Here is a 57,671-nt window from a genome sequence, read left to right as displayed (position 1 = left end):
GGCCTGCTGATCTCCGCGAACCAGCTTCAGCGTGCTCTCATCGGTTTTGCGGGCCAATGCGCTGCCACGCGGCGACGTGATCACGAAGCCCGTATTGATGGGCGCTTCGGCAACCGCGGGCAGGTTGGAGAGCTGTTCTCGCTCATAGAGCCCCGCCATCGATTCCTCGTCCAGGTCCAGCTGCTGTATTCCGGTCCAGCCAGTGGAGGCGATCAGCTCGTTGCGGTACACCTCGGCGTGGATCCCCATCGCTGACGCCTTGATGCGCATGGGCAGGTCCTTGGTCACCAGGGCAACATCAAGTCCTGAATCCAGCAGGTGCTTGGCGACGGCGAGGATGCGGGCGTCGTTATCCCCCGAGCGCATTCCGACCGGGAGAACTTCAGGAGCAATATGGTTCAGTTCAATGCGCAACGTGCCGCCGGCCGATGACACGGGAACCGCCTGGGCAAGTCCCCCGTGGCTGGCGATCAGGTCATCGAGCAGGCGCAGGGCCTGGCGCGCAAAATATCCGAGGTCGGGATCCTTGCGCTTGTTCTCCAGCTCGGTGACCACAGTCAAAGGAATCACCACATGATGCTCTTCAAAGTGGAACATCGCCTTCGGATCTGAAAGCAAGACCGAGGTGTCAATGACGTAGGTTCGTACGTCCTGTTCGGCAGTTCGGCTCATGGCAGCGCACCCATTCTCGAATCCGGCGTGGGGACTTTCCCCACGCGTTAGTGGGGAAGCCCGACACCGGATGTCCAAGGCGTGTCCGGTAGCTGTACCGGCTGGCGCTGCTTGTGGTCATCTAGTGCGGAACCCTTCGATCAGCTGGAGCTTGATGCCCCGGCCTTATGATCACCATAGTCCTTGCACGACCACTAGCAAGCAACTTCTGGGTAACGATTATTTAAACTCTGTTCGCCTCATCGGGCGCTAGGCGCCGAACCTGCGTTGGCGATCGGCAAAGTCGCGCAGGGCTCGCAAGAAATCAACACGCCGGAAGTCAGGCCACAGCGCTTCGCAGAAGTAGAACTCTGAATACGCGCTCTGCCAGGTGAGGAATCCGCTCAGGCGCTGCTCGCCACTGGTGCGGATGACCAGGTCGGGGTCGGGCTGGCCCTTGGTGTACAAAGCGGATTCGATATCGTCCGTGGACAGGTTTTCCGCCACTTCTTCAACGGTCCGGCCTTCCTCGGCCGCTTGGCACAGCAACGCCTTGAAGGCATCGAGGATTTCGCGTCGGCCGCCGTAGCCGATGGCCACGTTCACATGCACTCCGGTGCGGTTCTCGGTGATCGTTTCCAAGGCAGCCAGCTTCTGCGCCAAATCCTCTGGAAGCAAGTCCTTGGCACCGACCTGCTGGACCTTGACCCGATTGGTTTCACCCAGGCGATCCAGGGTTCCGCCGATGACTTCCAAGAGGTCGCGCAGTTCGTTCGCCTCGCGATTCAAGTTGTCCGTGGAGAGCATGTAGAGCGTGACCATCTTGATATTCAGGTCTTCGCACCAGTCCAGGAATTCAAGGATCTTGTCCGCCCCAGCTTGATGGCCGGCCATGGTTGGCGAACCGGCGAGCTTGGCCCAACGGCGGTTGCCGTCAACCATGACTCCGATATGGTGCGGGAGCTTGTCAGCGGGCAGTGACTTCGCCAAGCGCCGTTCGTAGTAACGGTACGCAAGGTTGGGAAGCTGCACCGTGGCACTGCCTTTCAATCGAATCCAAAAAAGTCTAGGTTCTAAATCTACCGCGAATCCCCCGGCGCTTTATCGATCTGCCCATCGCAGCGTCGAAAAACAGGAGGATTCCCAGTTTTGCTAGCCCCTGCCCTGCAGCAGCCCCAGCAGCTGTTCGATGCCTTCAACCGGCATCTGGCATAGCTCTTCGCGGCACGGCTGGATCTTCAAGGTGTCCTGGCCACCTAGTTCGGGTGCATGATGCACGCTGATACCCAGAGCCCACGCCAGCTTGCGCACCCGCTTGGCCTGGTCGGAATCCCAGGAGCTCAAGGCCAGATAGTGCGCGGGTGAGCCGATCATGGTTTGGATTTCCAAGGCGGTCGCCACCTGCGTGGCTGCCTCCGAGGCGAGCGCCACGGCATGGGCCGACAGCACCCGCGCGCGCTCAAGATCGGCAGCATGGGACTGGGAGTAGTTCGATTCGGCCATGCCCTGAACCGCGCGCATGGCCAGCGCCTTGGCGTAGAGCGCTCCGGCCGCAGGCAGCGCGTCATCAAGCACGCTGACCGCCGCCACATCACTGCGCTGGGCAGCGATGCGGGCATCCACCTCGACCGCATCTCGCGGAACCCCGGTGGCTGGATCAACGAAGTCCTGGGCCCGCGCGAGCAACAGGTTTGCGCGGTCCTCCCACAGCTGCTCGCCGGTGGCCCGTTTCAGCGACAGGAACGCGACGGCCAGGGCCGCATAGTCCTGCAAGGTTCCTTCATTGTTTTCCGCGGGCCGGCCGGCAAAGCTCACCCTGGCTAAACGCCCGGACGCGTCATCGAAGTGCACCCTCCACAGCGAGGTGGCCACATGCTCTGCCAACGCCAGGGCTTTGGGATCCTCCAGCAGGACCAACGCGTCGCAGAGCGCTTCGATGGCCAAGGCATTCCAACCGGCGACGACCTTTTCATCGCGCACCGGGCGGATCCGCGAGCTGCGCAGCGACTTCAGGGCCGCGGCCAGTTCATCGAGCACCGGCTGCTCGGCTGCCTCCGGCATCCGGGCCAGCGAGAAGCAGTAGTACTCGGGGTCCTCGGCGATCGGCGCGAATCGAATCAATCCTTGAGGCAGGCGTGCCAGCAGCGGTTCGGTGGCTTCGTTGATCTGCTCGCGGTTATAGCTGTAGTAGGCGCCCTCGATCTGTGCGCCATCCCGGGCTGAATCAGCGTCCAGCGAGGCGGCAAAGGCCGGGTGGGGACCGGAGTCGATCAGCAGTTCCTCCTCGAGGAAGCCAATGATCCCCTGGGCGCTGCTCCGGGCCAGCCCCGCCAGCTTCCGCGCCCGTTCGGCTTGTTCCCCGCTGGCACGGCTCATCACTTCTTCGGCCAGCACCGTGCTGCGTGCGGCGAGCGAAAGCAGGCCGGCATTGTCATAGAGCATTTTCTCGAAGTGCGGCACCGACCAGTTCTCGTCCACGCAGTAGCGTGCGAATCCGCCGTCGATGTGGTCGTGCAGCCCGCCGAGGAACATGGCTTCCAAGCTGGTCGCGGCCGCGCTGAAGGCTTCCTGCGCGCTGTCTTGGCGGGTGATCACCGAATGCCACAGCGTTTTCAACGCCCACGTCGGAGGAAATTTGGGGGCTGGAGTGAAACCGCCCTCGGGCTTGGTGGAAAGGATCCAGCGCTCGGTGGCTGATGCCAGGGCGGTTTCGGCCGGCTCCCGGGATTCCAGGGTCAATAGCGCGCTCTGCCGGCTGCCGAGTTCCGCCAGGTGCTCGGCGAGCATATTCGCTTGCTCTTCAAGGCCTTCGCGTTTGGCCTCCCAGGCTTCGTGAACAGCCTGCAGCACCTGGCTGAACCCGGGAGTGCGTCCGCGCGGCTCTTTGGGGTAATAGGTTCCTGCGTGCACGGTGCGTCCGTCAGGCAGGGCAAAGATGGTCATCGGCCAGCCGCCGGCACCGGTCAGCGCCTGGGTCGCCATCATGTAGGTGTCGTCAACCAGCGGATGCTCTTCGCGGTCGACCTTGATCGCCACGAAATTCTCGTTGAGCATCTGCGCGATCTGCGGGTCGTCGAATGACTCGTGGCTCATCACGTGGCACCAATGGCAGGCCGCGTAGCCGATGGAGAGCATCACCGGCACATCGCGCAGGCGGGCCTGTTCGAAGGCCTCATCCCCGTAGGGGAACCAGTCGACTGGTTGGTGCGCATGTTGTCTGAGGTATTGGCTGGCTGCGCCAGCAAGTCGTTGAGCCACGCCTTCATGCTATCGCGTGGCTCACATGCTACCTACTGGGCTTCGTCGGTCTTCGGGTCGGCCGGTCCCTCGGGTTCCTGAAGGGTGCGGGACTCGCCCTTGGCCACCATGTCCTGCTGCTTGGATTCCGCTTCCGAGGTGTAGCGCACGCGGCGCACGCGGCGGGCCATGTCGCGGATCAGGAAGATCACCGCGACGACCATGACCGCGGTGAAGAGGAAGCCGAGGAATCCGGGACCGTAGTCGCTACTAGTCTCCGTGCCCAGCTTGGTGGTCTGAGAAGCTACGGCCAAGGACGCGAAGATCGTACTCACGATGTACAGACAACTCTTTTCTAGAACGAGGAAGTGCTTATGACTATCTTAGTCCGGCGAAGAGGTCGGACTCGGGCAGGTCGGTGGCGACCTTGGAGGAGATCAAGGTGTAGTCCTCCCAAGGCCAGTGCTCGGCGTAGACGTGCTCCGGCACCGCGAAGAAGAAACCCTCCGGGTCAATCTGGGTTCGGTGCGCCAGCAACGCCTGGTCGCGCTGCGAGAAAAAGTCCGCGCAGTGGATCTGGGTGGTCGTGGTATGTGGCGAAACCCACTTGAACATCTGGTTGTCTTCGTCGGCTTCCCACTGTGCCACCCGCTCTGCGTACGGCGAATCGTAGCCGGCTTCGATCATGGCATAGTGCAGGGCGCGGAAGCGATCAGGGGCGAAGGCGCGGTCGTAGTACAGCTTGCTGACCGACCATGGCTCGCCAAATTCCGGATACATTTCCGGGTTGGCGGCATGCTCGAAGGCGAAGGTCGCGACCTTGTGGCTGTGGATGTGGTCCGGGTGCGGGTAACCGCCGTTTTCGTCGTAGGTCGTGATGACGTGCGGACGGAATTCGCGGATCAGCTTGATAACGCCGGCGGCGGCCACCTCGACCGGCTGCAGTGCAAAGGCTCCGAAAGGAAGATCGGGCAGCGGGTCCCCCTCGGGCAGGCCGGAGTCAACGTAGCCAAGCCAGCGATGCTTGATGCCCAGCACCGCGGCTGCCTCGGCCATCTCGGTGCGGCGCACGCCTGGAAGGTCGCGGTGCGCGTGTGCCAGTTCTCCAGCCGCTGCATTCAAGATGTCTCCGCGTTCACCACCGGTGCAGGAAACCACCATGACTTCGGCGCCCGCGTCGACGTAGGCAGCCATGGTGGCAGCGCCCTTCGAAGATTCATCATCGGGGTGCGCGTGAATAGCCATGAGCCGCAACCCCTGGGATGGGGCAATTTTCTTCACGTCGTGAATCTCCACTTATCTACTTTCCTTCTCCACGATGCTGAACAGCGGACCCAGAGGAAACTGTTCACCATTGATATCAACTGATACTCGACTGCCCGTTATTCCCATTTCAGCTCAGGCGGTAAACTTGTTGAAGGAACCAACCTACGGCATTCCCAGTTCAAATGCCGCCCAAGGCATAGAGAGTGGTGCAAGACAAGTAATGTCTGATCCAAGCTTAACGGCTCGCTACAACAACCCCAAGAAACGCAACCTGAGTAAATCCGCGCGTAATTGGCTGATCGCCTCGGCCATCACGGTTGGCGTAGCCGGCGCAGCATATGTTGGATTCAGCAATTACAGCGCCATCACCGCGCAGGACATCCACTATGAGGTTGTTTCGCCGACCTTGACCAAGACGACTATCGCTGTGGAGTACAACTCCAAGGACCGCGTCCAGTGCGATATCCGTGCGATGAACGAGTCGAAGGCGGTTGTCGGATACAAGACCATCCTGCTGGATCCGGGAGAGGCCAACGGCTTGGTCAACCAGCAGATCGACGTGGACTTGCATACCGATAATGCGGCAGTGACCTCCGGCGTCGAGTCCTGCTACAAGGTTCCCAAGGACTACCAGGGTTAATATTTCTGCCCGTTCATTCCCTGATAGCTGAATCTATTGGGTTTAAAGCGTTTTGGCGACTACTATCGTTGAAAAGATACGTTTCGCCCCGCATCCGCGATTGGTCCAGGATTGCACCTGACCATGAAGCTGGCGGGGTCTTTGCTTGCATCAACAGAACAACGTAAGCCCGCAGATCCGTACCGAATCCGACTTCGTCGACGCCACCTTTGAGGTGGCGTTCGGCTTTGAGGGACTCTTTGCAGTCCACGAAGCAACAGCGAAGTCCTAACTGACCAAAGGAAGTACAACGTGAGCACCAACAGCAACGAACCTGTCGTTTGGCTGACTCAGGAAGCCTTCGACCGGCTCCAGAACGAACTGACTTTCCTCTCAGGCCCGGGACGCGCCGAGATCGTTGCCCGTATCGAGCAGGCCCGTTCCGAAGGTGACCTGAAGGAGAACGGCGGCTACCACGCTGCCCGCGAAGAGCAGGGCAAGGCAGAAGCGCGCATCCTGTACTTGAAGGACCTGCTGCGCCGCGCCAATGTCGGCGAAGCACCGGCGGATGACGGAGTCGTCGAACCAGGCATGCTGGTTGTCGCAAGCATTGCTGGCGACGAGACCACCTTCCTGTTCGGTTCCCGCGAAGTCGCTGGTGACACCGACCTGGAGGTCTACTCGGAGCAGTCCCCTATCGGTGTCGCCGTTCACGGCGCGAAGGTCGGCGACAAGCTGTCCTACGTGGCCCCGAACGGCCGTGACATCAAGGTCGAAATCATTTCGGCCAAGCCGTACGAAGCTTCCTGATATTGCTTCAAGCCTTAAAGTCCTCGCCGGCTGCTGACTTGTATTAGCAGCCGGTGAGGACTTTTTTTTGCTCTACATCAGCCGACGGATCCGCCAGCGTTATTGGTGATCTGCGGGTCGAAGCCCTCGGCCCGAAGGTTATTAAGCACGGCCTTGGAATGCTCATGGCCCTTGGTTTCCAGATCGATGGTGATTGCCACATCGCCCATGGAGAGCGAACCGCCGATGCGCGTGTGGTCCAAGCGGGTCACGTTCGCATCCGAATCGGCGATGATCCGCGAGATCTGCGCCAAGGCGCCTGGACGGTCCGGAAGCATCATGCGCACGGTCAGGAATCGGCCGGCAGCGGACAGGCCGCGCTGAATCACCTTGAGCATGAGCAGCGGGTCGATATTGCCGCCCGAGAGGATGACCGCGGTGGTTGCCGGGTTGATCCCGTGCTCTTCGAGCCGATTTTCCAGCAGGGCTGCGACGCCCACGGCGCCGGCTGGTTCGACGACGAGCTTGTTGCGTTCCAAGAGCACCACCAGCGCGCGGGCCAAGGCGTCCTCGGAAACGGTCACCACGTCGTCGACGAGTTCCTTGATGATGGTGAACGGCAGCTGGCCTGGCTTGCCCACGGCGATGCCGTCAGCGATGGTGTGCACGGTGTCCAGCGGGACCAGCGCATCGGCAGCCAAGGACGGCGGGTAGGCTGCGGCGTTTTCCGCCTGCACGCCAATGACCTTGATGCTACGGCCTAATTCGCGGGCCTTTTCCTTCAAGGCGATGGCAACTCCGGCGAGCAGTCCGCCGCCGCCTACACCCATTAATACGGTTTCCACCTCGGGAAGCTGTTCAAGCAGCTCCAGGCCGATGGTGCCCTGTCCGGCAATGATGTCCGGGTGGTCGAAGGGATGCACAAACACGGCACCGGTTTCATCCGCGTAGCGCTGGGCCTCGGCCAGGGCCTCGTCAACGGTATCCCCGAAGAGCACTACCTCTGCACCGTGGTCGCGAGTTGCGGTGAGCTTGGGAAGTGCAACACCACGCGGCATGTAGATGCGCGCTTTGATCCCCAACTGGCTGGAAGCTTGCGCGACGCCCTGGGCATGGTTGCCCGCCGAGGCCGCGACCACGCCGCGTGCCTTCTCTTCAGCGCTGAGCTTGGACATGCGCACATAGGCTCCGCGGACCTTGAAAGAACCGGCACGCTGCATGTTTTCGCACTTCAGGAAGACCTCGGCACCAATGTGCTGGGAGAGTACACGTGAATGCTCCACTGGAGTCAACGCAATAACGGGTTTCAAGACCTGTGCAGCTGACTCGATATCTGCCAGGCTTACCGGCAACGTAGTTTCTGTGGTCATGGGTTATTCCTCATCTGCTGTTGTCTCAGGTTGCCGGTTCTCCGGCGAGGTGTGGGGTTCAGGGGCGCCCGGGCTGGCTGGTGTTGGCGCCGCCACGGTATTTGCCGGTTGTTCCGGGGGCAGCTGGATGCCGTATTGCTTGAGCACGAATTCGTCGCTCTCCCAGGCCCTGCGGGAGAGGTATTTAACCACCGCGTTGAGCACCGCGAGCAGTGGCACTGCAAATAGCGCACCGGGGATTCCGGCGAGCATCGTTCCGCCCGCGACGGCCAGCACGACGGCCAGCGGGTGCAGACTGACGGCCTTGCCCATGATCAGCGGCTGGAGAATATTGGATTCTGCCTGCTGGACGAGGAGGACAACGGCCAGCATGATCAGCGCATTGACCCAGCCGTTGGCGACCAAGGCGAGCAGGACGGCCAAGGCACCGGTAATCAATGCACCCACCACAGGGATGAAGGAGCCAAGGAACACCAAGACGCCCAACGGCAGGGCCAGCGGGACACCGAGGAAGAAGGCGCCAAAACCAATGCCAATGGCATCGATGAAGGCGACAAGCATCTGCACTCTGATGTAGCTGACCAATGAGGCCCATCCACGGGTGAGTGCTCCGTCCATGGCTGGGCGGGCCCGGCGCGGCAAGAGGTTGACCAGGAACAGCCCAATTTTCCGCCCGTCGAGCAGCAGGAAGATCAAGACGAAGAGGGCCAGCAAAGTTCCGGTGAAGAACTGGCCTATGAACGAGGTCCAGCTGATGGCTTCGCTCAGGATGTTGGTGGCGTTGCCGCGCAGTTGAGCCAAGGCATCATCCAAAACGCCCTGCAGGTCATCGTTGGTGAGCTTCAGCGGGCCGTTGAAAAGCCAGTCTTGGACCTGTTCGATACCGAAGAGGGCTTGGCTCCACAAGGCGGTGAATCCTGCGGACAAGCGTTGCCCGGCAAGAGATAAACCGGCGATGACCAAAGCCAAGAAGCCGATCAGCGTAATGCCTACGGCAAGACCTCGCGGGACAGCCAGCTTGCGATTGAGCGCGTTGACAACTGGCGAAAGTAGCCCAGAGAGCAGAGCCGCTACGAGGACCGGGATCACTAGCAACGACACCTTGGACAGGGCCCAGATTAGGACACCCAACGCTGCCACAATGATCAAGAATCGCCACGCCCAACTGGCCGCCAAACGTACCGCGTAGGGCATATCTTCTGCGCCCTTAAAATCAACGGCTTCGACGCGGGGTTGCGCGGGTTTCCCTACGTCCTTGCCCGGAAGGGAGACGCGAATACGTCGCAAACGTTCCAACCGGCTACTCTTCATGCAACTACGCTACCGCGTTTGAATCTTCGCTACTCGATCCATGTCGGAATTGTGACAGAAATCTAGGAGCAGTGCCCGATTTGGGCACCGCTCCCAGATTTCCACTTCAATATGTTTACCAACGTTCTAAGAAATGGCCAGATTGTTCACCCGGCTACTATTGATGTGCCTATGGATACTTGATAGCTGCTTCTGTCGTTCCCACACGGTTTTCAGGACTTGCCACACAGCGCGGATTCCAGCAGAAATGGCTGTAATATCTCTGACAACAACCTCAGCGGCAACTGCTTTGCGTCTGACCGCCTGCTTGGCGGAGCGCTCTCATTGGCTCGTTCAGAATTCCCACGGCTGGGAGGCACGACAGGTCTAAAAAGATGACAGCATCCGGGCACAAAAAAGACCAGCGCCCTCAGGTGCTGGTCTTCCTTGAATCTATGAGACTAGTCGTCGCCACGCAGGATGGCGAGGATACGCAAGATCTCGGTGTACAGCCAGATCAGGGTCATGGTCAGGCCGAAGGCACCGCGCCAAGCCATGATGGCAGGGGCACCCTGGTTGGACAGTTCCTCGATCATGGTGAAGTCCGAAACCAGTGCGTAGGTAGCCAGCAAGACTGCCACAACACCGATGATCAGGCCGAGCATGCCGCCGCGCATACCGAACATGCCATCGATGACGCCGGTCATCATCAGGACCATGTTCAGCAGCGAGAAGACAACCAGACCAATCATGCCGACCATGAAGATCTTGTTCAGCTTCGGGGTCATGCGGTACTTGCCCGAGCGGTACAGCGCCAGGGTTACGCCGGCAACACAGAAGGTTGCCAGCACTGCCTGGACTGCAACACCTGGGTACATTCCGTCGAGGAATTGCGACAGACCGCCAAGGAAGAGTCCCTGAGCTGCCGAGTACAGCAGAATCAGCGCTGGCGATGGGCGCTTCTTGAAGACGTTGACCAAGCCGAGGACAAAACCGACCAGTGCGCCGGGGAGCATCAGTGCTGGCATGATCCAACCGGCTGCTGCGCCAATGACAACGAGGGCGAGGCAGAAGATGGTCTTGTTGATGGTGTCGCCGATGGTCATGCGACCCATATCAGCACCAGTTGCGGCAGGCTGCTGATACATGTGCTGCAACTGGTCAGCACTCATATTTGCATTGTCACGGAATCCAACAGGACTTCCGGGCTTGGTTCCCCATGCCTCGGATTGGCTACCAGAACCAAATACCGGGTTGCTCAACGTCATTCCCCCATAGGTTGCGATTGTGCAGCTCGCGGTGTGCGAGAGTTCGTTGCTGTCAATCCTATTGAGCATTGCTGTGAATTCACTCAGTCGGAAGGATGATATTCACTGGTTTTCCGGCGTCTAGCTACTCTCTGAGCGATATTCTTGAAACTTTTATCATGCAGGTGCCAAAAAACGAGGTTCCGATTCGATGCTAAACGCGTTCTGGGAAACGCATTAGGCTCCTGCTCTCCGGAAAATCCGGAGTGCAGGAGCCTATTCGCTAGTACCCCCAGTGGGACTCGAACCCACAAGCCTTTCGGCAGCTGATTTTAAGTCAGCCGTGTATGCCAATTCCACCATGGGGGCAAGACTCTCAAATCTTACGTGATCGGCAAAGCAAATAAAAAATCTGCTCTACGCAGGTGTGCGAGGGGTCGATTGACTCGACCCCTCGCCACTTAGTCGATCACCTAAGCTTTGTGCCTACTTCTTCGGGCTTGCCGACTCTTCGAAAGCGGTGCGTGGTGCTTCGAGGTTGTTCAGCTGCAGGCCATCGCGCTTGAAGAACAGTGCAACCAGCCAGTCGCCGACAACGCGGAACTTTCGCTCGAAGGTTGGCATGGCCATACCGTGGTAACCGCGGTGTGCCATCCATGCTGGCCAGCCCTTGAGCTTGATGCCAACAACCTTGGCGACACCCTTGTTGCGGCCGAAGCCGGCAACTGCGCCGAGGTTCGAGTGCTTGTATTCCTTGATGGTGCCAACGCCGTAGCGGGCAGCGTAAAGGTTCTTTGCCAAGAGCTTTGCCTGGCGCACAGCGTGCTGCGCGTTTGGAACGCAGGTTCCATCGGGCAAGCCACCGGTAACGTCCTTGACGGCCGAGATATCGCCAGCTGCCCATGCGCCTTCCAGAGGTTCGCCGTTGGCGTCCTTGATGCGAAGGTCGGTGCGGGTCTCGATGCGGCCGCGCTGCTCGATTGGGAAATCGGTGGAACGGACCATTGGGTTGGCCATGACGCCGGCGCACCAGATCAGGGTGTCAGCACCGAACTCGCCCGCTGGGGACTTGTCAGCCATGTTGATCAGCTCAAGGTTGCCGTCCACGGCGCTGTTCAGCGAGGTGTTCAGCAGAACCTCTACGCCGCGGCTGCGCAGGTGATCGACAACCCACTCGGCCTGCTCGGCGGTCACTTCTGGCATGATGCGGCCCATGGCCTCAACCAGAACGAAGCGGGCTTCCTTCTCATCGATGCGGTCGTTGAGCTTGATCAGGTCGCGAGCCATGTCTTCCAGCTCGGCGATGGTCTCGATGCCGGCGAAGCCGCCACCGACAACCACGAAGGTCAGTGCGCGCTTGCGGGCCACTGGGTCGGTCATGTTGGAAGCGGACTCGATGCGCTCGGCAACCTTGTTGCGCAGGGCGACGGCCTCTTCGATCGTCTTCAGGCCAATGCCGGCTTCAGCCAAGCCGGTGATTGGGAAGGTACGGGTGATCGCACCGGCCGACATGACAACGTCGGTGTATTCCAGCTCGAACTGCTCGCCGTTGTTTGGAGCGATGACAGCCTTCTTGTTGGCGTGGTCAATGCTCAAAACACGGCCGTTAACCAGTTCCGAGTGCTTCAGGTGCTGGCGGTGCGAAACCACGACGTGGCGTGGCTCGATCTGGCCACCTGCAACTTCAGGCAGGAAAGGCTGGTAGGTCATGTATGGGTTCGGGTCGACAACGGTGACGATGCCACCGTGGGCCTTGACCTTCTTCTGCAATTTCATCGCGACGTACAGGCCAACGTAGCCACCGCCGACGACTAGGATGCGCGGACGCTTCTGGGAGGATTCAATGATCGACATACTCTTGATTCTACGCGGATTTTCCGAGTTAGTGAAAACATTCACTAACTAATTGCGTCAAATGTGTCACGTCGGGCCAGCTGCCCGGTTTCCCATCGCGAATCCGGACCTCTTATGACTGGGCAGCTACCGCGGAACCAGAAGACAAAAGGGACGAAACCAGAGGTTTCGTCCCTTTTGTTCATGAACTATTTGTCTTCTTCGGGAATGTCGTCGAACAGATCGTGGTCCCCCGCGCTCTTGCCGACTTTCAGGGAACTCAGCGATGCCGAAGCGGCACTGGCCGCCAATCGTTCGCGGCGACGACGCACGAGGGTCTGGATGCTTCCGGCGCCAATTACCAGCAGCAGCAGTACGCCCGCTCCGATGACCAAGACCGGCTGAAGCACCGGAGTCGAGGTATCCGGCTGGATAGGCTTGGGGGCCGCAACCTGCTTGAGGTCCGACTTTTCCATCGAGACGCCTGGGGCTGGCGCCTCGGTCGACTTCGTATTGTTCCGGCGGTGGACCCGAATCCATTCTTCGATGGTTCCCAACGGGTTTACGGATACCGAGGCAACAGAGTTATTCACTGCGGCATTCGCATTGATGATTCCGTAGCCATAGAGGTTGTCAACACCGGCTGCACCGGTATCGCGTGCAGTCTTCAAAATCCGGTTGATGACATCGGGCGCCTTCATCTCCGGGTACTTGGAACGGATCAGCGCAGCAACACCGGCCACCAGAGGCGCGGCGCCGGAAGTCCCGGACCAGCGGGCGTAGCCATTATCCGGAAGCCCGCCCACCAGCTGTTCTGCCGGGGCGGCCACGCCAATGGAGATGCCTTCGGTCGACGAGTCCTGGGAAGCCTTCCCGCTTTCATCCACGCCGGCCACGGTCAGCACGCCCGGAATCGTCGCCGGGGCGCCGACCTGGCTCATGCCACCGGAACGGTTGCCCGCAGCGGCGACAATCACCACGTCGTGGTCTTCCGCGTACTTGAACGCATCATCCCAGCTTTCGGGCCAGGCAGGGCTGGTGGACCCCAGGGACATGTTGATGACCTTGGCACCGGAATCCACGGCCCACTTCACCGCACGGGGGATCTGTTCCTCAACCGGAATATTGGCCGGGTTGCCCTCGCCCATCCAGAGCGAGACGGACAGCAATTCGGCTGCTGGCGCTACGCCGAGCACGCCATCGCTGCCACCGGTCGGCTTGGGAACGTCTTGGTATTCAGGTTCCTTTGGGACTTCGACATCCTTGTCGTCGTCCTTCTGCTTTTCGTTTGCTTCCTCGGCTTCGTCCTTGGCCTTTTCCCACGCGGCCTTGAGGCGTTCATTCTCGGATTTGACCCGATTGATCTCGCCCTTGTTATTGCCGCGTCCGGCCAGCAGAGTCGCTACCAAGGTGCCATGCTCGCTCATGACGCCAATTGGCTTATTGCCTTCGGCTGCGCCGAAACCGGACATGTCAGCGCCGCCGACCACGGCGCCCTTGAGATCCGGATGCGAGGTATCAATGCCGGTATCGATGATAGCGACCTTGACACCCTCACCCTTGGTGCTCTGCTGGGCCTGGGTAACACCCAGCGAGTCCAGCCAATACTCCGAGTCACGCATGGTGTCGGCCTGAGCGGGCGTGAGAACGCTGAACGTCGCCATTACGAGCGCCGCAATGACCAGCAGCGAGCCAGATTTTTTCAGACCCGTCGCCTTCTTAGCGCGCAGAGCTGTGCTCAAGAGTTCTCCTTGGTCGGTTCCGGATAAACGGACTAGGCGTTGGCAGCTGCAGTAGCAGCAATTCCGTCGAGAATATCGTGTTCCGATGCAATTAACCGCATCGGGCGCTGGCCGCTGGCCGTTTCCAGGTAATGAAGAATGCGCTGGACGATCGCTGCGCCGGCACGGATCACGTCGACACGGCCCGGGTGCATGAACCCCAGGGCAGCGCGTTCTTCCCGCGAATAGGCAAGCATTGCAGCCGTGGCCTCGCGCATCTTCTCGAAGCTCAACTGCGCGCCGTGGATCTTGTCCGATTCATATTTCTCAAGACCCAGGGCTTGCGCCGTCAAGGTGGTGAATGTTCCAGCAACCATGATCACCGCGTCGACTTCCGAGACATCGACGACTCCGTCCAGCGACCGGAGGGTGCTGTCCATGAAATCCACGGCTTCCGGGGATTCCAGGCCCTGCTGCTCAAAGCGCTCGGTAACGCGCACGCACCCCATATCGAGGCTCTTGGCCGCTACCGGACCGGACGCATTGCCCAGGACGAATTCCGTGGAGCCGCCGCCGAGATCGATAACCAGGCTGTGGCCGGGCTGGCCGGCGCGCACCGAGGCTGCGCCATTGAAGGACAGCGATGCTTCTTCCCCACCGCTGATCACCTCCGGGGCTACGCCGATGATCTTCGTGATTTCTTCGGCGAAGACTTCGCGATTGGAGACGTCGCGGGCAGCGGAAGTCGCAACGAAGCGGATGGCCTGGACCTGGTGCTCATCGCACAGGGCCCGATACTCGCGTGCCGCGGCAAAGGTGCGTTCCAAGGCTTCGGGTGCAAAGGCCCCAGTGGCGTCAACACCCTGGCCCAAGCGGACCACTCGCATGGTGCGAAGGACATCTACCAGCTGGGTGCCATTCCCATCCTGCTGCACATCAGCAATCAGCAGGCGAATGGAGTTCGTTCCGCAGTCGATTCCGGCCACGCGCATTAGGCTTCATCCTGTGCAGCACGTTCCTGTGCCTCTCGGGCGGCGCGCTTGGCGGCGCGTTCGGCGCGCTTGGCTGCCGGGTCCTGCATTTCCTGGGTCTTCACGTGGCGTGAACGGTCGCGGCTCGGGGCCTCGGACTCGGTATCCCAGGCGCCGACGCAGTAGCACTTGTCCTTGGTCCACCACTCGGAGATCGCTGCCAGCGCTTCGTCGCCCAAAGGGTTGACGCCTTCGCCGGCGGCCAGCGAATGGCCCACCAGCACGTGCAGGCACTTCACGCGGGTGGGCATGCCGCCAGCGGAGACGCCGTCGATTTCAGGAACAGCGCCCGTGCCCGAACGCTGGCCAATGGCATCGCGGTTGGCAAGGTACGACTCGTGGGCGGCCACATAGGCTTCAGCCAACGCGGTATCGTCGCCCAAGCGCTCGTTCATCTCGTTCATCAGCCCGGCTGCTTCCAGTCGGGATACCGCTGCGGTGATGACCGGATGGGTCAGGTAGTACGTGGTCGGGAAAGGAATCCCCGAGGAAAGCCGTGGTGCTGTGGTGGCAACCAACGGGTTTCCGCAAACGCAGCGCGCACCGATTTCCACGACGTCGCGTGCGGGTCGGTTCAGCTGTCGGGACAGAGTGTCCAGGTCGGCGTCGCTTGGTACTCGTCCGGCAGCGTCAAGGGCTTCGCGGATTGGCTGTTCAGTCACGGGTATTGGTTCTCTTCATGTTCAAAGTGGTTAGTCAGTGGCGGAACGTCGGACCGAATCAAGCAAGGCATCAACCCATGGAAGTTCCTGGCGCACCTCGAAGGTGCTGCCATTGGCTTCGGTTGCCGCCTCTTGATCTTCCGGCCGGTCGCCGACGACCATGTATAGCTTTTCGCCAGGCATGACCAAGTTTATCCGCTCGCGCGCCTGCTGCTTGATGTACAGCGGGTCATCCCAGCGCGCGATCTCGGCTTTCAAATCATCCCGCTGGGCCTCCAGCGAATCAATGGAAGCGTTGAGCTCATTGAGTTCTGCCATCTGGGTCCGGTAGTAATTCACGGTGGGAACCAGCATCACGGCGAAGAAGGCCAGAACCACGATCAACGCGGCAATACGACCGGAAAAACGGTGTGCTGCTACCGGTTCGCCCTCGGGGACCGGCTTCTGGTCTACCGGTTTCTCGCCGGGTTTGCGTCGTACTGCGGCGGAGAATTTCAGGCGGTCATCACGGCGGCGTTCATTCTGCTTTTCCTTGGCCCGCTCACGCAGCGGCAGCTTCGGCTTGGACGCGTAATTGCCGGCAAATTTCTTGGAGCCACGTGACGCATCTGACGCAGGGCGCGTCGGTGGTGCGGGCTTTGGCTCAGAACTTGAAGACTTTTTCTGCGAGCTGCCAGCGGATTTGGGGCGCGGCACGGCAGGGGCTTTTTTAGCTGGCTGTTGCGGTGCCACTACGTGCAATGCATCGGTGGGTGGTTCGGCAATTGATCCTGAATCAGTGTATTCGGACTGGTCAACAGAATTATTCTGCGACTGCTCTTCCGGATTCGGAGTATTACGCCGAGGCATGCGTGGTGGTCGCTGTGCCATACTCCCCCAATTCCCCATCGTGCTAAACGTTCCGTGCTGCCGTGGAAACGGCGCATATATCCATTAAATAACGAAAAGCTCGCCGGTATCCACTACCGACGAGCTTATTCGCTATAACTGGTAATTAGCTGTTGAAACGCGGGAATGCGTTGCGACCAGCGTAAACTGCCGAAGCACCCAGGTCCTCTTCGATGCGCAGCAGCTGGTTGTACTTGGCTACGCGCTCGGAGCGAGCTGGAGCACCGGTCTTGATCTGGCCAGCGTTGGTTGCCACGCAGATGTCAGCAATGGTGACATCTTCGGTCTCGCCCGAACGGTGCGAGGTGATAGTGGTGTAGCCAGCGCGCTGAGCCATGGTCACGGCGTCGATGGTCTCGGTCAGCGAACCGATCTGGTTGACCTTCACCAGCAGCGAGTTGGCGGTGCCCTTGGCGATGCCGTCGGCCAGGCGCTCTGGGTTGGTCACGAACAGGTCGTCACCGACCAGCTGGACCTTGTCGCCGATGGCGTCGGTCAGGGTCTTCCAGCCATCCCAATCGTTCTCGTCCAGCGGATCCTCGATGGAGACCAGTGGGAAGTCGGCAACCAGGGCGGCGTAGTAGTCGCTCATTTCCTTGGAGGACAGTGCCTTGCCTTCGAACTGGTATGCGCCGTTCTCGAAGAATTCCGAGGAAGCAACGTCCAGGGCCAGTGCGATGTCTGCACCCGGGGTGTAGCCGGCACGGGTGATAGCCTCGGTGATCAGTTCCAGAGCTGCACGGTTGCTTGGCAGGTTTGGAGCAAAGCCGCCCTCGTCGCCAAGACCGGTAGACAGGCCCTTTTCCTTCAGTACGGACTTGAGGTTGTGGTAGACCTCAACGCCCCAGCGCAGGCCCTCCGAGAAGGTCTCTGCACCCAGTGGAACGATCATGAATTCCTGGATGTCAACGTCGGAGTCAGCGTGCGAGCCGCCGTTGAGGATGTTCATCAGTGGCACTGGCAGCACGTGGGCGTTCGGGCCGCCCAGGTACTTGTACAGTGGCAGGTTGGAGCTCACGGCTGCAGCGTTGGCTACGGCCAGCGAAACACCAAGGATCGCGTTTGCGCCCAGCTTGGACTTGTTGCTGGTGCCGTCCAGGTCAAGCATGGCCTGGTCGATAGCGCGCTGGTCGGTGGCGTCCAGGCCTTCGAGCTCATCGGCGATCTCGTCGATCACGGCCTCTACGGCGCCAAGTACACCCTTGCCAAGGTAACGGTCCTTGTCACCGTCGCGACGCTCAACTGCTTCGAACTGGCCGGTGGATGCACCGGATGGAACTGCTGCACGGCCGTGCGATCCGTCAGATAGCAGGACCTCAACCTCAACGGTTGGGTTACCGCGGGAATCAAGAATTTCGCGCGCGTGGATGGCGTCAATCAATGCCATGAGTATGGACTCCTTGAAGAAAGGGGTGGTCTAGGGGAAGGTCCGCCAGCGGTGCTGAGAAGACCGTCGGCGCCTTTGCCAGTCTCTAGCCTAGCGCTTCGGGGGTGATTTAGGCGATATCGTTGCGTTGATTTCCGCGCCGTACTGTTTCGACAAGGTTGCGCGCAATACAGATTCTGCATCTAATCCCAGCTCTTCGGCCCGCGCAGAGAGCTCCAGGAGCGCCTCAGCCAGGCTCTGCTCATCGTTGATTTTCCTGCGGGTTACCTCGGAAACCTGATGACCGTCGGCCTTATCGGAGCCAGCTCGCGTGTGACGGTCCAAGAGCTTCTGAGCCAAAACCAGGGAAGGCAAGCCGGCTGGCAGCCCGGCGTTCTTGCGCGCCTTGGGTTTGCCTTGGCGTTCAGCCTGCTTCGCCGCGTCCCAGACGCGGATAATTTCTTGAACGTCAGTGGTGATTTCTCCTCGGATTCGTCCGTCGCCATCGAAAATATGCCGATTACGCCGCAGCAGTTTTTCGTTCAGGGTCTGGGAAACATCTTCAAGATCAAAGTTTCCCAGCTCGTCGGCGATCAGCGCATGCAAAAGGATCTGGAAGTACAGGTCGCCGAGCTCCTCCTTGAGCAGCTGGGGGTTCTGCCCGGAGATGGCATCCAGGACCTCATAGCTTTCCTCGATCAGGTAGGTCCGCAGCGATTCATGGGTGAGCGCCTGGGTCCAGGCGCATTTTTCACGCAAGATCTTCACGGTCGTCATCAGCTGCTGCGTCGGTGTCGGGTTATGCGCCATGCTTCTAATGCTAGCGAGGCGGCGCAAGCTCCCCTGGACACAGAAAAGACCGGTTCCTGCAGGGGAACCGGTCTTTCGCTGTGGCAGATTAGCTGCGCTGCGAACTAGTCGGCGACGTTTTCGTATTCGTCTTCTTCGTAGTCCTCATCATCGTCGTCTTCCAGCAGGCTGTCGTAGAAATCGTTGATGTATTCAACGAGCAGCTCGCGCATTTCCAACGGGACGAAGGCCGCTTCAGCGGCGTTCAGGGTCAGATCCAGCAGATCTTCCAGGTCGTAGTCGAAGGCTTCAACCAGAAGCTCGAATTCGTCAGACAGGCTGGTACCTGACATCAGGCGGTTATCTGGCGAAATGGTGACGTTGAAACCGGTCTGGACCAGCAGATCGATCGGGTGGTTGCGGATGCCTTCGCCGAACTTGGCGGTGGCACCGGTCTGCAGGTTCGAGGACGGGCAGACTTCCAGCGGAATGCCGCGTTCGCGCACCCAGTTGGCTACCGGGCCAAGGGATACCAAGCCGGTATCGTCGCTGAGTTCTTCGCCGTTCTCGTCGATGGCGCCGAACTCGATCTCGATGTCTTCGGCAACGCGCACGCCGTGGCCCAAGCGCTGTGCGCGGCCAACCAGGATTGCGTCCTTGATCGATGCCAGCCCAGCGGCTTCGCCGGCGTGGATGGTGGTTGGGAAGAGATTTTCGGCCAACAGGTCGAAGGCCTCCTTCAGATTTGATGGCGGGAAGCCATCCTCCGGGCCGGCGATGTCGAAACCAACGACGCCGTGGCCACGGTGGCGCAAGGCCAGCTTGGCGATCTCCACGCCCTGATCGGACTGGCGCATGGCGCTGAGCACCTGGCCAACCTGCATGGGGTGGCCTTCGCTGTTCAGCTGCTCGCACGCCTGGTCCAGGCCTTCCTGGACCGCGTCAACCACGTCGTCCAGGCTCAAGCCTTCGCGACGGTGCTGCTCCGGCGCGTAGCGCACTTCGCCGTAGATCACGCCGTCTTCAGCGAGGTCTTCGACAAACTCGCGGGCAATGCGGATCAGCCCGTCGCGGGTTTGCATCACGGCGATGGTGTGCTCGAAGGTTTCCAGGTAGCGTGGCAGAGAGCCGGAATCGGCAGATTCACGGAACCAGTCGCCCAAAGCTTCAGCTTCGGTCTCGGGCAGCTTGTGGCCGATCTCGGCTGCCAGTTCGATGATCGTTTGAGGTCGCAGGCCACCGTCCAGGTGGTCGTGCAGCGAAACTTTAGGCAGATCCCGGAAGTCGAATTCGGGATCGTAGTCAGGATGAATCAATTCTTCAGTCACACCACTGAGCCTAGTCGCATTTCCCGCGAACTGACAGCTCCTGCAGGTTAAGATCTGCGAGCCACAATGTGACCCTGCTCAATACTGCAGGTTAACCCTCGTCGGTGGTTGGCGGCACCGTCTCGCGCTCCAGCTTTTCCCGGTGTTCTTTGGCCTGCTCAGCCCGTCGGTGGTAGCGATCCAGCGCCCAGCTGACGATGCGGTCGATGATGAATCCGAGCACGACAGCGATCACGATCGAGATGCCGATGCCCAGCAATTTATTGTCATGCATCCAGTTCCCGGCCAGCGCGCCGATGCTGACCGAATAGATTGCCCAGGTCAGCACGCCGATGGTGTCGAAAAGGGTGAATCGCTTGTGGCTGAACCCTGTGGCCCCAGCCGTGAGGTTCACTGCCACTCGGCCTACGGGAATGTAGCGTGCGGTGAAAATCAGCAATGCTCCGGAAGTTTCCAGCTTCTTTTCGGCGTACTGCAGGACCTTCTGCGCTCGTTTGCCGCGCATCCAGGTGAATCCGTGGGCGCCGATTTTCCGGCCGATGGCGTAGGTGATCTGGTCTCCCAGCAATGCTCCGGCGGCGCCGAGGGCACCGATGAGGAAGAGGTTGGGCGATCCGGAATGGATGCCGACCGCGGCCAGGGATACCAGGAAGGATTCGCTGGGGACCAGAGGGAAGATTGCGTCGATCATGCAGAACAGGAACAGCAGAGGCAGGACCCACCATGCACTGGCGGCCTGCGTAATAGCCTCGTTTACTAGTTCCATCTGGACTTGCATCTTCTTTCCCCAAAGCGCTTGGTGCGCTGCTTGTCCATCTATTTTCACTCGAGCGGCTGTGAAGGCGCATCCTACCCTTGTGGCAATGTGGACTACTTTCACCCCCGACCTTGGCAGGAGTCATCTATCCAACGACCGGCACCGGGCAATTGGTTCCCATTGTGCGCCAAAGAACTTTGAACCCGGTATCAATTCAGGAGTTTCTTCCAGGCGTACATGGAATGAACCGGGGCACGCCTGCGGCGTGTCCCGGTTCTCCAATCAGGGTCCGGCTAGGAAGCCGCGATGCGGTCGAGGATCAAACGCATAGCTGGCCGATCGCTCTCGGAACCGATCATGATCGCGCGCTCGACCAGCTCGATGGCCCGGGCCATCTTCTCCGGGGTATCGGTCAGCAAAGTCGCGATCGGCTCGCCGCGGCGCACCAGCGCCCCTGGCTTGACGTGCATGCGCACACCGGCGCCGGCCTGCACGCTGTCTTCCTTGCGGGCCCGGCCCGCGCCCAGGGTCCACGCGGCCAGGCCGATGTCCATGGCGTCGAGCTTGATCAGCACGCCCTCGGCTGGCGCCACAACGGTGTGGGATTCCTTGGCCACCGGCAGCTTGGCGTCCGGATCGCCGCCCTGGGCAGCGATCATCGCACGCCAGCTGTCCATCGCCCGGCCATTGTTCAGCGCCTCGCGCACGTCAACGTCGTGGATACCTGCACCGGCCAGCATTTCGATAGCCAGCGCGATCGTCAGCTCCACAACATCTTCCGGGCCGCCGCCGGCGAGGACTTCCACCGACTCCTCGACTTCGATGGCGTTGCCAACGGTCAAGCCCAGCGGCGTTTCCATATTGGTCAACAGGGCAACGGTGTTGACCCCGGCATCGGTGCCGAGGTTCACCATGGTCTCGGCCAGCTCCCTGGCCATGCCTTCGTCCTTCATGAACGCTCCGGAGCCCACCTTGACATCAAGGACCAGGCTGCCGGTGCCCTCGGCGATCTTCTTGCTCATGATCGAGGAGGCGATCAGCGGGATGGCCTCCACGGTGGCGGTGACATCACGCAGCGCATAGAGCTTCTTGTCCGCCGGTGCCAAGCCAGCGCCGGCAGCGCAGATCACTGCGCCCACCGAAGAGAGCTGGGCGAATAGCTCTTCATTGGACAGGTTGGCACGCCACCCGGGGATGGCTTCGAGCTTGTCCAGGGTGCCACCGGTGTGTCCCAGTCCGCGGCCCGACAGCTGCGGGACGGCGACGCCAAAGCTGGCCACCAGCGGAGCCAGCGGCAAGGTGATCTTATCCCCCACGCCGCCGGTGGAATGCTTGTCGGTGGTTGCCAGCTTCTGGCCCGCCGCGGTGGCCAGGGTGGAAAAGTCCATGCGCTCACCGGAGTTGATCATGGCGGTGGTCCACCGCGAGATTTCGCTGCGGTTCATGCCCTGGAAGAAGATCGCCATATTCAGGGCGGACATCTGCTCTTCGGCAATCACCCCGCGGGTGTAGGCGTCAATGGTCCAGTCGATCATCTCGTTGCTCAGCTCGGCGCCATCGCGCTTGGCACGGATGACTTCCACGGCGCTGAATTGTTCGGTAGCCATGAGCGGCACCTTCCGTTCTGCTTGCGGCCGGTTATTGCCGGCCCTGGACGTTGAGGTTCTGCGGCCCGAATGCGTCAGGCAAAAGATCTTCGATGCCCACGATCCCGCGGGCGGTCTTGATCTGGAGATTGGCTCCGCGGTGCTCGAAGAGGATCTGGCGGCATCGTCCGCACGGGGTGATCAGCTCCAGTTCCCCGCCGGCGAGCTGGCCGAAGCACAGGAAATACTCCAGGGTTCCGCCTCCGGTGGCGAAGAGCTGGCCGACCATGGAGCACTCGGCGCACAGGGTGACGCCATAGGCGGCGTTTTCGATATTGCAGCCGGAAATCAGGCGGCCGTCGCTGGTCTGTGCCGCGGACCCTACACGGAATTTCGAGTAGGGTGCGTAGGCCCCAGACAGCGCGGCCGCGGCCGCAGCTTCAAGCTGCGACCACGGCGCGGTGTTGGTGGTCATCGGTACCGGTTATTCCTTCACATAGGGTTCGCCGGCGGCCGCCGGGCCGCGGGAGCGTCCCACCAGTCCGGCCACGGCGAAGATGGTGACGAGGTAAGGCATCATCGCCATGAACTGGCTTGGCACCGGGGTGCCGATGATGGTCAGGATAACCTGCAGGTTATCGGCGAAGCCGAAGAGCAGCGCCGCCAGGAAGGCTCCGATCGGATTCCAGCGTCCGAAGATCACCGCGGCCAGGGCGATGAAGCCGCGGCCACCGGAGATTTCCTTGGTGAACGAGTCGATGGCCACCAGGGTGAAGAAGGAGCCGCCGATGCCGGCCACGATGCCACCGAGGGTGACATTGACGAAGCGGGTGCGGTTGACCTTGATGCCCAGGGTGTCGGCGGCCTTCGGGTGCTCGCCCACGGCGCGGACGCGCAGGCCCCACTTGGTCTTGAACAGCCCGAACCAGACGATGAACACTGCCAGGTACATCAGGTAGCCGATGACCGACTGCTTGAACAGGATCGGTCCGAGCACCGGGATGGCCGAGAGCAGCGGAATCTCGATGACCGGCAGGTGCACCGGCGAGTTGAACAGCTCCGGATCTTCCTGCATCACGGTGGTGAACAGGAAGCCGGTGATGCCCGAAACCAGCACGTTGAGCACCACGCCGACGATGATCTGGTTGACCACGTACTTGATGGAGAACAAGGCCAGCACCAGGGAGACCAGTGCGCCGGCGATGCCTGCGGCGATCAGGCCCAGGAATGCATTCTTGGTCAGCGAGGACACCAGCGCCGCGGTGAAGGCGCCGCCGAGCAGCTGGCCTTCGATAGCGATGTTGACCACGCCGGCTCGTTCGCACAGCACACCCGAGAGGGAACCGAAGACCAGCGGCACGGCCAGCACCACGGCACCGGCGAGCAGGCTGGCCAGCGAAATGGTCGTGATATCCGCACCGGAGACGACCCAGATCAGGAAGGAGAGCACAAAGAGGATGGCGGCGATGGCGATCATCCAGGTGGCCAGGGTCTGGCCCTTCTTGCGCTGGATCCAGGAGTACGCGGCGATGCCCAGCAGCAGCAGGCCGATGACGATGTTGCTGGCCTTGCCCGGGAATACCAGTTCCGGCAGCTCGAACGCGTCGCCGGCGCTGTTGAGCTGGAAGTGGGCGCTGTCGCTATTGCCCATCAGGCCGAAGCACAAGAAGACGATCACTGCGATCACCGAGAGGATGATCGAGGTCTTCTTGCTCGGCAATACGCTGATTGCTGGTTGCAAGGTGGAAGAGGTCACTTGGCACCTGCCTGGGTAGTTTCGAGCTTAGGGCTGCGCTTCTTCTTGCGGTTCATGCCGAAGATCGCCTTGACCAGTGGAGGGGCGGCGATGAACAGCACGATCAGCGACTGCACCACCGAGACGATGTCGATCGGGGTGCCGGTGGTGATCTGCATGTTCACCGCGCCGGCCTGGAATGCGCCGAAGAGCAGGCCAGCGAAGAAGGTGCCCCACGGGGTGGAGCGGCCCAGCAGCGCCACGGTGATCGCGTCGAAGCCCAGCGAACCGGCGATGCCGCTGGTGAGCACCTTTTCGGTGCCTGCCACCTGGGCGACACCGGCGGCGCCGGCCAAGGCGCCAGCCAACGCCATGGCGATGATGGTGCTGCGGGCCACGTTGATGCCGGCGGTCTTAGCTGCCTCGGGGTTATGTCCCACGGCGCGGAATTCGAAGCCCACGGTGGAGCGCTTGAACATCCAGGAGACCAGGATGACCAGCAGTACGGCCATCACGAAGCCCAGGTGCAGGCGGGATCCGGGGATGGACGGGAAGACCGCGGTGGAGTCCAGGATCGGCGAAATCGGGTTGGTTTCGCCTGGACGGCGGAAGGCCTGGGTATTCATCAGGAAGTCGATGAAGTACACCGCAACATAGTTGAACATGATCGTCAAGATCACTTCGTGGGCGCCGGTTTTGGCCTTGAGCAAGCCGACCAGCCCGCCCCAGATGGCGCCGCCGATCAGGCCGAAGACGATGACCAGCAGCAGGTGCAGGCCCAGCGGCAGGTGCCACGCGAAGCCTACGTAGGCGGCCAGGACCGAGCCGATGATGATCTGGCCCTGGGCGCCGATGTTGAACAGGCCCGCGCGGAAAGCCACGGCCACGCCGAGGCCGGCGCAGATCAGCGGCGTGGAAACGGTCAGGGTTTCCAGGAAGGGCTTGAAGCCCTGGGCCGAGTTGTAGATGGCGCCGTTGAACAGTGCCACGTAGCTTTCGGTGGCAGCGCGCCACAGCTCGGAGAGGAAGTCGGTGGGCCGGGCGAAGAAGTACCCGGCACTCTGGGCGACCTTCTCATCGGTGATGGCGATCAATAGGCCGCCGATCACCAGCGCGACGATCACGCCGAGAACCGAAACCAGTCCCGGCCCCTGGGTGATCTTCTTGAACAGGTCGTTGCCCGTGTTGCCGGAGTCGGGAATGACCGGTGCTTTGGTTTCGCTCACTGGTCTTCTCCTTCCTGGTGTTCGCTGCGCTCGCCAGCCGGGGCCGCTTCCACGGGCTCGTTATCTGACTTGGTAAATTCTGCTTGTGCTGCGGCTTCTTCGGCCGAGACGCCGGCCATCATCAAACCGAGGACCTCGCGGGAGGTGTTGCCCGGGACGATGCCGTTGATTTTGCCCTTGTAGAGCACCGCGATGCGGTCGGCCAGTTCCATGACTTCGTCCAGCTCGGTGGACACGATCATCACCGGGGTGCCCTTGTCGCGTTCTGCGACAATGCGGCGGTGCAGGAACTCGATGGAACCCACGTCCACGCCGCGGGTTGGCTGGGAGGCGATGAACAGCTGCAGATCGCGGGACAGCTCGCGGGCCATGACGACCTTCTGCTGGTTGCCGCCAGAGAGGCTGGAGGCCGGGTTCAGCGGATTGTCGGTGCGTACGTCGAAGTCCTTGATCTGCGTCGTCGCGTTCTTCTTGATGGCCTCCAGATTCATCGAGATGCCCTTGCCGAACGGGGCGCGGTCGTAGAGGTCGAGCACCAGGTTCTCCTCGATGGAGAATTCGGTGACCAAGCCGTGCACGGAGCGGTCTTCGGGAACGAATCCGACGCCCGAGCGCAGCACCTGCTTGACGGACTTGCCGACCAGTTCCTTGCCGGCCAGCTTGACCGAGCCGCCGGTGACCGGCTGGGTGCCCAAGATGGCTTCGGTGAGTTCGGTTTGCCCGTTGCCCTGCACGCCGGCGACGGCAAGGATCTCGCCAGCATGGATCTCGAAGTTGACCGAGTCCAGCGTGGTGGTGCCGGCCGGGTCGACGACCGTCAGGTCCTTGACCTGCAACACCGCCTCGCCCGGGGTGGCTGGCGCCTTGTTCAGGTTCAGTTCCACGGCGCGGCCCACCATCAGGTTGGCCAGCTCGGTGGTGGAGGATTGGGGGGAGACCGAGTCGATGACTTCGCCGCGGCGGATCACGGTGATGACGTCGGAGACGGCGCGCACTTCACGCAGCTTGTGCGAGATGAAGACAATGGAGGTGCCGTTGGCCTTGAGCTGGCGCATGATCTCCAGCAGCTCGTCGGTTTCCTGCGGGGTCAGCACCGCGGTGGGCTCATCGAGGATGAGGATCTTGGCCTCGCGCACCAGGGCCTTGATGATTTCCACGCGCTGCTGTACGCCGACCGGCAGATCCTCGACCACGGCGTCCGGGTCGACGTCGAATCCGTAGCGGTCGGAGATTTCGCGGATCTTCTTGCGGGTGACTTGCAGGTCCAGCACGCCGCCGGCCTTGGTGGTTTCGGCTCCGAGGGCGATATTCTCGGCCACGGTGAATACCGGGACCAGCATGAAGTGCTGGTGCACCATGCCGATTCCGGCGGCCATGGCATCGCCTGGTCCGGAGAACTCGACGGGGTTCCCATCAAGCAGGATTTCGCCCTCGGTCGGTTGGTACAGACCGTAGAGCACGTTCATAAGCGTGGATTTTCCAGCACCGTTTTCGCCGAGCAGACAGTGAATCTGGGCGTCATCGACCATCAGGTCAATATTCTTGTTGGCGTAGAAAGAACCGAAGGCTTTCGAGATTCCCCGTAGTTCGAGTTTCACGATTCCACCATCTTCATAGTTCGTTGTGCGAGGTAGTTTAGCCCGTTGGCCGTGTTGGCCTCTAGGCATTCATAAAGCGCGTCACCGGCTCGCCGTGCAACGGCAAGCGGTGACGCGCTCGATGGATCAGGCGCCAAAGGCTACTTTGGGCTGGCAGCCGATTCGACCTTCAGGTCACCGGAGATGATCTGTGCCTTCAGGGCTTCGATCTCCTTCTTGGTGTCCTCGCCGATGGCGGAGTCGAAATCGTGGAATGGTGCCAGTGCGACACCTTCGTTTTCCAGGGTGCCGACATATGGGGTGGCGTCGAAGTTGCCCTCGGCGTCAGCCTTGATCACGTCTTCAACAGCCTGGTCCATGGTCTTCACGACCGAGGTCAGCATGTATTCCTTGTAATCAGGTGCGGTCAGGTAGCCATCGGAGTCAACCCAGATGAGCTTGGCCTCTTCGCCGCCCTTGTTGGCTTCGGCCACTGCAGCGCCAGCGCCCTTGCCCACTGGGCCGGCCACAGGCATGATCACGTCGGCTCCGGCCGAGATGAAGTTCTTGGTGATCTGCTTGCCCTTGTCCTGCTTTTCGAAGTCGCCGGAGAAGGTGCCGTTCTGCTTCTTCTTGTCCCAGCCCAGCAGCTTGACGTTCTCGCCCTTGTCCTCGTTGAACTTGGCAACGCCATCTGCGAAGCCGTCCATGAAGATGGTGACCGTAGGAATCTGGATGCCGCCGAAGGTTGCGACGGTTCCGGTCTCGGAAGCTGCTGCTGCTGCGTAGCCGGCGAGGAAGGCAGCCTGAGCCGTGTCGTAGATGATCGGCTTGACGTTCTCGATGTTCTTTTCGTACTGGTTATCGACGATGGCGAAATGCGAATCCGGGTTCTTCGCTGCGGCATCTGCGGTAGCGTCAGCCAGCAGGAAGCCCACGGTGACGGTCAGGTTGCAGCTTGCGCCCATCATGCCCTGGAGGTTGGTGGCGAAGTCGGCGTTGGACTTCGACTCGGCTTCCTTGATGGTGATGCCCAGGTCCTTTTCGGCGTTCTTCAAGCCGCGGTAGGACGACTCATTGAAGGACTGGTCGTCGAATCCACCGGAGTCGGAAACGATGCAGCCAACGTAATCGGGGTATTTGCCAGCTGAGCTGGACTCTTCCGGTGCAGCGCCGCAGGCGCTCAAAGCCAAAGCCGAGATGCCGAGCATGGCCGTGGCCACACCGGTCTTGCGCGATACGAAGCGCATCTATTCCTCCAAAAGTCGTGCGAGATCATGTGGGAGTTCAGACACCAGCCACCCTTGCAAGGCATCGTTGCCTAGGCCTTACGCGAGCACGCCTCAAGTCTTGGCTTCCCCATCGTTTCCATAGCCTATCGGAGATATGTCACAGGTAAAGACGATAAAGATTACAAACAGATAACTAAGCGGCTTCAAAACGGCAAGCGCTTAACGTCAAAGCCCAAGTCACTCAAAGAATTGCGAAAGTGTCAAAGACTAGTTAAAAAGTTTTTGAGTTTACTGTGGCCAACACGCTATTTGGTATTGGCTTCGCGAACAGCCCGCATGGCGGCCGCGGTCATGATGCGCACGCCGATGCCAATGCAGGATTCATCAGGCATGTAATCCCCGCGGTGCAGGTCATAGGTCTTGCCGCCCGGGGTCCGGGTGCCCAGGCGCAGCATGGCCCCTGGAACCTTCTGGGTCATCCAGGCGAAGTCCTCCCCGCCCATGGACTGCGGAGTCAGCTCGATCGCGTCCGCGCCGAACTCGCGACGTGCCGCATCCTCGATCAGCGCCGTCTCTGCCGGGGCGTTCACCACCGGCGGCACGCCGCGGGTGTGCTGCAGCTTGATTTCCACGCCATACGGCGCAGCGATCTGGCGTACCGCGTTGTCCAGCAGCTCGCCCGCCTCGTACCAGATGTCCCCGTCGAGGCAGCGCATGGTTCCGGCAAGGTAGCCGGTGGCAGGGATGGCGTTCGGGGCGCTGCCGGCATGGATTTGTCCCCACACCACTGACACCGCCGAACGCACGTCGACCTTTCGGCCGAGCACCGCAGGGACCTGCGTGGCGATCTGGCTCATGGCAAAAACGATGTCTTCGGTCAGATGCGGACGCGAGGTGTGCCCGCCGCGCCCGTTGACTTCGATGCGGATGGTGTCGCTGGCCGAGGTGATCGCGCCGATGCGGGTGCCGATATGCCCGGCATCGATCCTCGGGTCGCAGTGCAGCGCCAGCACGCGTGGCACTTCGTCAAGCAGTCCCTGTTCTATCACCGACAGCGCGCCGCCTGGCAGCTTTTCCTCGGCCGGCTGGAAGATGACGCGGACGCGTCCATTCAGCAGGCCCGCCTCATCGAGCTTGCCCAGGGACAGGGCGACGCCCAGCATCACCGTGGTGTGGATGTCGTGGCCGCAAGCGTGCGCCACTCCCTCGACCAGGGAGGCGTACTCCAGGTCGGTTTCCTCGATGACCGGCAGGGCATCGATATCCGCGCGGAAGGCAATCCGGATCGGCCCCTGCCCGATATCGACAAAGGCGCCGGTGCTGGTCATCTTCTGCGGCGAGAGCCCGGCGGCCTGCAGCGTTTCGAGGATGCGTCGAGTCGTTTGGTGTTCCGCAAAGGACAGTTCCGGATTCCGGTGCAGCTCGCGCCGGAAGTCGATCAGCTGATCGATTAACGGCTCGGTGAAGTCGCTGACGGAGGCAACATTGTCATATTCATTCACGGTGGACACCTTTCGAAGATACTCGTCCAACAGCTGCAGATAACAGTTCTTCGTAATGTTTGGCCACAGCGCGCAACAGTTCAGCGCACGCAACTGGTGGTGGCCACCGGTTTCCCGATGGCCACCACCAGTGTTTCACGCCCTAGTTTTCGCGGATCAGCTCAGCGCAACGCTCGCCAATCATCATCACCGTGATATTCGGGTTGACCGTGACCAGCTCCGGCATCACCGACGCATCGGCGACACGCAATCCGCTCACGCCCTTGACCCGCAGCTGAGGATCCAGCGGGCTCAGCTGATCATCCTCAGCCCCCATGCGCACCGTGCCGGCCGGGTGGTACACGGTGTTGTGGGTGCGCTTGATGTAGTCGAAGATCTCTTCATCGCTCTGCGTCTGCTGTCCCGGGAACTGCTCTTCCCCGGCCCACTCGCCCAGCGCAGACTGCGCCACGATCTCGCGGGCCTTGCGGATCCCGGCGATCATCACCCGGGCGTCATGCCCTTCGGCGTCGGTGAAGTACCGCGGGTCGACCTTCGGCTTGTCGCGGAAATCGCAGCTGCGCAGCCGCACGGTTCCCCTCGACTTCGCATGGGTGACGTTCGGGGTCAGGCAGAAGGTGTTCTCGCCGGTCGGGTAGCCCTGGCGCAGGGTGTGCATGTCAAAAGGCACCGAACCGTAGTGCATCATCAGATCCGGGCGGTCCAGGCCTTCCCGGGTCGGGGTGAAGATGCCGATCTCCCACCACTGGGTGGAGGTTTCGGTCATCGGCTGCTTCGCCTCCCACTGGATGACCCCCTCGGGGTGATCCTGCAGGTGCTCGCCCACGCCCGGGGCGTCGACCAGGACCTTGACACCCACGGATTCCAGGTGCTCGGCGGGGCCGATGCCCGAGAGCATCAGCAGCTTCGGCGAATCGATGGCTCCGGCGCTGAGCACCACCTCGCGCCGGGCAGTGAGCGTCGTGGTCCGTCCGAACGCGCCGTCCACCACGTCAACGCCGGTGCAGCGCTTGTCCTGGTCGAAGTTCAGCTTCCTGGCCTGCAGGCCGGTGAGCAGGGTGAAGTTCTCGCGCTGAAGGATCGGGTGGATGTAGGAGACCGACGACGAGGAACGGGTGCCATCGGCACGGCGGTTGATCTGGAAGAAGTTCGCCCCGTTGAGCACCGTCTGGTTGTTGTTGAACTTGGCGCGCGGAATGCCCGCCTGCTCGCAGGCATCCAGCAGGGCCACGCCGCATGGGTCATTGGCCGGCACATTCATCAGCTTCACCGGACCGCTGTCCCCGTGGTGCGGGGCATCGGGGCCTGCATCCTCATTGGTTTCCAGCTTCTTGTAGAGCCGGTAGGCCATGTCGGAGTTCCAGCCGGCCGCGCCGAACTTCGACTCCCACTCATCGATGTCCTCGCGCGGGGCCCAGAAGGCGATGCACGAGTTATGGCTGGAGCAGCCGCCCATGACCTTGGCGCGGGCGTGGCGCATGAACGAGTTGCCGTTCTCCTGCTCCTCGATCGGGTAGTCCCAGTCGAGGCCCGATTCCAGCAGCTCCATCCACCGGTCCAGCTGGAGCACTTCATCATGATTGCGGTCGTCGGGACCGGCCTCCACGAGGGCCACCTGCACCGATGGGTCTTCACTCAGCCGCGCTGCGACCGCTGCTCCGGCAGAACCGCCGCCGATAACGATGTAATCGAATTCCTGCACTGTGCTCTCCTTACTTGAACCAACCGGTGACCTGCGGGGCCAGGTTCTGGTAGATATGCTTGGCTTCCTGGTATTCGCCCAGCCCGGTGGGGCCCAGCTCGCGGCCTACGCCCGACTGGCCGAAGCCGCCCCATTCGGCCTGCGGCAGGTAGGGGTGGAAGTCGTTGATCCAGATGGTGCCGTGGCGCAGCCGGGCGGCCACGCGCTGGGTCTTGGACGCGTCCTGGCTCCACACCGCTCCGGCCAATCCGTAGTCGGTGTCGTTGGCGATCCCCACCGCCTCGTCTTCGGTGCTGAAGGTTTCCACGGTGACCACCGGCCCGAAGGCTTCGTCCACGACCACCGACATGCCGCGGGCGACCTGATCCAGCACGGTGGGCAGGTAGAAGCTGCCCGACTCCAGGCCGGCGCCGTCTTCGGCGGTGGCCCGCCGTCCGCCGCAGCGCACGCGCGCCCCCTCGGCAATGCCCGCCTGCACATAGGCGTCCACCTTGGCCAGGTGGTCTTCGGAGATCAGCGCGCCGGTTTCGGCGTGCTCATCGAACGGCAGGCCGATGGTGATCTGCCGTGCCCGGCGCACCAGCTCGTCGACGAACTTCTCGGCGATGGTTTCTTCCACTACCAGCCGGGCGCCGGCCGAGCAGACCTGGCCGGAGTGCACGAAGGCAGCATTCAGCGCATTGTCCACCGCGGCGTCGAAGTCGGCATCGGCGAAGATGACGTTCGGGTTCTTGCCGCCTAGTTCCAGCGCGACCTTCTTCACCGTGCCGGCAGCGGCCGCGGCCACCTTGCGGCCGGTGGCCAGGCCGCCGGTGAAGGACACCAGGTCGACGTCCCGGTGCTCGGAGAGGATCGCGCCGGCTTCGGCACCGGTGCCGGTCACCAGGTTGGCCACGCCCGCTGGCAGGCCCAGCTCGTCGAGGATCTCCATCATCAGGATCGCGGTGGAAGGGCTGAGCTCTGCCGGCTTGAGCACGAAGGAACAGCCGGCAGCCAGCGCCGGGGCGATCTTCCATGCCGCCTGGAGCAGCGGGTAGTTCCAGGGGGTGATCATCGCGGCCACGCCCACCGGCTCGTAGCTGATCCGGCTGAGCACGTTCGCGTCTCCCGCGTCCACCAGGCGTCCGGCGTCCGCTCCGGCCAGCTTGCCGAAGTAGCGGAAACAGGCGGTGATGTCATCCATATCAATTTCGGATTCCACCAGCCGCTTGCCGGTGTCCAGGGTTTCGGCCAGCGCGAATTCGTCCTTGCGCTCCACCAGCTTCTGGGCGACCTTCAGCAGGAAGTCGCCGCGTTGCCCCGCGGGCACCTGCGACCACACTCCGGAGTCGAAGGACGTGCGGGCCGCGGCGATGGCGCGCTCGGAGTCGGCCTGGCCGGCCTCGGAGACCGTGGCGACCTGGACGCCGTTGGCCGGGCAGGTGATCGCACGGGTGGAGCCGCTGCTGGCTGCTTCGAAGACGCCGTTGATGAACAGCGTCTGCCCGCCGTGCAGGCGCGGATTCTGGTTGCTTGGAAAACTCATGCTTCCTCTTCTTTCGGGGTCGTTTCAAAATCTGCTTCCCAGTGCGTCTTGGCGGCGCCGCTGGCATTGATCTGGCTCGGGCCGGCAAGTTCGGTCTGGGTTTCGAGGAACACCAGATGCGCTTCGTACTGGTCCAGCACATCGCAGATCAGCTGCTCCTTGGTCAGCCCCATCAGGTCGTAGCCGTGGCTTCCTTCCTGCGAGAAGACCTCGATGCGGTAGTAGACGTTCTTGCCCGAGGAAACCCGGGCAAAACTTGGCACCGGCAATTGCACCGGATAGACCTGGTACTTGAACGGGCGCTCGGCGCCATTGGCCACCACCAGGTCCAGCGAATTCAACTCCAGGTGATCCACCGGCTCGACCTGCAAGGCGACCTGCGCACCGCGGACGGTGAATTCCTCGCTGACTTCCTGCAGCGCCGGCAGGGCGAGCTCGGCCAGGAATTTCTCCGCCGAGCGATGCCCCGGATAGGTCATGGCCCGCGTCATGCGCTGTTTCCAATTGCGCCGATCCGCGGTGGATCCCATGCGGCTGGAGAGCACCTTGTGCATGTTGTTCTGGTAGCTGTCGGCCAGCGCGGTTTCCAACCGCAGGGACTTGAACAGGCCGAGCATGATGAACACCAGGACGAAGGAGAACGGCAGGCCCATGATCACCGTGGCTCCTTGGAGGGTGGGAACCCCGTCCACAAAGAGCATGCCCAGGGTCAGCAGGCCGGTGGCCAGCGACCAGAACAGGCGCACCGGCTTGGATCCGTCGGCCTGCGCATCTTTCAGGTGCGAGGTGAAATTGGCCATCACCAGGGCACCGGAGTCGGCGCTGGTGACGTAGAACAGCAGCCCGGTGAAGGTCGCGATCGCCGCGGTGATCGGTGCGCCTGGCAGCTGCTCGAGCAGCGAGTAGAAGGCTCGTTCCGGGGTATTCATGGCCACCTCGCCGAAGGCGGCGTTGCCGGAGCGGACCAGCTCCAGCGCGCTGTTGCCGAAGATCGAGATCCACAGCAGGATGAATGCGAAGGGAACCACCAGCACGGCGATGACGAACTGGCGGATGGTGCGGCCACGGGAGATCCGGGCCAGGAACAGGCCGACGAACGGCGCCCAGGCGATCCACCAGGCCCAGAAGAACAGCGTCCAGCCGTTCAGCCACTGATCGGGCCGGTCGTAGGCGAAGGTATCCAGCGCCATCGAGGGGAACATCGCGATGCTGTCGCCGATGTTGTTCACGATGCCATCGAAGAGGTACGCGGTGGAACCGGCGATCAGCACGAAGAGCATCAGCGCGATGCACAGCAGCACGTTGAGCTCGGAAAGCCGGCGGATGCCTTTCTCGACACCGGTGAGCACCGAGACCGTGGCCATGATCACGGCGATGACAATGAGGATGATCTGCCATGAGCGGTTTTCCGGGATGCCGAACATGAAATTCAGGCCGTAGTTCAGCTGCGCCACCCCGATGCCCAGCGAGGTCGCGATGCCGAAGATCGTGCCGAGCATCGCCGCGATGTCCACGCTGTGCCCGATCCAGCCTTCGGTGCGCTGGCCCAGGATCGGGTAGAGGGCCGAGCGGATGGACAGCGGCAGGTTGTGGCGGTAGGCGAAGTAGCCCAGCGCCAGGCCGATCAACGCATACAGCCCCCAGCCGAGCAGGCCGTAGTGGAACAGCGTCCAGGCCATCGCCTGGCGCGCGGCCTGCACGGTCGAGCCCTCGATGGCTGGCGGCGCCAAGTATTGTGTCACCGGTTCGGCGACCGAGAAGAACATCAAGTCGATGCCGATGCCGGCGGCGAAGAGCATCGCCGCCCAGGTGAACATGTTGAAGGTCGGCCGTGAGTGGTCTGGGCCGAGCCGGGTCTTGCCGACCTTGGAGATCGCGATGCCCACCACGAAGACCAGGACGGTGACAACAATCAGGGTGTAGTACCAGCCGAAGTTCTTGCCGATCCAGGCCACCGTGGCGGTGATGACGCTGCTGGCCGACTCGCGGTCGATCATCGCCCACAGGGCGATAGCCAGCACCAGCAGGGCCGAGCCGAAGAACACCACCTTGTTGATGCGGGTTCGATCAGCGTCGGGCGGTCCGGGTGGCCCGCTGCTCGCCAGCGGGTTGTTGTTCATCCGGCTATTTTCGGGCATGGACGATTCAGGACTCATCTTGGCCGTAGTCATACCGTCCAACGTATCAACCCGGCACAGATCGCCGGACCCGCCCGCGCGCAGCGAGTTTTATTTATGCCTGCAGACGTACAAAATAGTTCAAGATAAACAACAGGTCAAAGCGGTTTTACCGAAGTATTCAGTTAGAAATTCACAAACCAGTCACGACAGATCACACCGAGACACGCCACGGTTTCGAAAGGCGCATCCCGGCGTGAACACCAGCGGCGGCTAGCCTAGAGCACCTCGGTGGCCCCGTCGGCCTTCAGCGCCTCGACGGTCTGCTTCACCTTCTGCGCGTGCTCTTTGGTGGTCACCAGCAGCGCGTCAGCGGTATCCACCACCACGACATCCTCGATGCCCACCAGCGCGATCACCCGCGGGCGATCCGAGTAGACCACGCCGGTGGCGTTATCGGCATAAACGCGCACCTGCTTGTCGCCGAGGTTGATGATCCCTTCCTCGGCACTGGCCTTGTTCAAGCGGCCGATCGCGGCGAAATCGCCCACGTCGTCCCAGTTGAAGACCCCGGGAATCACTGCCACGTCGCCGGCTTCGGCGGCAGGCTCGGCCACCGCGTAGTCGATGGCGATCTTCGGCAGGCCCGGCCAGATCTCGCGCATGAGCTCGTCGCGGCGATCGGTGTCCCACGCGTCGGCGATCTGCATCAGGCCCGAGTACAGCTGCGGCTCATTGGCTTCGAGGTGCTTGAGCATCAGCCTGACCGGAGCGACGAACATGCCGGCGTTCCAGAAGAACCCGCCGGCCGCCAGGTACTTGCGGGCAGTGTCCTCGTCGGGCTTCTCCACGAACTCCACGACGCCGCGCGCGGTCGGCGCGTTGGGCACATTCAGTGGTTCACCGGTGCGGATGTAGCCGAAGCCGGTGGACGGGTGGGTGGGGTGGATGCCAATGGTCACGATCTTGCCGGTTGCGGCGGTATGGATCGCTTCGCTCAGCGCGGCCTGGAAGACTTCCACCGGCTCGATCACCTGGTCGGCGGCGAAGGAGCCCATGATGATATCGGGGTTGCGGCGGTAGAGGATGGCGGCAGCCAAGCCGATGGCGGCGGCCGAGTCGCGCGGCTCCGGCTCAAGGACCAGATCCTCGTCGCACAGCTCGGGAAGCTGGCTCACGACGGCTCCGCGGTGGGCCCGCCCGGTGACGACCATGATGCTTTCGCCTGCCAGCGGCACCAGCCGGTCATAGGTGGCACGGATCAGGGTTGACCCCGACCCGGTGAGATCGTGCAAAAACTTGGGAGCGGATGCCCTGGACAGGGGCCACAATCGGGTACCGACACCTCCGGCGGGAATCACGCCGTGGAATCTGGATAATAGGTCTGCATTCACGCATTCCAGACTAGTTCATCCGGTGGATAATCCGGCCCATCAACATCTGGCAAACACCGGAAATACGAAATGCATCCATGTGTTATTACGAGCGGAATTTCAACCATTGAGCGCATTTTCACGGCGATTCGGTGAACCTCCTCACACGAACTCGACACGAAATAGATTGCAGTGCATCAAGTGGTTTAGACTCGCACAAGGAACGCTCGCACAAGTGCGTCAAATCTCATTGTGTGCAATATACACATGCGCCGTTGCGAGCCTTGGAGGTTTAGTTCAGTGTCGAAGACTTCGTCAGGCACCCTATACCGCGGCCATGAAGGCATGTGGTCCTGGGTGGGACACCGAGTCACCGGTGTCGTTATTTTTCTCTATCTGCTGGTGCACGTGCTGGACACGGCCATGGTCCGCGTTGACGCCAATGCATATGACGCAATCATCAGCACCTATCAGACCCCGTGGATGGCGTTGGGTGAAACCGGCCTGGTTGCCGCAATCCTCTTCCACGCATTCAACGGTCTGCGTTTGATCCTGGTTGACTTCTGGAAGCAGGGCACCAAGTACCAGCGCCAGATGCTCTGGGGTGTTCTGATCCTCTGGGTTATCGTCTTCGCGGGCTTCGCAATCCGTCACCTGTCGATCGCATTTGGGAGCCACTAAGCCATGAGCGTTTCTATTCCTGCTCCGCGCAGCCAGCGCATTGATCCTAAGTACAAGCGCGGGCCAAAGTCCCGCGGCAGCTTCGAGATGCTGGCTTGGCTGTTCATGCGCCTGTCCGGCGTTGTGCTGATCGTTTTGATCTTCGGCCACCTCTTCGCAAACCTCATGGTCGGAGAAGGCATCTCCGGCATCAGCTTCGGCTTCGTCGCCGGCAAGTGGGCCTCGCCAATCTGGCAGTTCTGGGACCTGGCTCTGCTGTGGCTCGCCATGCTCCACGGCACCAACGGTGTTCGCACCATCATCAACGACTACGCAGAGAAGCACGCAACCCGTGCGTGGCTCAAGGGCATCCTGTACGTCGCAACGATCTTCATCATCGTGCTCGGTTCCCTGGTGATCTTCACCTTCGATCCATGCGTAGCTGGCAGCCAGCTGCAGCAGTGCTTGTGAAACTCCCCTAGTTTCAGCCGATAGCCAGATAGATTTTTAGAAAAGAGAGCATCAAGAATGCAGGTACATAAGTACGACGTAGTCATCGTCGGTGCCGGTGGTGCAGGCATGCGTGCAGCGATCGAATCCGGTCAGCGCGCACGCACCGCAGTGCTAACCAAGCTTTACCCAACCCGCTCGCACACCGGTGCAGCCCAGGGCGGCATGTGCGCAGCGCTTGCCAACGTCGAGGAAGACAACTGGGAATGGCACACCTTCGACACCATCAAGGGTGGCGACTACCTGGTTGACCAGGACGCAGCCGAGGTCATGGCCAAGGAAGCCATCGACGCCGTGCTCGACCTGGAAAAGATGGGCCTGCCCTTCAACCGCACCCCTGAGGGCAAGATCGACCAGCGTCGTTTCGGTGGCCACACCCGCGACCACGGCAAAGCCGCCGTGCGCCGCGCCTGCTACGCAGCAGACCGCACCGGCCACATGATTCTGCAGACCCTGTACCAAAACTGCGTCAAGCACAACGTCGAGTTCTACAACGAGTACTACGTGCTCGACCTGCTGATGGTTGAAGAGGATGCCTACCGCGAGGACGGCACCGCCTACAAGCAGAAGCGCGTCGCCGGCGTCGTCTCCTACGACCTGGCCACCGGCGAACTGCACGTCTTCCAGGCCAAGTCCGTGGTCTTCGCCTCCGGCGGCGCCGGCAAGGTCTTCAAGACCACCTCCAACGCCCACACCCTGACCGGCGACGGCATGTCCATCGCCTTCCGTTCGGGTCTGCCGCTGGAGGACATGGAATTCTTCCAGTTCCACCCAACGGGCCTTGCAGGCCTGGGCATCCTGCTCACCGAGGGTGCCCGCGGCGAAGGCGCGATCCTGCGCAACTCGGATGGCGAGCGCTTCATGGAGCGCTACGCCCCGACCATCAAGGACCTCGCGCCTCGTGACATCGTGGCCCGCGCCATGGCCAACGAAGTGCGCGAAGGCCGCGGTTGCGGTCCTAACAAGGACTACGTGCTGCTGGATCTGACCCACCTGGAGCCAGAGCACATCGAATCCAAGCTGCCTGACATCACCGAATTCGCCCGCACCTACCTGGGTGTGGAGCCATTCACCGATCCAGTGCCGGTGTACCCCACCGCGCACTACGCCATGGGTGGCGTGCCGACCAACATCAACACCGAGGTGCTGCAGGACAACGACACCGTCGTTCCTGGCCTGTTCGCCGCCGGCGAGGTGGCCTGCGTTTCGGTGCACGGCTCCAACCGCCTGGGCACCAACTCCCTGCTGGACATCAACGTGTTCGGCAAGCGTGCCGGTGTGGCTGCTGCCGAGTACTCCAAGACCGCCGACTTCGTCGAGCTGCCAGAGAACCCGGAAGCATTCGTCACCGCCCAGATCGAAGGCGTGCTCAGCGGCAACGGCACCGAGCGCGTCTCCGACCTGCGCTCGACCCTGCAGGAGACCATGGACGCCAACGTCCAGGTGTTCCGCGACGAGCGTTCGCTGAAGGAAGCCCGCGACGTGATCGAGGATCTGCGCCGCCGCTACAAGAACATCAGCGTCCAGGACAAGGGCAAGCGCTTCAACCTGGATCTGCTCGAAGCCATCGAGCTGGGCTTCCTGCTCGACTTGGCCGAGGTCATCACCGTCGCGGCCCTGCACCGCAAGGAATCCCGCGGCGGCCACTACCGCGAAGACTTCCCGAACCGCGACGACGAGAACTTCATGAAGCACTCGATGTCCTACCGCGATGGCGAAGCCGTCACCGAGGACATCAAGGGCATCCGCATGGAGACCAAGCCAGTGGTCTTTACCCGTTACCAGCCAATGGAGCGTAAGTACTAATGAGCACCGAACTGCCAGAACCAGCGTCAAAGATCGAGCTGAAGCCAGGTGTTGGCGGCGGCGGAGAAATCCCAAGCTTCGACATCACCCTGCGCGTTCGCCGCTACCTGCCAGAGGCCACCGCGGATGCCTACTGGGAAGACTTCAAGCTGACCATGTACGGCACCGACCGCGTGCTCGATGCCCTGCACAAGGTCAAGTGGGAACAGGACGGCACGCTGTCCTTCCGCCGCTCCTGCGCCCACGGCGTCTGCGGCTCCGATGCCATGCGCATCAACGGCCGCAACCGCCTGGCCTGCAAGACCCTGCTCAAGGACCTGGACACCACCAAGCCGATCACCGTTGAAGCCATCAAGGGCCTGCCCCTTGAAAAGGACCTCATCGTCGACATGGAACCGTTCTTCCAGTCCTACCGCGAGATCATGCCATTCCTGATCTCCAAGGGCCACGAGCCAACCAAGGAACGCTACCAGTCCGCCGAGGACCGCGAGCGCTTCGACGACACCACCAAGTGCATCCTGTGCGCTGCGTGCACCAGCTCCTGCCCAGTATTCTGGACCGATGGCCAGTACTTCGGCCCAGCTGCAATCGTGAACGCACACCGCTTCATCTTCGACTCCCGCGATGATGCCGGCGACATGCGCCTGGAGATCCTGAACGACAAGGAAGGCGTGTGGCGCTGCCGCACCACCTTCAACTGCTCCGAAGCATGCCCACGCGGCATCCAGGTGACCAAGGCGATCGCCGAGGTCAAGCAGGCAATCCTCTCGCGCACCGTCTAAGACCTGCGCTCAAGAGCCCGGACCATTCCTGAGGATTTGGTCCGGGCTTTTTGCATGCCTTTAGTTCCTCGGCCAGCTATGGCAGGGTGGGCAGTACCCGCCCTTCCCCGCACAGCAAGGAGCACTCATGGCAAGCAACCAGAAACCGGAATCCACCACCCAGGCCGGCATCAAGGCAGCCAGCGACCGCAACTCGCTGACCGTCGGCGCCGATGGTCCCATCGTCTTGCACGACCACCATCTGATCGAGACCCTGCAGCACTTCAACCGGATGAACGTGCCCGAACGGCGCCCGCACGCCAAGGGTGCCGGGGCCTTCGGCGAATTCGAAACCACCGAGGACCTCTCCGCGTACACCAAGGCCGCCCTGTTCCAGCCCGGGGTGAAGACCGAGACGCTCATGCGCTTCTCCACCGTCGCCGGGGAGCTGGGCTCCCCCGACACCTGGCGCGACGTGCGCGGCTTCGCAATGAAGTTCTACACCACGGAGGGCAATTTCGACCTGGTCGGGAACAACACCCCGGTGTTCTTCGTGCGCGACCCGATGAAGTTCCCGCACTTCATCCGCTCGCAGAAGCGGCTGCCCGATTCCGGGCTGCGCGATGGCACCATGCAATGGGATTTCTGGACGCAGAATCCAGAGTCAGCCCACCAGGTCACCTACATCATGGGCCAGCGCGGCCTGCCCAAGACCTGGCGCGAGATGAATGGCTACGGCTCGCACACCTACATGTGGGTCAATGCCGCCGGCGAAAAATTCTGGGTCAAGTACCACTTCCTGAACAAGCAATCCGAGAAGTTCGAGACCATGGGCGGGGCGCAGGCCGAGGAACTAGCCGGATCCGACGCCGATTTCCACCGCCGCGACCTGTTCGACGCGATCGCGTCCGGCAATTTCCCGCAGTGGGACCTGTACGTGCAGATCATGCCCTACGAGGAAGCCAAGACCTACCGGTTCAACCCCTTCGACCTGACCAAGGTCTGGTCCAAGAAGGACTACCCGCGGATCAAGGTCGGCACCATGACGCTGAACCGGAACCCGGAGAACTTCTTCGCGCAGATCGAGCAGGCCGCCTTCTCCCCCGGGAACATGGTCCCGGGCATGGGCATGAGCCCGGACAAGATGCTGCTGGGACGCAATTTCGCCTATGCTGACGCGCAGCGCTACCGCATCGGCACCAACTTCCAGCAGCTGCCGGTCAACCAGCCGAAGTGCCCGGTGCACTCCTACAACTTCGAGGGCAATATGACGTACGAGCACACCGGCGATCGCCGCGTCTACGCGCCGAACTCCTTCGGTGACTCGTGGAGCGATGACACCGGTCCGGCGGAGACATCCTTCGAAGCCGACGGCGAACTGGTCCGCGAAGCCTACACGCTGCGCAGGGACGACGGGGACTTCGTCCAGCCCGGCATCCTGGTCCGCGAGGTGATGGACGATGCCCAGCGCGCTGAACTGGTGCAGACGGTCACCGAGGCATTGGACGGTGTCATCGAGCCGGTGCTGTCCAACGCGATCGCGTACTGGAAGAACATCGACGCGGACACCGGAGCGAAGATCGAGGCCAACGTGCGCGCCGAGTAGCGAAAGGAAAAACGCCAGCCGCGAGGCTGGCGTTTTTCCTTTTCTAGGACCCCAGGTCGATGTCCTCGCTGAGGTTCCATTGCCCGCCGCGGGTATCGAAGAGCTGCACCCGATCCGCCTCGAACACCATGTCCGTTGTGGACAGCGCCGCCTGCGCGGCATCCAATTGCGCGGCCGGCACGTCCTGCGCGATGGTCAGGTGCGGATGGTAGGCGAAGGACGATTCGTGCCGCAGCGCATCACCCAGCAGCCGCCGGTGCAGCGCCCAGCAGTGATCGGCCCCGGAAAGCAGCGGCAGGTACACCACGTCGCTGGCCGGGCGGAAAGTGCGTGCCGCGCCCAACTCGATGGTGAACGGCTTCGTGCCCGACGCCACCTGGCGCACCTGCGCGGCGGCCTGCTCCCAGGTATTGAGGTAGGACCCGGACACCAGGGTGATATGCGGGGCGATCGGCTCGGTGGCCGCTCCCCCGAATTCCTGGCGCCACGCGCGCAGGGCATCCCGGTGCGGTTGCGGCACCGGGATCACGACGCCCAGGGTGTATTCCATCAGATTCCCAGCGGCGGCAGGAAGCCGACCTTCTGGTAGACATCGGCCACGGTCTTCGAGGCCACTTCGCGGGCCTTGGTGGCGCCAGCCAGCAGCAGGCGGTCCAGCTCAGCCGGATCGTCGAGCAGCTCCAGGGTGCGGGTGCGGATCGGGGTCAGGCGCTCGACCACGGCATCGGCCACGGCCACCTTCAGGTGCCCGTACATCTTGCCCTCGAACTCGGTGACCAGCTGGGGCACGTGCTTGCCGGTCACGGCGGCCAGGATATCCAGCAGGTTCGAAACGCCCGGCTTCTCTTGCTTGTCGTAGGCGACAACGCTGCCAGCATCGGTGACCGCTGACTTGATGCGCTTGGCGATCTGCTTGGGCTCGTCGAGCACGTTGATCAGGCCGGCCGGGGACTCGGCGGACTTGGACATCTTGGAGGTCGGGTTCTGCAGGTCGTAGATGCGCGCGCCCTCCTTCGGGATGAACGCCTCGGGCACCACGAAGGTTTCGCCGAAGCGGTGGTTGAAGCGCTTGGCCAAATCGCGGGCCAGCTCCACATGCTGGCGCTGGTCGTCGCCCACCGGCACGCCCTGCGGCTGGTAGAGCAGGATGTCCGCGGCCATCAGGATCGGGTAGGTGAACAGCCCGACGCTGGCGGCATCCGCGCCGCCCTTGGAGGACTTGTCCTTGAACTGGGTCATGCGGCTGGCTTCGCCGAAACCGGTGATGCAGTTCAGCACCCAAGCCAGCTGCGCGTGCTCGGGGACCTGCGACTGGACGAACAGCGTGGAGCGTTCCACGTCGATGCCGCCGGCGATGTACTGCGCGGCGGTGACGCGGGTGCGGTTGCGCAGGTCTTCGGGGTCCTGGGCCACGGTGATCGCGTGCATGTCCGGGATGAAGAAGAACGAATCGAACTCGTCCTGGGCCTTGACCCAGTTGACCAGTGCGCCCAGGTAGTTGCCAAGGTGCAGCGAATCAGCCGATGGCTGCATGCCGGACAGGACGCGGGGACGGGTGGTTTGCATGGAAATCCTTCTAGAACTGGTAGTCGACGACCAGCGGTGCGTGGTCGGAGAAGCGCACGTCGTAGGCGGAGGCACGGTCCACGTGGGACTTGATGGCCTTGCCGGCCAGGGCGGGCGTGGCCATATGGTAGTCGATGCGCCACCCGGCGTCGTTGTCGAAGGCCTGCCCGCGGAAGGACCACCAGGTGTAGGGGCCCTGCACATCACCGGCCAGTTCGCGCGCCACGTCCTTGTAGCCGATTTCCGGGCCGAAGAAGCCGTCGAAGTAGGCGATCTCCTCGTCCATCACGCCGGCGCGCTTATTGTGGTTCGGCTTCCAGTTCTTGATGTCCTTTTCGGTGTGCACGACGTTCAGATCGCCCACCACCAGGACGTGGTCCTTCTCGTTTTTCAGCTCGACCAGGCGCACGTTCATGCGCTGCAGGAAGCGGTACTTGTCGTCCTGCTTCTGCGTGCCCAGCTCGCCGGAGTGCACGTAGGCGGAGACCACGGTGAAGATCTCGCCGTTGACCTCGAAGTCCGCTTCAACCCAGCGCCCGGATTGCGCGAAGTAGTCCTCGCCGATGTTTTCGCGCACGGCGACCGGCTGCGTGCGAGAGAGCACCGCGACCCCGGCGCGGCCCTTGTCCTTGGCCTCGGCGTGCAAGATGAACCAGCCCTCGCCGATCAGATCGCGCAGCACCTGATCCGGTGCGCGCACTTCCTGCAGGCACAGGATGTCCACGTCGCGGGCGGCGATCCAGTCGGCCATATTGCGCTTGTAGGCGGCGCGAATGCCATTGACGTTGACCGACGCGACGCGCAGTGCGCCGGCGTCCTTGCTCAGAATTTCCACGCTGGTAGGTATCACCTAACCAGCTTACAAAATTCTGCGCCTGATTACGCGCTGATCACCCCTGAGCCGAAAGAGAAAGGGCAACGCATCTGCGTTGCCCTCGAAGCTAGTCGATGATTTCGCCGTCCATCGGCGTGGCCGGCTTGATCATGTCCCGCGCATTGGCCGCGGTCATCTGGATCGTCTCCAGCGCCCGGTCGATCATGCCCTCGGACTCGGGGCCCTTGGCCTCGCGCTGCTCGGAAATCACCCGGGCCTGCACCTGGACGATCTTGAACGAGTGGTCCAGCTTCATATCGCGCTGGCTGGTGGATTCATCCACCACAACCGTGCCGGACTGGGCACGTGGGGTGGCCGCGGCGGTCGCCTCGCGCAGCGAGTTGTTGATCTTCTCGGCCCCGCGCTTGAGGCCGAACATCATGAAGGCGGCCAGCAGCAGCCAGCCGGCGGAGATGACGACGACAAACCAGCCGACGATCTCATTGGAGTTGGCGGCGAAGACCACTGCCACCAGAAGGACGATGACCATGACGGACATTGCCAAAGTTGAGGCGTTGAGGGTGACTTTTTTGCCCTGCTTCGCGCTGCTGCCTAGAGGTTCCATAGCACCAATTCTCGCACCACCTGCCCACCGCAGGCCAATTGGCGGCCCGCGCTTTCGCCCACAGCGTGGCTAGCCGAACAAGCTGTGCAGATCCTGCCCGGAAAGCGATGCGCGAATCAGCAGGAATCCGCCAATGCCCACCACCCAGCCCAGGGTTTCCTGGGCGTAGGCGCCGGCTTTGTCCCCGAGCTTTTGCATCCAGAGCTCGATCCGTGCGCCGGCCAGCGCACGGGCGCCAACCAGCGCCAAGGCAGGCACGATCATCACCAGGCAGTAGCCGGCCAGCGCGAGCAGCTGCACGCTGGTGCCCCACCCGGCGCCCTGCATCACGCCGACGGCCGCCAGGTAGGGCAGCATCGTGGGAAGCTCCAAGAGGCCCGCGAACAGGGCCAGGGCGATCAACCCGGTGCGGGTATCCAGTGCGGCGCCCACCCGGCCGCGCAGCCGCCGCGGCACCTGCTCGGTGGCCGCCGTTGATTCCGGGGCGCGGGCTTCGGGCCCCGCGCCAACGCGCGCCGCGGCTTTCTTCCGGGCGCTGGCAGCCTTCTGCGCGTCGGTGCGGTAGGCCAGCGCCCAGATGACCATCAGCGCGCCAATCGCCATCCCTGCCAGCCGGACCAGCCGGTGCTCGAAGAAGCTGGGGTCGATGAGCAGCAGCCCGCTGCGCATCAGCACCCCGATGACCCAGTAGAACCCGGCGATGACCAGCAGGTAGGCCAGCACCTTGGCGATGGCCTCACGGCGCCCGCGCAGCAGCAGCCACAGCGGGATGACCAGGGTGCCGATGCTCGTCGAGTCGATCAGCGCCAGGATGACCAGGGAAAGTTCGGGATGGCCCGTGATGATGTCCATGGTTTCCACTCTTCCGCGCCTCGCTGCAACGCGGTATCGGCCAGTGGTCTGCGCTATCTCCTCCTTAAGGGGGATACCCGGCGGGCAGGGCGTCGGGGATGCTGGAAGCATGAACTTCCTTCGGCGGCTGGGCAGCGGCGACAAGGAGCCCGAGGTCGCCGGCACCTATCTGGTGCTGACCGTGGTACTGCACCTGGCCGGGCTGTCCAACCCGCCGTGGATCGCGATCCGCGGCTACGAATGGATCCCGCTGCTGCTGATCGGCCTGGCCGCCGTGCTGCTGCGCCGCCGGTTCCTGCTCGCCAGCACGCTGATCATGCTGCTGTGCGGCGTGGGCCTGCTGGCGGTGGGCAGCATCGGCGGGTACTTCCTGGTGTTCGAGTGCGTCTTCGGCCTGTTCCTGCTCGGCTCAGCCCGGGTCCGGACGGTGGCCTTCGCGCTGCTGTGCCTGGCCGCCATCGTGCTGGCCATCGCGACGTGGCTGGTCAGCGGCAATCCGCAACAGGTGGTGCTGGGCCTGTTCATGGCCGGCTTCATCCTGTTCACCCCGATGCTCTGGGCGCAGAATGTGCGCACAGCCAAGGACCTGGCCACGGCCGAAGCCCAGCGGGTCCAGGCGGTGCAGCTAGCGGCGGCGGCCCGAGAAGACCAGCTGGTGGCGGAGCATGAGTTCTCCCGGGTCCAGGAGCGCACCGCGCTGGCCCGCGAGATGCATGACGTGCTTTCGGCGCGGTTCTCCTCGATCGCACTGCTTTCCGGCGCGCTGCTGCCCGCGGCGCCCGATGCAGTGCGTGCCCCGCTGCAGGGCATCCGCGACGAGTCGGTGTCCGGGCTGCAGGACATGGCCGAAATGGTGCGGATGCTGCATTCGGGCGGGCCTGCGCTGCAGGCGCGGATCGAGGATGTGCCCGAGCTGGTGGCAGGGTTCGGCAGCCCGGTGCGCTGCGAATACCGGGTGGCGCAGCCGCAGCGCTTCTCCCGGGCTGTGCACACTGCCGCGCACCGCACGGTCGCCGAGCTGCTGGTCAACCATGCCAAGCATGCCCCGGGCACCGAGCTCGAGCTGCGCGTGGTCCAGGACCGTCACCTGGCCATCACCGCGCGCAACCCTCGGGGCCGGGATGCCGGGTCCACCCCGGGCGCCGGGACCGGGCTGGAGAACATCAAGACCCGCGTCGCGGCGCTGAACGGTCGTTTCGAGCTGCGCAGCGGCGCCCAGTTCGCGGTGCATGTGCAATTCCCGGAAGCAACGGAGGACGAATGAAAGTGCTGATCGTCGATGACCATGCCACCGTCCGCATGGGCATCCGGCTGGTGCTGCAGGCCGCCGAGGACCTGGAGGTCGTCGGCGAGGCGGCGGACGGGCGTTCGGCCCTGTCCATGGCCCGGGCCCTGTCCCCCGACGTGGTCCTGATGGACCTGCGCATGCCGGTGCTCGATGGCATCGAGGCCACCAAGGCGCTGCACGAGAAGCACCGGGTCGTGGTGCTCACGACCTTCGACGACGACGAATACCTGTTCGGCGCATTGCAGGCCGGCGCGCATGGGTTCTTGCTCAAGAGCGCTCAGCCGCAGGAGATCATCTTCGGCGTGCGGGCCGCCGCGCGCGGCGAATCGGTGCTGGATCCGCAGGTGACTGCACGGATCCTGGCCCGGGCGCTGGCCGTGCCCGAGGCCGCGGCGCTGCCTGAGCTCACCGGCAGGGAACGCGAGGTGCTGCAGGGCATCGGCGAAGGGCTGAGCAATCCGCAGCTGGCGCAGCGCCTGGGCATCGGGCAGAGCACCGTGAAGACGCACGTCTCCCAGGTGCTGGCCAAGCTCGGGGTCTCCACGCGGCTGCAGGCGGCGAGGATCGCCTACGGGGCTACCAGCTCACCAGGCAGAACGGGTGGTCCTGCGGATCCAGGTACACCCTGAAGGTCTTGGTGCCTTCGCCGGTGGCCTTGGCACCCAGGTGCAGCACCTGCTCCTCAGCCAGATCCAGGTCGGCGACTTTGACGTCGATATGCGCCTGCTGCGGGTGCACATGCCCGGGCCATTGCGGGGCCACGTACGGGCTGACCGCTTGGAAGGCGAGCGCAGGATGATCCGGGGCATCGCCAATGGAGACCCAGTCGGGCTCGTTGTCGATGCGCACCATTCCGAGGAGCTGTTCATAGAATCCGGCCAGTGCATCGGGGTCCTCGCAGTCGATGACCATGGCCTGCCATGTGCCAATCATGTGGCCATTATCCGCGCGGCGACGGCCCGCGTCTACCAGGACTCAGCCATTGCGCAGGTGCAGTGCTCGATCAGCGCCTGCACGCGGGCCGGGATGCGCACTCCCCTGGGCGTGATCGCCACGACCGCGTTGGGGTAGTTCGGCGCCTTGAGCTCGCGGAAGGCCAGCGGCCGGCCCTCCACGGAGACTTCGGCGTTGTTCGGGCGGCGCATGAGCAGCCCGTAGCCCAGCCCGCGCCCGACCATGGCGGAGACCAGGATCATCTGCGGGACGGCGGCGGTGATCTTCGGGACCAGGCCCTGGGAGGCGAAGAGCTGCATCTGGTGCTCGGTGCTCGGTTCGGACTCGTACATGATCAGCGATTCCGCGGCCAGGTCGGCCAGTTCCAGCGGCCGCTTCAGCTTGGCCAGCCGGTGCTCGGGGTGCAGCACCACCTGCATCTCGGTCTGGTAGATCGGCTGCTTGTCCATGTCGGCGGGCAGCTGCAGGTCGTAGACGAAGGCGACGTCCAGCTCCCCGTTGCGCAGGGCAGGCAGCAGCTCGTCATGGGTTCCCACCCGCACATCGAGCTGCACCTCGGGGTGGTCGAACCCTTCCAGGGTAGCCGGGATCAGGTGCGGGGAGAGCGAGGCGAAGCAGCCGAAGCGGACCGGTCCGCGCAGCGCGCCCTCGGTTTGCGGGAAGGTGGCGCGCAGTTCGCCGACCTCGGCCAAGATCTTGCGGGCCATCTGCGCGAAGTGATGCCCGGAGGCGGTGAGCGAAAAACCGTGGGCCTTGCGGCGCAGGCACAGGCTCTCCCCTGCCTGCCTTTCGATCGCGGTGATGGCCTGCGACAAGGCCGATTCGGAGATGCGCAATTCGCTGGCGGCCGAGCCCAGGGTGCCATGCCCGGGCAGCTCGGCCATGATTTCCAAATGGCGCATCGAATACATAAGCCCACCTTCAGAAGTTCTGCAGATAATTGAAGTTTACCTTACCTGTATCGGGTGTCACACTGAAGTGATCCACAACGCAGGGGCGATGGGCCCCGCTCGCAAGGGAAGCTACATGAGCACAGCACACGCCGCCAAGGCGAACCAACGACGCGTCGCCTTCGCCACCGTCATCGGCACCACCGTTGAGTGGTACGACTTCTTCATCTACGCCACCGCCGCCGGCCTGGTCTTCTCCCAGCTCTTCTTCGAACCGGCCGGCCAGGAGATCGCGCTGCTGATCTCCTTCGCCTCGGTCGGCCTGTCCTTCCTCTTCCGTCCGCTCGGCGCGTTTCTGGCCGGGCACTTCGGAGACAAGATCGGCCGCCGCGCCATGCTGGTACTCACCCTGGCCCTGATGGGCGCCTCCACCACGCTGATCGGCGTGCTGCCGACCTACGAAACCGCCGGACTGTGGGCGCCGGTGCTCCTGCTGCTGCTGCGCATCCTGCAGGGCATCTCCGCCGGCGGCGAATGGGGCGGCGCGGTGCTGATGGCCGTGGAGCACGCCCCCGAAGGCCACCGCGGCCGTGCCGGCTCCTACCCGCAGGTCGGCGTGCCGCTGGGCATGCTGCTCGCCTCGGGCACCATGGCGCTGATGACCGGCGTGATCTCCCCCGGCGAGGCCTTCATGGCCTGGGGGTGGCGCGTGCCATTCCTCGTGTCGATCGTGTTGATCCTGGTCGGCTACTTCGTGCGCCGCGCCGTGGACGAATCCCCGGTCTTCGAAGAGATCGCCGAGCACAAAGCGCAGACCAATGTGCCGATCCTGGTGCTGTTCAAGAAGCACTGGCCGCTGGTGATCATCGCGGCCCTGGTGTTCGCCGGCAACAATGCCGCCGGGTACATGACCACCGGCGGATTCTTCCAGTCCTACACCACCGATCCCGAGGGCCCGGTGGGCCTGGAGCGCACCGACGTGCTCGTGGCGGTGGCCTTCGGTGCCGCCATCTGGCTGATCATGACCCTGGTGGCCGGATTCCTGGCTGACAAGATCGGGCGCAAGCGCACCTACCAGCTGGGGTTCATCATCCTTGCCATCAGCCTGTTCCCGGTCTTCGCCCTGGTGAACTCCGGCTCGCTGGGCCTGCTCTACCTGGCCTTCGGCCTGTTCTCCATCGGCCTGGGGCTCACCTACGGCCCGCAGGCGGCCCTGTACTCCGAGCTCTTCCCTGCCTCGGTGCGCTTCTCCGGGGTCTCGATCTCCTACGCGATCGGCGCGATCGTTGGTGGAGCTTTCGCACCGACCATCGCCCAGGCACTGGTGCAGGCCACCGGCGGCACCACCGCCGTGGCCGTCTACCTGCTGATTGTTGTTGCGATTTCCTTCACCGCGGTCACCCTGATCCGCGACCGCTCCGGCATCGATTTGTCCTTCCGCAACCAGGCCGAGCAGGAAGTCGGCGCGCTGGTCTTCGACAAGCGCCGTGCAGATGCCGCAATGGCCACCCAGGACGCCTAGGCACCGCTGAGGCCTAGTCCTCGACAAAGCCCGGTGGCCCGTTTTCGAACGGGCCACCGGGCTTTTCTGCTTCGACTTCCTACTTCACTTTGGTGCGCAGCACCTCCAGGCGCTGGCGGTACTCGGTCTCGTCGATCTCGCCGCGGGCGTAGCGTTCGCGCAGTACCGATTCGGCGCCGGCCGCTGGCTGGACATGCCGACGGCGGGCAGTGAAGATGATCAGGCCGATGAGCAGGATCCAGAAGATCGGGATCAGGATGAACCAGCCCGGGCCGTGCCCGTAATGCGCTGGCATGGCCGAGAGGATCAGTGCGGTAGTCATGATTGCTCCTTGTGTCTTTCGGGGCCTTGCTGCCCCATGACTCCACTCTCCCGCGCAGCGTGGGTTCGCGCGTCGGCCTGCGGAAGCCACTTGCCGTACTCCCTGCGCAGGCCCGGCAGCGCGTGCGCCTACTCCCTGGGCGTCCCGGGGGTGAGCAGCCCGGATTCGTAGGCGAGGACCACCAGCGAGGTGCGATCGCGCACGGCCAGCTTGCCGATGATCCGCGAGACGTGGGTCTTGGCGGTGAGCGGGGTGATGAACAGCGCCGCGGCGATTTCCGCGTTGGTCTTGCCCAGGCCGATATGCACCAGCACCTCGCGTTCGCGCGCGGTCAGCTCCTGCAGCCGGTGGGCTTGGGGCAGCGTGGCCTGCGGGGTGCCGGAGGCGACCTGGGCCAGCAGCTTGCGGGTCACCGAGGGCGAGAGCAGCGAATCCCCGCCGGCCACCACGCGCACCGCCTCGATCAGCTGCGCCGGTTCGGTGTCCTTGACTAGGAACCCGCTGGCGCCGGCGCGGATCGAATCGATGATGTAGTCATCGAGTTCGAAGGTGGTCAGCATGATCACCCGTGTGGCATCCAGAGAGGGGTCTGCGGTGATGGCGGCGGCCGCCGCGATCCCGTCCCCGTGGGGCATGCGGATATCCATCAGCACGATGTCAGGTTTTGCCTCGCGGGCAAGCTGCACCGCTTCGGTGCCGCTGCCGGCGGTGCCGAGCACCGCCATGTCCTCTTCGGCGGAAAGCAGCGCGCTGAATCCGGCGCGGATCAGCGACTGGTCATCGACAATGATCACGCCGATCTGCTTAGGTTCGGATGTCGTGGGCGTCTGGCTCATGAGGCCTCCTGGGGTGCCGGGATGCGCACGGTGATCGCGGTGCCGGGACGGGCAGCGCCGGGCAGGTTCGCCGGGCCGAGGGAAACCGTTCCGCCGAGCTGCTGCACGCGTTCGCGCAGCCCGCGCAGGCCGTTGCCTTCTTCGGCGGCGGCCATGCCGATGCCGTCATCGGCAACGGTGACTTCTGCCTGCGTATCGTCCGCGGCGAAGGTGATGGCTGCCCGGGTGGCGTGCGCGTGGCGGACGATATTGGTCAGCGATTCCTGCACCACCCGGTAGATGGTGTTCTCCACGCGCTCATCCAGCCAGCCCGGCAGCTGGTCCGGCGCTTCGTATTCCACCGCCAGCTCGCCGGAGGACACGCGGGACACCAGCTGCGGCAGCTGCGCGATGCGCTGGCTGGGGATCCGCGGCGCATCGTGGCGCAGCACCGAGAGCACCTCGCGTACCTCGGCGAGCGCATGGGAGGAACCGGACTTGATGTTTCCCAGCGCTTCGATGAGCTGCTCCGGGTCGGGGTCCTTGACCGCCAGATGCAGGGCCACCGAGGCCTGCACGTTGATCATGGACAGCGAGTGGGCCACCACATCGTGGATGTCGCGGGCCAGCACCAGCCGTTCCTCGTCGCGTTCGTGCCGGCGGCGTTCGGCCTCGGCCTTGCGCCGGTCCTCGCGGCGGTTGCGCCCCGCCCTGGCGAGCTCGCCGATGAGCAGCAGCACCACCAGCCAGGCCAGCAGCAGGTAGATCCGCTGCTCGGCATGCTGCGCGGCCAGCAGCCAGGCTCCGGCACCGAATGCAACGGCAGCGCCCCACGCCCACCAGCGGGCACCGGACACTACGGCAATGACCAGGGCGGCCAGCAGGCTGAGCAGGAAGGGCCCGAACGGGAATCCGGCGGCCAGGTAGGCCAGCGCAATGATTGCTGCGCCGGCGGCCATGGGGCCCGGAGCCCGGCGGCGCAGCAGCAGCAAGGCCGGGCCGGCCAGCAGCAAGAGGATTGCCGTCAGCGGCAGGGCCCGGCCCTGGTGCGCGGCGACAGCGCCCGTGCCGGCGAGCTGGATCACCGCCACCGCGACGGGCAGGATGGCCAGCGGCGGGCGTCGACGGGTGCTCATGAACCGAGGATACTCCGGGCGCCGACTTTGCGGCATCGGCCGGCGGGAGTAGCCGCCTGCTCCCCCGGGAGTATCGCCCGGCGCTTAATGCAGTTCCAGCGCCAGCTCATGCATGGCGGTGGCCGCCTTGGACGGGGCAATTGCGCGCGGGCGGGCCAGCGCGATACGCACGGTGCGGGCCACCGGGTGGATCGGGCGCACCACCAGATCCAGGCCCTCGTAGGAGACGTCAGCCGCCGGGCGCTGGACAAGTACCGCGTAGCCGAGCCCGCGGGCCACCATGGAGCGGGTGACCTCGAAGTCGGCGGTGCGGTAGCGGATCCACGGATCGACCCCGGCGGATTCGAACAGGTTCTGCGTGTGCTCGCGGCTCGGCGGGACATCGAGCAGGATCATCGGCTCGCCGGCCAGCCGCACCAGCGGCACCTTCGGCTCCTCGGCCAGCGGATGGCCCGCGGGCAGCAGCACATAGGGTTCGGTGCGGAACAGTTCGGTGCGCTCGATGCCCTCGGGCAGGCCGAAGTCGTAGACGAAGGCGAGATCCAGTGTCCCGGCGGCCAGCATCTGGAAGATCTCCTGCTGCGTGCCGGCGAAGAAGTCCACCTCCACCTGCGCGTAGCGCTGCCCGTATTCGGCCAGCAGCTCGGGCAGCACCGTGGGCGCCAGCGACGAGTAGCAGCCCACCCGCACCTTCCCGGCCAGCACCTCGCCGGCACCGCTGGCCATCTGCTCCAGGTCCCCGGAGGCCTGCAGGATTCCCTGCGCCTCGTCCAGCACATAGCGCCCGGCCGGGGTCAGGCTCACGCCGTGGGCCTTGCGCCGGATGGTCAGCTGCGTGTTCAGCACGCGTTCAAGCTCATTGAGCCCGCCGGTCACCGCGGAGGCTGACAGATTCAGCGACTGCGCGGCGGCGGTGATGGAGCCCAGCTGGCCCACGGCGGCCAGGCATTCGAGCTGGCGCAGCGTAAATTTCGGCACTATTCCTCGCTTACTCAGTGGATATTCCTCGAATATAACCATTTTACCCGCGGTTATGGCCTGCCTCACACTGGGAAATGAACAAGGAACCACTAAGGAGACAGCATGAGCACCGCCCCAGCGACCTGCCCCTTCACCGGCGCGCAGGCCACCCCCGGCACCGCGCCAGTGCCGCACGCCAGCACCGAGTCCGCAGTCCGCGAGGCCCCGGTCGCCGATTGGGTGAAAATCGAGGACCTGTACCGCGATCCATTCCCGATCTACCAGCGCCTGCGCGCCGAAGCCCCGGTGCACTGGGTCCCGGCAGTGAACCGCTACATGGTGACCTCCTACGCCGCCTGCCATGAGATCGAGCAGGACGAAGCCCGCTTCTCCGCCAACGAGCGCAACTCGCTGATGAAGCGGTCCATGGGCCACTCGATGCTGCGCAAGGACAACCCGGAGCACCAGGTGGACCGCGACTCCTACGGCGCGACCCTGCGCCCGGGCACCATCAAGAAGCATTGGAACGGGATCTTTGCGCAGAACAACGAGAAGTACCTGGGCCAGCTGCTCGCCAAGGGCCCGGGCGCGGACTTCGTCTGGGACTACGCAGCCCCCTACACCGCGGAGAACCTCCGGCTGATTTGCGGCTTCCACAATGCCACCCAGCAGGACATGCAGCGCTGGAGCCAGACCATGATCGACGGCACCGGCAACTATGCCGATGACCCAGAGGTCTGGGCGAAGGCAGAGGCTTCCTCGGCAGAGGTCGACGCCGCCATCGATCAGATGCTCCCGTATCTGGCGAAGAACCCGGACCACTCGCTGCTCTCCAACCTGGCCTCCATGCCGATCCCGCTCGAAGCCATCCGCGCCAACCTGAAGATGACCATCGGCGGCGGGCTGAACGAGCCGCGCGACGTGCTGGCCACCACTGTCTGGGCGCTGCTTCAGAACCCCGGGCAATTGCAGGCGGTACGCCAGGACCCGGCCTTGCTCCCCAAGGCCTTCGAGGAATCGGTGCGCTGGGTCGCCCCGATCGGCATGTACCCGCGGGAAACCACGCAGGAGCTAGTGCTGGAGGGGGTGCGGCTGCCGGCCGGTGCGCGCCTCGGCGTGGTGCTCGGAGCTGCCAACCGCGACCCGTTGGTCTTCGAGGACCCCGAAACGTTCAACATCTTCCGCGAGAAGAAGCCGCACCTGGCCTTCGGCGGCGGCGTGCACTTCTGCGCCGGCACCTGGATCGCCCGGGCCCAGGTGGCCCAGGTCGCCCTGCCGGAGGTCTTCGAGAAGCTGCCCAACCTGCGCCTGGATCCGGCCACCGCCAGCATCGATGCCGGTTGGGTCTTCCGCGGCATGACCAAAATGCCCATCCTCTGGGATTAAGAACCACACGCACTCTCCAAGGAGCCTTCCATGCCTACCATCACCTTTGAACAGCCCAACGGCACCGCCACCGACGTCGAGGTCGCCGAGGGCGGCAACATCATGCGCGCCGCCGTCGCCAATAACATCGCCGGAATCGTCGGCGAATGCGGCGGCCAGGCCATGTGCGCCACCTGCCACGTCTACGTGAACCCCGAGGATGCCGCTGGCCTTCCGGAACCCTCGGAAGACGAGGACGAAATGCTTGACTGCACCACCGCAGAGCGCACCGAGCACAGCCGCCTGGGCTGCCAGGTGTCCCTGGGCGGCGCACTGCAGTCCATCCGCGTGGCCGTGCCTTCCGATCAGGTGTGAGATGAACGAGAGCATCCTGATCATCGGCGCCGGCCACGCCGGCGTGCAGCTGGCCGAATCGCTGCGCGAAAACGGCCATGACGGCACCATCACCCTGATCGACCAGGGCGCGCAGCAGCCCTACCAGCGCCCTCCGCTGTCCAAGGACTTCGTGTCCGCCCAGGAGCCCGAAGCGCTGCCGCTGCGCTCGGAGGACTTCTACACCCAGCAGCGCATCGAACTGCTGACCGGTGCGCGCGCCACCGCGGTTGACCGCGCCGCACGCACCGTGACCCTGTCCGACGGGCAGCAACGCAGCTACGACCGGCTGGTCTTCGCCACCGGCGCACGCAACCGGGTGCTGTCCTGCCCCGGTGCGCAGGACCCACGGGTCATCGGCCTGCGCACGCTGCAGGATGCGGAAAACCTGCGCCGGCAACTGGACGGCGCCCAGCGGGTCGTGGTGGCCGGTGCAGGCTTCATCGGCCTGGAATTCGCGGCCGCCGCCCGGGCCCGCGGCATCGAGGCCACGGTGCTGCACTCCGCTCCCCGGGTGCTGAACCGTTCGGTCTCCCGCCAGCTCTCGGACTGGTTCACCCAGGCGCATCGCGCGGACGGCATTGACCTGCGCCTGGGCGAAGGCGTGCAGTCCATCGACGCGCAGGAAGACTTGCTGGTGCAATCCACCGCCGGGGAAAGCCACCGGGCGGACCTGGTGGTCTACGGCATCGGCGTGCTGCCCAACGTGGAGCTGGCCGAAGCATCCGGACTGGCGTGCGAAAACGGCATCCTGGTGGATGCCGCGCTGCGCACCAGCGATGAGCGCGTCTACGCCGTGGGCGACTGCGCCAATGCCGAGCGCGACGGCACGCGGGTGCGGCTGGAATCGGTGCAGAACGCCGCGGACCAGGCGCGCAGCCTGGCCCGCACGCTGTGCGGAGAACCCACGCTGTACTCGGACGTCCCCTGGTTCTGGAGCATCCAGGGCCGCCACCGGCTGCAGATCGCCGGGCTGGCCCAGCCCACCGACAGCAGCATGCTGCTGGGCGACCCGGGCAGCGGAAAGTTCTCCATCGCCTTGCTGCGCGACGGCCAGCTGGTAGCGGTGGAATCCGTCAACCGGGCAGCCGACCACGCGGCCGCCCGCAAGCTGCTGGCCCGCGGCGAGCGCATCACCGAAGCCATGCTCGCCGGAGCATCCCTGAAGGAACTGGCCAACGCCACCCCGGTCGCGGCCTAGTTTTCCCCGCACTCCTATCACTCCCATCCCAATGAGGTCAGCTCATGAGCACACCCACAGCACGCCCCGGCACCAGCCAGCGGCGCGTCGCCTTCGCCACCGTCATCGGCACCACCATCGAGTGGTACGACTTCTTCATCTACGCCACCGCAGCGGGGCTGATCTTCGCCCAGCTGTTCTTCGAGCCGGCCGGCTCGCAGATCGGCCTGCTGCTTTCCTTCGCCAGCGTCGGCATTTCCTTCCTCTTCCGCCCGCTGGGAGCGTTCCTGGCCGGGCATTACGGGGACAAGATCGGCCGGCGTGCCATGCTGGTGCTGACCCTGGCGCTCATGGGCGCCTCCACCACGCTGATCGGCGTGCTGCCCACCCATGAGACCGCGGGCGTGCTGGCCCCGATCCTGCTGCTGCTCTTGCGCATCATCCAGGGCATCTCCGCCGGCGGCGAATGGGGCGGCGCGGTGCTGATGGCCGTGGAGCACGCCCCGAAGGGCCGCCGGGCGCGGGCCGGCGCCTACCCGCAGCTCGGCGTCCCGCTGGGCATGCTGCTGGCCTCGGGAATGATGGCGCTGATGACCGGCGTGATCTCCCCCGGCGAGCAGTTCGTGGCCTGGGGCTGGCGTGTGCCGTTCCTGCTCAGCTTCGTGCTGATCGTGGTGGGCTACTTCATCCGCCGCTCGGTGGACGAATCCCCGGTCTTCGAGGAGATCGCGCAGAAGAAGGCGCAGACCCGCGTGCCGATCGTGGTGCTGTTCAAGAAGCACTGGCTGCTGGTGCTGATTGCCGCGCTGATCTTCGCCGGCAACAATGCCGCCGGCTACATGACCACCGGTGGTTTCCTGCAGGCATATATGACGGATCCCAATGGGCCAGTGGGCTTCACCCGCACGCAGGTGCTGCTGGCGGTGTCCTTCGGCGCGGTCATGTGGTTCGCCTTCACCCTGCTCTCCGGGGTCGTGGCGGATAGGATCGGGCGCAAGCGCACCTACCAGGTCGGCTTCATCAGCCAGCTGCTGTGCATCTTCCCGCTGTTCTGGCTGGTCAACACCGCCAGCCTGCCGCTGCTCTACGTGGCGTTCGCGCTATTCGCCATCGGCTTGGGCTTCTCCTACGGTCCGCAGGCGGCGCTGTACTCCGAGCTTTTCCCCGCTTCGGTGCGCTTCTCCGGGGTTTCCATCTCCTATGCCTTCGGCGCGATCCTGGGTGGAG

54 protein-coding genes and 1 tRNA gene (2 of these 55 cut by a window edge) are annotated in these 57,671 nt (G+C 63.3%); 15 read left to right on the top strand and 40 right to left on the bottom strand.

Features of this window, described 5'->3' with window-relative positions; genetic code table 11:
• From OF385_RS03710 to mca, 5 genes are all read right to left on the bottom strand, one after another.
• Window positions 1-672: the 5' portion of a PhoH family protein gene (locus tag OF385_RS03710; RefSeq protein ID WP_264277041.1), read on the bottom strand. The gene continues 645 nt to the left of window position 1, outside the view; the window shows 672 of its 1,317 coding nt (coding positions 1-672); the start codon lies at window positions 670-672; its stop codon lies off the left edge, out of view.
• A 249-nt stretch (window positions 673-921) separates the two neighbouring features.
• Window positions 922-1,683: an isoprenyl transferase gene (locus OF385_RS03705; protein ID WP_264277040.1), complete on the bottom strand. Its 762-nt coding sequence runs from the start codon at window positions 1,681-1,683 to the stop codon at window positions 922-924.
• A 120-nt stretch (window positions 1,684-1,803) separates the two neighbouring features.
• The gene (locus OF385_RS03700; protein WP_264277039.1) at window positions 1,804-3,909 is read right to left on the bottom strand and encodes a thioredoxin domain-containing protein; all 2,106 of its coding nucleotides are present in this window, start codon (window positions 3,907-3,909) and stop codon (window positions 1,804-1,806) included.
• A 32-nt stretch (window positions 3,910-3,941) separates the two neighbouring features.
• A complete protein-coding gene (locus OF385_RS03695) occupies window positions 3,942-4,223 on the bottom strand; it encodes a hypothetical protein (protein ID WP_264277038.1) in 282 nt (93 codons plus the stop codon).
• Between the two features lie 43 nt (window positions 4,224-4,266).
• Window positions 4,267-5,133 carry a mycothiol conjugate amidase Mca gene (mca, locus tag OF385_RS03690; RefSeq protein ID WP_264277846.1) on the bottom strand — a complete coding sequence of 289 codons (867 nt, stop codon included), beginning with the start codon at window positions 5,131-5,133 and terminating at the stop codon, window positions 4,267-4,269.
• 241 nt (window positions 5,134-5,374) lie between these two features.
• Between mca and OF385_RS03685 the strand changes: the two genes are divergently transcribed.
• From OF385_RS03685 to greA, 3 genes are all read left to right on the top strand, one after another.
• A complete protein-coding gene (locus OF385_RS03685) occupies window positions 5,375-5,794 on the top strand; it encodes a DUF4307 domain-containing protein (protein WP_264277037.1) in 420 nt (139 codons plus the stop codon).
• A gap of 145 nt (window positions 5,795-5,939) precedes the next feature.
• Window positions 5,940-6,065 (top strand): hypothetical protein, encoded by a 126-nt coding sequence (locus OF385_RS03680; protein WP_264277036.1) that lies wholly within the window; start codon window positions 5,940-5,942, stop codon window positions 6,063-6,065.
• 20 nt (window positions 6,066-6,085) lie between these two features.
• Window positions 6,086-6,583, top strand: coding sequence for a transcription elongation factor GreA (gene greA, locus OF385_RS03675; protein ID WP_264277035.1), 498 nt, complete (start codon window positions 6,086-6,088; stop codon window positions 6,581-6,583).
• Between the two features lie 77 nt (window positions 6,584-6,660).
• Here the strand turns inward: greA and ilvA are convergent, their stop codons facing one another.
• The 24 genes from ilvA to OF385_RS03555 all read right to left on the bottom strand — a co-directional run bounded on the left by ilvA (window position 6,661) and on the right by OF385_RS03555 (window position 36,440).
• Window positions 6,661-7,932 (bottom strand): threonine ammonia-lyase, encoded by a 1,272-nt coding sequence (ilvA, locus tag OF385_RS03670; RefSeq protein ID WP_264277034.1) that lies wholly within the window; start codon window positions 7,930-7,932, stop codon window positions 6,661-6,663.
• A gap of 3 nt (window positions 7,933-7,935) precedes the next feature.
• Window positions 7,936-9,243: an AI-2E family transporter gene (locus OF385_RS03665; protein WP_264277033.1), complete on the bottom strand. Its 1,308-nt coding sequence runs from the start codon at window positions 9,241-9,243 to the stop codon at window positions 7,936-7,938.
• A 440-nt stretch (window positions 9,244-9,683) separates the two neighbouring features.
• Window positions 9,684-10,490 (bottom strand): Bax inhibitor-1/YccA family membrane protein, encoded by an 807-nt coding sequence (locus OF385_RS03660; RefSeq protein WP_413468080.1) that lies wholly within the window; start codon window positions 10,488-10,490, stop codon window positions 9,684-9,686.
• Between the two features lie 266 nt (window positions 10,491-10,756).
• Window positions 10,757-10,838 (bottom strand) — tRNA-Leu (locus OF385_RS03655).
• Between the two features lie 117 nt (window positions 10,839-10,955).
• Entirely contained in the window at window positions 10,956-12,323 is a 1,368-nt protein-coding gene (locus OF385_RS03650) for an NAD(P)/FAD-dependent oxidoreductase (RefSeq protein ID WP_264277031.1), read from the bottom strand.
• 188 nt (window positions 12,324-12,511) lie between these two features.
• Complete coding sequence (locus OF385_RS03645; RefSeq protein WP_264277845.1) at window positions 12,512-13,966, bottom strand: S8 family serine peptidase; 1,455 nt, start codon at window positions 13,964-13,966, stop codon at window positions 12,512-12,514.
• 110 nt (window positions 13,967-14,076) lie between these two features.
• Window positions 14,077-15,015: a Ppx/GppA phosphatase family protein gene (locus OF385_RS03640; protein WP_264277030.1), complete on the bottom strand. Its 939-nt coding sequence runs from the start codon at window positions 15,013-15,015 to the stop codon at window positions 14,077-14,079.
• Window positions 15,015-15,716, bottom strand: a complete 702-nt coding sequence (locus OF385_RS03635; RefSeq protein WP_264277029.1) for a DUF501 domain-containing protein — start codon at window positions 15,714-15,716, stop codon at window positions 15,015-15,017. The genes OF385_RS03640 and OF385_RS03635 overlap by 1 nt, the downstream gene beginning before the upstream one ends.
• A gap of 30 nt (window positions 15,717-15,746) precedes the next feature.
• Window positions 15,747-16,586 carry an FtsB family cell division protein gene (locus OF385_RS03630; protein ID WP_264277028.1) on the bottom strand — a complete coding sequence of 280 codons (840 nt, stop codon included), beginning with the start codon at window positions 16,584-16,586 and terminating at the stop codon, window positions 15,747-15,749.
• Window positions 16,587-16,710: 124 nt separating this feature from the next.
• On the bottom strand, window positions 16,711-17,991 hold the full coding sequence (gene eno / locus OF385_RS03625; RefSeq protein ID WP_264277027.1) for a phosphopyruvate hydratase: 1,281 nt from the start codon (window positions 17,989-17,991) through the stop codon (window positions 16,711-16,713).
• Between the two features lie 90 nt (window positions 17,992-18,081).
• Entirely contained in the window at window positions 18,082-18,780 is a 699-nt protein-coding gene (locus OF385_RS03620) for a MazG nucleotide pyrophosphohydrolase domain-containing protein (RefSeq protein WP_264277026.1), read from the bottom strand.
• 104 nt (window positions 18,781-18,884) lie between these two features.
• Window positions 18,885-20,087 carry an adenosine deaminase gene (locus OF385_RS03615; protein WP_264277025.1) on the bottom strand — a complete coding sequence of 401 codons (1,203 nt, stop codon included), beginning with the start codon at window positions 20,085-20,087 and terminating at the stop codon, window positions 18,885-18,887.
• Between the two features lie 91 nt (window positions 20,088-20,178).
• Window positions 20,179-20,865 carry a DedA family protein gene (locus OF385_RS03610; RefSeq protein ID WP_264277024.1) on the bottom strand — a complete coding sequence of 229 codons (687 nt, stop codon included), beginning with the start codon at window positions 20,863-20,865 and terminating at the stop codon, window positions 20,179-20,181.
• 272 nt (window positions 20,866-21,137) lie between these two features.
• Window positions 21,138-22,451: a thymidine phosphorylase gene (locus OF385_RS03605; RefSeq protein ID WP_264277023.1), complete on the bottom strand. Its 1,314-nt coding sequence runs from the start codon at window positions 22,449-22,451 to the stop codon at window positions 21,138-21,140.
• Window positions 22,452-22,482: 31 nt separating this feature from the next.
• Window positions 22,483-22,905, bottom strand: a complete 423-nt coding sequence (locus OF385_RS03600) for a cytidine deaminase (protein WP_264277022.1) — start codon at window positions 22,903-22,905, stop codon at window positions 22,483-22,485.
• A gap of 9 nt (window positions 22,906-22,914) precedes the next feature.
• On the bottom strand, window positions 22,915-24,186 hold the full coding sequence (locus OF385_RS03595) for an ABC transporter permease (protein ID WP_264277021.1): 1,272 nt from the start codon (window positions 24,184-24,186) through the stop codon (window positions 22,915-22,917).
• Window positions 24,183-25,391: an ABC transporter permease gene (locus tag OF385_RS03590; protein WP_264277020.1), complete on the bottom strand. Its 1,209-nt coding sequence runs from the start codon at window positions 25,389-25,391 to the stop codon at window positions 24,183-24,185. The genes OF385_RS03595 and OF385_RS03590 overlap by 4 nt, the downstream gene beginning before the upstream one ends.
• A complete protein-coding gene (locus OF385_RS03585) occupies window positions 25,388-26,989 on the bottom strand; it encodes an ABC transporter ATP-binding protein (RefSeq protein WP_264277019.1) in 1,602 nt (533 codons plus the stop codon). Before OF385_RS03585 ends, OF385_RS03590 begins: the two co-directional genes overlap by 4 nt.
• A gap of 140 nt (window positions 26,990-27,129) precedes the next feature.
• On the bottom strand, window positions 27,130-28,218 hold the full coding sequence (locus OF385_RS03580; RefSeq protein WP_264277018.1) for a BMP family lipoprotein: 1,089 nt from the start codon (window positions 28,216-28,218) through the stop codon (window positions 27,130-27,132).
• A 287-nt stretch (window positions 28,219-28,505) separates the two neighbouring features.
• Window positions 28,506-29,702 (bottom strand): amidohydrolase, encoded by a 1,197-nt coding sequence (locus OF385_RS03575; RefSeq protein ID WP_264277017.1) that lies wholly within the window; start codon window positions 29,700-29,702, stop codon window positions 28,506-28,508.
• 142 nt (window positions 29,703-29,844) lie between these two features.
• Entirely contained in the window at window positions 29,845-31,404 is a 1,560-nt protein-coding gene (locus OF385_RS03570) for a GMC family oxidoreductase (protein ID WP_264277016.1), read from the bottom strand.
• Between the two features lie 10 nt (window positions 31,405-31,414).
• On the bottom strand, window positions 31,415-32,929 hold the full coding sequence (locus OF385_RS03565) for an aldehyde dehydrogenase family protein (protein ID WP_264277015.1): 1,515 nt from the start codon (window positions 32,927-32,929) through the stop codon (window positions 31,415-31,417).
• Window positions 32,926-35,100, bottom strand: a complete 2,175-nt coding sequence (betT, locus tag OF385_RS03560; RefSeq protein WP_413468079.1) for a choline BCCT transporter BetT — start codon at window positions 35,098-35,100, stop codon at window positions 32,926-32,928. Before betT ends, OF385_RS03565 begins: the two co-directional genes overlap by 4 nt.
• Window positions 35,101-35,324: 224 nt before the next feature.
• Entirely contained in the window at window positions 35,325-36,440 is a 1,116-nt protein-coding gene (locus tag OF385_RS03555; protein ID WP_264277014.1) for a mannose-1-phosphate guanylyltransferase, read from the bottom strand.
• A 246-nt stretch (window positions 36,441-36,686) separates the two neighbouring features.
• Here OF385_RS03555 and sdhC point away from each other — a divergent pair, with 246 nt between their 5' ends.
• The 5 genes from sdhC (at window position 36,687) to OF385_RS03530 (ending at window position 41,762) form a co-directional block, all read left to right on the top strand.
• Window positions 36,687-37,100 (top strand): succinate dehydrogenase, cytochrome b556 subunit, encoded by a 414-nt coding sequence (gene sdhC, locus OF385_RS03550; RefSeq protein ID WP_370736825.1) that lies wholly within the window; start codon window positions 36,687-36,689, stop codon window positions 37,098-37,100.
• 3 nt (window positions 37,101-37,103) lie between these two features.
• Complete coding sequence (locus OF385_RS03545) at window positions 37,104-37,550, top strand: succinate dehydrogenase hydrophobic membrane anchor subunit (protein ID WP_264277013.1); 447 nt, start codon at window positions 37,104-37,106, stop codon at window positions 37,548-37,550.
• Window positions 37,551-37,607: 57 nt separating this feature from the next.
• Window positions 37,608-39,395: a succinate dehydrogenase flavoprotein subunit gene (sdhA, locus tag OF385_RS03540; RefSeq protein ID WP_264277012.1), complete on the top strand. Its 1,788-nt coding sequence runs from the start codon at window positions 37,608-37,610 to the stop codon at window positions 39,393-39,395.
• Window positions 39,395-40,177 (top strand): succinate dehydrogenase iron-sulfur subunit, encoded by a 783-nt coding sequence (locus OF385_RS03535; protein WP_264277011.1) that lies wholly within the window; start codon window positions 39,395-39,397, stop codon window positions 40,175-40,177. Before sdhA ends, OF385_RS03535 begins: the two co-directional genes overlap by 1 nt.
• 127 nt (window positions 40,178-40,304) lie before the next feature.
• Window positions 40,305-41,762, top strand: coding sequence for a catalase (locus OF385_RS03530; RefSeq protein ID WP_264277010.1), 1,458 nt, complete (start codon window positions 40,305-40,307; stop codon window positions 41,760-41,762).
• A 43-nt stretch (window positions 41,763-41,805) separates the two neighbouring features.
• Here the strand turns inward: OF385_RS03530 and OF385_RS03525 are convergent, their stop codons facing one another.
• From OF385_RS03525 to OF385_RS03505, 5 genes are all read right to left on the bottom strand, one after another.
• Window positions 41,806-42,312 (bottom strand): 2'-5' RNA ligase family protein, encoded by a 507-nt coding sequence (locus OF385_RS03525; protein ID WP_264277009.1) that lies wholly within the window; start codon window positions 42,310-42,312, stop codon window positions 41,806-41,808.
• Window positions 42,312-43,328, bottom strand: coding sequence for a tryptophan--tRNA ligase (trpS, locus tag OF385_RS03520; protein ID WP_264277008.1), 1,017 nt, complete (start codon window positions 43,326-43,328; stop codon window positions 42,312-42,314). Before trpS ends, OF385_RS03525 begins: the two co-directional genes overlap by 1 nt.
• Before the next feature lie 10 nt (window positions 43,329-43,338).
• Entirely contained in the window at window positions 43,339-44,154 is an 816-nt protein-coding gene (locus OF385_RS03515) for an exodeoxyribonuclease III (protein WP_413468142.1), read from the bottom strand.
• Between the two features lie 115 nt (window positions 44,155-44,269).
• Window positions 44,270-44,767 (bottom strand): hypothetical protein, encoded by a 498-nt coding sequence (locus tag OF385_RS03510; protein ID WP_264277006.1) that lies wholly within the window; start codon window positions 44,765-44,767, stop codon window positions 44,270-44,272.
• 69 nt (window positions 44,768-44,836) lie between these two features.
• Window positions 44,837-45,619 carry a GAP family protein gene (locus OF385_RS03505; protein ID WP_264277005.1) on the bottom strand — a complete coding sequence of 261 codons (783 nt, stop codon included), beginning with the start codon at window positions 45,617-45,619 and terminating at the stop codon, window positions 44,837-44,839.
• Here OF385_RS03505 and OF385_RS03500 point away from each other — a divergent pair.
• Together OF385_RS03500 and OF385_RS03495 are read left to right on the top strand one after the other, a co-directional pair.
• On the top strand, window positions 45,579-46,883 hold the full coding sequence (locus OF385_RS03500) for a sensor histidine kinase (RefSeq protein ID WP_264277004.1): 1,305 nt from the start codon (window positions 45,579-45,581) through the stop codon (window positions 46,881-46,883). The genes OF385_RS03505 and OF385_RS03500 overlap by 41 nt on opposite strands.
• Window positions 46,880-47,536, top strand: coding sequence for a response regulator (locus OF385_RS03495; protein ID WP_264277003.1), 657 nt, complete (start codon window positions 46,880-46,882; stop codon window positions 47,534-47,536). The genes OF385_RS03500 and OF385_RS03495 overlap by 4 nt, the downstream gene beginning before the upstream one ends.
• Here OF385_RS03495 and OF385_RS03490 read toward each other — a convergent pair.
• On the bottom strand, window positions 47,484-47,840 hold the full coding sequence (locus OF385_RS03490; RefSeq protein WP_128469636.1) for a VOC family protein: 357 nt from the start codon (window positions 47,838-47,840) through the stop codon (window positions 47,484-47,486). The two genes, OF385_RS03495 and OF385_RS03490, sit on opposite strands and share 53 nt — an antisense overlap.
• A 32-nt stretch (window positions 47,841-47,872) precedes the next feature.
• The gene (locus tag OF385_RS03485; protein ID WP_264277002.1) at window positions 47,873-48,772 is read right to left on the bottom strand and encodes a LysR family transcriptional regulator; all 900 of its coding nucleotides are present in this window, start codon (window positions 48,770-48,772) and stop codon (window positions 47,873-47,875) included.
• Window positions 48,773-48,887: 115 nt separating this feature from the next.
• Between OF385_RS03485 and OF385_RS03480 the strand changes: the two genes are divergently transcribed.
• On the top strand, window positions 48,888-50,273 hold the full coding sequence (locus tag OF385_RS03480; protein WP_264277001.1) for an MFS transporter: 1,386 nt from the start codon (window positions 48,888-48,890) through the stop codon (window positions 50,271-50,273).
• A 79-nt stretch (window positions 50,274-50,352) separates the two neighbouring features.
• Here OF385_RS03480 and OF385_RS03475 read toward each other — a convergent pair whose 3' ends face one another.
• From OF385_RS03475 to OF385_RS03460, 4 genes are all read right to left on the bottom strand, one after another.
• On the bottom strand, window positions 50,353-50,595 hold the full coding sequence (locus OF385_RS03475; RefSeq protein ID WP_264277000.1) for an SHOCT domain-containing protein: 243 nt from the start codon (window positions 50,593-50,595) through the stop codon (window positions 50,353-50,355).
• Between the two features lie 128 nt (window positions 50,596-50,723).
• Window positions 50,724-51,431: a response regulator gene (locus OF385_RS03470; protein ID WP_264276999.1), complete on the bottom strand. Its 708-nt coding sequence runs from the start codon at window positions 51,429-51,431 to the stop codon at window positions 50,724-50,726.
• On the bottom strand, window positions 51,428-52,546 hold the full coding sequence (locus OF385_RS03465; protein WP_264276998.1) for a sensor histidine kinase: 1,119 nt from the start codon (window positions 52,544-52,546) through the stop codon (window positions 51,428-51,430). Before OF385_RS03465 ends, OF385_RS03470 begins: the two co-directional genes overlap by 4 nt.
• Window positions 52,547-52,630: 84 nt before the next feature.
• On the bottom strand, window positions 52,631-53,524 hold the full coding sequence (locus tag OF385_RS03460) for a LysR substrate-binding domain-containing protein (protein ID WP_264276997.1): 894 nt from the start codon (window positions 53,522-53,524) through the stop codon (window positions 52,631-52,633).
• 105 nt (window positions 53,525-53,629) lie between these two features.
• On the opposite strand from OF385_RS03460, the gene OF385_RS03455 reads away from it, so the two are divergent.
• The 4 genes in view from OF385_RS03455 to OF385_RS03440 are tightly spaced (at most 44 nt apart) and all read left to right on the top strand, a layout consistent with a single transcriptional unit that may run on beyond the window.
• A complete protein-coding gene (locus OF385_RS03455; protein ID WP_264276996.1) occupies window positions 53,630-54,892 on the top strand; it encodes a cytochrome P450 in 1,263 nt (420 codons plus the stop codon).
• 30 nt (window positions 54,893-54,922) lie between these two features.
• Window positions 54,923-55,246 (top strand): 2Fe-2S iron-sulfur cluster-binding protein, encoded by a 324-nt coding sequence (locus OF385_RS03450; RefSeq protein WP_264276995.1) that lies wholly within the window; start codon window positions 54,923-54,925, stop codon window positions 55,244-55,246.
• Between the two features lies 1 nt (window position 55,247).
• A complete protein-coding gene (locus tag OF385_RS03445; protein WP_264276994.1) occupies window positions 55,248-56,465 on the top strand; it encodes an NAD(P)/FAD-dependent oxidoreductase in 1,218 nt (405 codons plus the stop codon).
• Between the two features lie 44 nt (window positions 56,466-56,509).
• Window positions 56,510-57,671: the 5' portion of an MFS transporter gene (locus OF385_RS03440; protein WP_264276993.1), read on the top strand. 227 nt of this gene lie beyond the right edge of the window; only the first 1,162 of its 1,389 coding nucleotides appear in the window; it begins with the start codon at window positions 56,510-56,512; the stop codon falls past the right edge of the window.

This window comes from Glutamicibacter sp. JL.03c (assembly GCF_025854375.1).
Taxonomy (GTDB): domain Bacteria; phylum Actinomycetota; class Actinomycetes; order Actinomycetales; family Micrococcaceae; genus Glutamicibacter.
Note: the sequence above shows the minus strand (reverse complement) of the source record. Positions and strands in the feature narration are given on the sequence as shown.

Excerpts from the sequence above, each read along its gene's own strand:
- OF385_RS03500 (WP_264277004.1), top strand. The coding sequence starts at position 45,579 with ATGACCAGGGAAAGTTCGGGATGGCCCGTGATGATGTCCATGGTTTCC.
- OF385_RS03445 (WP_264276994.1), top strand. The coding sequence starts at position 55,248 with ATGAACGAGAGCATCCTGATCATCGGCGCCGGCCACGCCGGCGTGCAG.
- OF385_RS03510 (WP_264277006.1), bottom strand. The coding sequence starts at position 44,767 with ATGGAACCTCTAGGCAGCAGCGCGAAGCAGGGCAAAAAAGTCACCCTC.
- OF385_RS03490 (WP_128469636.1), bottom strand. The coding sequence starts at position 47,840 with ATGATTGGCACATGGCAGGCCATGGTCATCGACTGCGAGGACCCCGAT.
- eno (WP_264277027.1), bottom strand. The coding sequence starts at position 17,991 with ATGGCATTGATTGACGCCATCCACGCGCGCGAAATTCTTGATTCCCGC.
- OF385_RS03660 (WP_413468080.1), bottom strand. The coding sequence starts at position 10,490 with ATGACGTTGAGCAACCCGGTATTTGGTTCTGGTAGCCAATCCGAGGCA.
- OF385_RS03455 (WP_264276996.1), top strand. The coding sequence starts at position 53,630 with ATGAGCACCGCCCCAGCGACCTGCCCCTTCACCGGCGCGCAGGCCACC.
- OF385_RS03530 (WP_264277010.1), top strand. The coding sequence starts at position 40,305 with ATGGCAAGCAACCAGAAACCGGAATCCACCACCCAGGCCGGCATCAAG.
- OF385_RS03485 (WP_264277002.1), bottom strand. The coding sequence starts at position 48,772 with ATGTATTCGATGCGCCATTTGGAAATCATGGCCGAGCTGCCCGGGCAT.
- OF385_RS03480 (WP_264277001.1), top strand. The coding sequence starts at position 48,888 with ATGAGCACAGCACACGCCGCCAAGGCGAACCAACGACGCGTCGCCTTC.
- OF385_RS03565 (WP_264277015.1), bottom strand. The coding sequence starts at position 32,929 with ATGAGTTTTCCAAGCAACCAGAATCCGCGCCTGCACGGCGGGCAGACG.
- OF385_RS03600 (WP_264277022.1), bottom strand. The coding sequence starts at position 22,905 with ATGACCACCAACACCGCGCCGTGGTCGCAGCTTGAAGCTGCGGCCGCG.
- ilvA (WP_264277034.1), bottom strand. The coding sequence starts at position 7,932 with ATGACCACAGAAACTACGTTGCCGGTAAGCCTGGCAGATATCGAGTCA.
- OF385_RS03450 (WP_264276995.1), top strand. The coding sequence starts at position 54,923 with ATGCCTACCATCACCTTTGAACAGCCCAACGGCACCGCCACCGACGTC.
- OF385_RS03465 (WP_264276998.1), bottom strand. The coding sequence starts at position 52,546 with ATGAGCACCCGTCGACGCCCGCCGCTGGCCATCCTGCCCGTCGCGGTG.
- OF385_RS03505 (WP_264277005.1), bottom strand. The coding sequence starts at position 45,619 with ATGGACATCATCACGGGCCATCCCGAACTTTCCCTGGTCATCCTGGCG.
- OF385_RS03665 (WP_264277033.1), bottom strand. The coding sequence starts at position 9,243 with ATGAAGAGTAGCCGGTTGGAACGTTTGCGACGTATTCGCGTCTCCCTT.
- OF385_RS03630 (WP_264277028.1), bottom strand. The coding sequence starts at position 16,586 with ATGGCACAGCGACCACCACGCATGCCTCGGCGTAATACTCCGAATCCG.
- OF385_RS03535 (WP_264277011.1), top strand. The coding sequence starts at position 39,395 with ATGAGCACCGAACTGCCAGAACCAGCGTCAAAGATCGAGCTGAAGCCA.
- OF385_RS03650 (WP_264277031.1), bottom strand. The coding sequence starts at position 12,323 with ATGTCGATCATTGAATCCTCCCAGAAGCGTCCGCGCATCCTAGTCGTC.
- sdhA (WP_264277012.1), top strand. The coding sequence starts at position 37,608 with ATGCAGGTACATAAGTACGACGTAGTCATCGTCGGTGCCGGTGGTGCA.
- OF385_RS03495 (WP_264277003.1), top strand. The coding sequence starts at position 46,880 with ATGAAAGTGCTGATCGTCGATGACCATGCCACCGTCCGCATGGGCATC.
- OF385_RS03620 (WP_264277026.1), bottom strand. The coding sequence starts at position 18,780 with ATGGCGCATAACCCGACACCGACGCAGCAGCTGATGACGACCGTGAAG.
- OF385_RS03610 (WP_264277024.1), bottom strand. The coding sequence starts at position 20,865 with ATGCAAGTCCAGATGGAACTAGTAAACGAGGCTATTACGCAGGCCGCC.
- OF385_RS03640 (WP_264277030.1), bottom strand. The coding sequence starts at position 15,015 with ATGCGCGTGGCCGGAATCGACTGCGGAACGAACTCCATTCGCCTGCTG.
- OF385_RS03525 (WP_264277009.1), bottom strand. The coding sequence starts at position 42,312 with ATGGAATACACCCTGGGCGTCGTGATCCCGGTGCCGCAACCGCACCGG.
- OF385_RS03470 (WP_264276999.1), bottom strand. The coding sequence starts at position 51,431 with ATGAGCCAGACGCCCACGACATCCGAACCTAAGCAGATCGGCGTGATC.
- OF385_RS03475 (WP_264277000.1), bottom strand. The coding sequence starts at position 50,595 with ATGACTACCGCACTGATCCTCTCGGCCATGCCAGCGCATTACGGGCAC.
- OF385_RS03580 (WP_264277018.1), bottom strand. The coding sequence starts at position 28,218 with ATGCGCTTCGTATCGCGCAAGACCGGTGTGGCCACGGCCATGCTCGGC.
- OF385_RS03605 (WP_264277023.1), bottom strand. The coding sequence starts at position 22,451 with ATGGCTACCGAACAATTCAGCGCCGTGGAAGTCATCCGTGCCAAGCGC.
- betT (WP_413468079.1), bottom strand. The coding sequence starts at position 35,100 with ATGACTACGGCCAAGATGAGTCCTGAATCGTCCATGCCCGAAAATAGC.
- trpS (WP_264277008.1), bottom strand. The coding sequence starts at position 43,328 with ATGCAAACCACCCGTCCCCGCGTCCTGTCCGGCATGCAGCCATCGGCT.
- sdhC (WP_370736825.1), top strand. The coding sequence starts at position 36,687 with ATGCGCCGTTGCGAGCCTTGGAGGTTTAGTTCAGTGTCGAAGACTTCG.
- OF385_RS03685 (WP_264277037.1), top strand. The coding sequence starts at position 5,375 with ATGTCTGATCCAAGCTTAACGGCTCGCTACAACAACCCCAAGAAACGC.
- OF385_RS03645 (WP_264277845.1), bottom strand. The coding sequence starts at position 13,966 with ATGGCGACGTTCAGCGTTCTCACGCCCGCTCAGGCCGACACCATGCGT.
- mca (WP_264277846.1), bottom strand. The coding sequence starts at position 5,133 with ATGGCTATTCACGCGCACCCCGATGATGAATCTTCGAAGGGCGCTGCC.
- OF385_RS03545 (WP_264277013.1), top strand. The coding sequence starts at position 37,104 with ATGAGCGTTTCTATTCCTGCTCCGCGCAGCCAGCGCATTGATCCTAAG.